Below are 54407 nucleotides of genomic sequence, written 5' to 3'. Positions count from 1 at the left end.
GGGCGCATAGTTCCATTCGCGCGACAGGTAGTTCAAGGCGTTCACCAGCGCCGGCGGCGGAGCGTAGTTGTACTCGGGCGTCACGAACACGAAGGCGTCGGCTGCGGATACGCTCTCGGCCCATGCCTTGGTGTGGGCATGGTGGTAGCTTTGCTTCATCGGGTGCTCGGGCTCGTCGAAGAGCGGCAGGTTGAATTCCGCGAGGTCGACCAGCACCGGTTCGAACTTGCCATGCTCGGCCACGTACTCGCTGAACCACTGGGCGACGCTCGGGCCGACCCGGCCGGGGCGCGTGCTGGCGATGATGATGTGAAGCTTGGGCTTCATGGGACGTCCTTCATTTGCATTCGGGGGCGGGAGCAATTAAGTTCCCTTTTGTTACCGAGGCTCATTAAGTAACTTCCGCAGCCTTTCGCAAGGAGGCACTTTCATGTCACCCAGTCACATCCATGTGCCCACCGATTGCCGGACCGTGACGGAGATCCTGTCCCGGGTGGGTGACAAGTGGAGCGTCCAGGTGGTGGTCCAGATGGGCGAAGGGCCTAAGAGATTCAACGAGTTGCGCCGGGCCGTGACGGGAATCTCCCAGCGGATGCTGACCCTGACCTTGCGCGGATTGGAGCGCGACGGGCTCGTCACGCGCACCGTCTACCCGACCATTCCGCCCCGGGTGGATTACCAGCTCACAGGGCTGGGTTGCTCCCTGCTCAAGACTGTCCGTGGTTTGGGCGATTGGGCAATCGAGCATCGGGACGAGATCTTGACGGCCCGGCGGCGCTTCGATGCCTCGGGCGACGAGGAGCTTGATCGGGAGCGGCCCGACGCGGCTTGACCGCTCAAGCGGCGATCCTGCTCTCGAGAACCTCCCAGAGCGCGCGGTCGCGGAAGGTCTCGATAGTCCGGTCGGCGCCAACCTTGGTGAGCTCTGCGGCGCTCAAGCCCGTCAGGACCCCATAGGAGAACAGCCCCGCGGCCTTGGCAGCCTTCATGCCGGAAGGGGAGTCCTCGAAGGCGATGGCCTCTTCCGCCCGGATGCCGAGCCGCTCCACAGCCGTCAGGTAGGGCAGGGGATCGGGCTTGCCGCGCTCGACCTGGTCGATGGTGATCTTGACCTCGAAGCGGTCGGCGATGCCCAGAATTTCAAGGATGTGGGTCGCGTTCAGAAGCGGGGCGTTGGTCACGAGAGCGATCCTGATGCCGCGGGCCTCGGCCCAGTCGAACAGCTCGAGAAGGCCCTCCAGAGGCTTGAGTTCGAGCGCCAGGCGCCGGAAGGCGGCCTCCTTGCGCTCGGCATAGGCCTCGTGTTCCTTGACGGGCAGGTGAGGCAGGAGGGTGGAAAAGATCGACTCGTTCGTATGGCCGATGATCGCGGTGCGATACAGATGCTCGTCGATCACGATGCCCTCAGGGCCCAGGGTCTGCGCGAACGCCTCCATATGCACCGGGTCGCTGTGCACCAGGGTGCCGTCCATGTCGAAGATCAAGGCTTTGAGCATCACGTCGTCTCTCGAGCGTATTTGGGTGAGGCCAGGGAATAAACCCCTTCGCGCCGAAAGGCACCCCGTTGGAAATGCAACCCTGCTCTATAGATATTCGGGGAGCTGATAAACTGTTCCGAGCGTCATCCCACCCATGAATTCAGGTCTTTCCCACCCACGGACGAGGTCTTCAGATGCACCTGAGGGATAAGCTCAGGGCGCTTTACGAGGGCGACAGCCCGGAAGCCCACCGTTTCCGGTATGCACTGCTCGTCTTCGATGTCACGACCATCGTCTTCATCATCGTCTCCTCCTTCCTGCCTCAGTCCTCCCTGGTCGAAGTCATCGACGTCGTCGTCGGCTTGGTCGTGCTGGCCGACTTCTCGGCGCGACTGGCGATCAGTTCGAGCCCCTGGAGGGACCTGCTGCGCCCGACCACCTTGGCCGATGTGGCTGCAATCGTGTCGTTTCTGGCTCCCATCGTCGGCGAGGGCATCGGGTTCCTGCGCATCCTGCGGACGGTGCGGCTCCTGCGAACCTATCAGCTTCTCGTGCGCCTGCGCGCCGACAGCGTGCTCTTTCGCCGGAACGAGGAGCTGATCATCGCGTCGGTCAATCTCGGCGTCTTCATCTTCATCATGACCGGCTTCGTCTACCAGACGCAGCATTGGAGCAACGACAAGATCAACAACTACGTGGATGCGCTCTACTTCACGATGGCGGCGCTCACCACCACCGGCTTCGGCGACATCACGCTGACAGGAACTGTGGGCCACCTGATCTCGGTGGTGATCATGATCTTCGGGGTGACGCTCTTCCTGCGTCTGGTGCAGGTCCTGCTGAGGCCGAACAAGGTGCGCTACCCGTGCCCCGTCTGCGGATTGCAGCGCCACGACAGGGATGCCATTCATTGCAAGGCGTGCGGCACGATCCTCAACATTCCCGACGAGGGCGCCGTCTGAGCGCCTCAGGCGCCCGGAATGACCGCGACGCCACGCTGGGTGGTGAAGGAAATCGACACCGGAGTGCCGGGTGCAATCGGCTCCTTGCGCCCGTGCTGCACCACGAAGAGATTCCCGATCGGGCTTTCCACGTCGTACTCCACCTGCGTGCCGAGATAGGACGCCTTGCGCACCGTGCCGGCCAGCGCTCCCGTCTGCACGGCCTCGTCGAGCAGAATGGCATCCGGCCGGGCTGCCAGCTTCACGGGTCCCTGGCCGGCACCCCTGTGGGGAAGCTGGAGGCTCATGCCGCCGATCCTCACCTGCGCCGTCTGCCCTTCGATCCCCGCGATGTCTCCCGCGATGATGTTGGCATCGCCGATGAAGTCGGCGACGAACAGGTTCGCCGGTTCCTCGTAGAGCTCGCGCGGCGAACCGGTCTGGGCGATGCGGGCATTCGACATGACGATGATATGGTCGGAGACGGCGAGCGCCTCCTCCTGGTCGTGCGTCACGTAGGCCACGGTGAGGTTGAGGTTCTGCTGTAGCTCGCGGATATCCTCGCGCACGCGGCGGCGCAGCTTGGCGTCGAGGTTGGAGAGGGGCTCGTCGAAGAGCAGGACCTGCGGCTCCAGCACCAGGGCCCTGGCCACCGCCACGCGCTGCTGCTGCCCGCCGGAAAGCTCGGACGGCGCGCGCTTCTCAAGGCCCTTCAGGCCGATGATCTCCAGCTTCTCCATGGCCATGGCATAGGCGTCCTTTTTCGGGACGCCCTGCACGGTCGGGCCATAGGCCACGTTCTCGATCACCGACATATGCGGGAAGAGCGCGTAGGACTGGAACACCATGCTCACGTCCCGGTCGGCGGCGGAGAGGTTCGTCACGTCACGCTCGCCGATCAGGATCTGCCCTTCGCTCGCCATCTCGAGTCCGGCGATCATGCGCAAGGTCGTGGTCTTGCCGCAGCCCGAGGGGCCGAGCAGGGTGACGAGCTGGCCCGGCGCAATGGTGAAGGACACGCTGTCTACGGCCGTGACGTTGCCGTAGCGCTTCGTCACGTTGCGAAACTCGACGGAGGCCGCCTGCTTCCTGGATGCCGCGGGCTGCGAGAGGGAATGGACGGAAGACATTGTGTTCATGGAACCGCCTGCACGGTAACGGGGGAGGGGGCGGCGCTTGCGGAACGGCGCCCGAGGCGGCGCTCGCCGACAACGAGCTGGATCGCCACAATGGCAAGCAGCATGACGAGGATGAGCGCGGTGGAATAGGCAATGGCGAGGCCGAACTCGCCGGCCTCGACGCGGCCCACGATATAGGTGGTCGCCATGTTGTACTCGGCGGTGACGAGGAAGATCACGGCGCTCACGGCCGTCATGGCGCGCACGAAGGAATAGACCAGCGAGGCGACGATGGCCGGCCGCAGCAGCGGCAGCACCACGCGGCGCATGGTGGTGGCCGAGCGCGCGCCGAGCGTGAGGGAGGCCTCGTCAAGGCTCTTGTCGATCTGGCTCAAGGTGGCGATGCCGGAGCGCACGCCCACGGGCATGTTGCGGAACACGAAGCACATGACGAGGATGAAACCCGTTCCGGTGATCTCGATCGGCGGCACGTTGAAGGCGAGGATGTAGGACACGCCCACAACGGTGCCGGGAATGGCGAAGCTGAGCAGCGTGCCGAACTCGAAGGAGCGCTGACCGGAGAAGCGCTGACGGGTGAGGAGATAGGCCGTGAGCAGGCCGATGGCAGCGGTGAGCGGCGCCGACAAAGCCGCCACCTTCACGGTGGCGAAGAACGAGTCCCATGCTGAGCCCGAGAAGTAGAGGCCCCAATCGGCACGCTCGACCCGGAAGGCGGTGAGGAAGTGGTCCAGGGTCGGCGTGTAGTCGCGGCCCATGGAGCGCACGAAGGCGCCCACGACGATGATGGCGTAGACGGCAAGCGTGAAGACCGCCCACGGGATCGCCGTGAAATAGGAGGCGAGCGCGACCCGCCGGGGCAGCGGCAGCGGAATGCCCGCATCGCCCTTGCCCGTTACCGTGGTGTAGACCTTCTTGCCGAGCCAGGCATGCTGCATCCAGAAAGCGCCGAGCGTGAAGGCGAGCAGGATGATGGCGAGCACGGCGGCGCGGCCTTGATCCTGCTGCGCGCCCACCACCGCGAAGAAGATCTTGGTGGAGAGAACCTCGTAATTGCCGCCGAGCACCAGCGGATTGCCGAAATCGGCGAGGCTCTCCACGAAGCCGAGCAGGAACGCATTGGCGAGGCCTGGGCGCATGAGCGGCAGGGTCACGGTCCAGAAGGTCGTCCAGCTCTTGGCGCGCAGGGTCTGGGAGGCTTCCTCCAGGGTTGGGCTGATGCCCTGCACCACACCGATAAGGACCAGGAAAGCGATGGGCGTGAACGCCAGGAGCTGCGCGATGAACACGCCGGGAAGACCGTAGATCCAGCGCGAGCGCGGAACGCCGAACCATTCCCACAGAACGTTCGACAGGGCGCCCGAGCGGCCGAAGAGCAGGATCAGGGCAAGGCCGATCACGAAGGGCGGCGTGATGATGGGCAGCACGCTCATAACGCGCAGGAGCTTCTTGTAGCGGAACTCGGTGCGGGTCGCGATGAGCGCAAAGGCGAGGCCCAGGGCCGTGGTGCCGAAGGCCACGAGCAGGCCGAGGAACAGGGTGTTCCAGGCCACGCCGCAGCGCAGGTCGCTCGTCAGGCAGTCGAGGCCCCAGATCGACCTGTCCATGAACTTGGCCGCGAACTCTGACGGCGCGAAGTTGCCGCTGTTGTCGGCGAAGGCGCTCGCCAGGATCGTGGAGACCGGGAAGAAGACGAAGACGATGATGAGCGCGACGACTGCGCCGATGGACGAGGTGATGAAGGCATCGCCGCGGCACCAGCCGCGCGCCGCAAGGCCATGGCAGAGAATGATGAGGAACGAGGCCGAGGTGAGGGTCGCGCCATAGCCGATGCCGGACTGGCTCGGACCCGGTTCGCCGAACAGGTCTCTCAGGATGTCGGCCGTCCAGCCGTTGAGGCCGATGGTGAAGCCCTGGAGAACGATGAGGGCGAGACCCAGAAGCCCCGATGCAATGAGCCAGGTGCCCTTCTGCCGGGGCGATGGCCGGACGACAGGAACCAGCGCCATGCCGAGCGGCATGAGGATCGGCAGAAGCCACCAGGCGCCGCGAAGACCCTGGACGAGCGCCGACCCGCTGACGAAGTAATCGGCGATGGTGGGGGAGGCGGATCTGTCGAAACCATACCAGGGCAGCAGGACAAAGCCGACCCAGCTCAGAACGATCCAGCCAAGGGTTGCCCGCGTCATCTGTGTTTTCCCGCCTCACGGCCGGTGCGAAGACCGGCCGGCCCGTCGATCAAGTTCGAATCCTCTTCGGCGAGACGGCTTACGTCTCGCCGAAGACATTACAGGCCGGACTATTTCGGCAGGTTCTTCACCTCGTTGTCCCACTTGGACAGGAGGCGCTTGCGCTCGGCCGAGGAGCCGTACTTCGCGAAGTCGAAGTTGATGAGCTTGATGTCGCTGAGCTTGGGAGCCTGCGGCGGAACCGGCGTGTTCTTGTTCGACGGCACCTGATAGGACTTGGCCTCGGCGCCGAGCTTCTGAGCGTCGGCCGTCAGCGCCCAATCGTAGAACTTCTTGGCGTTGTCCATGTTCTTGGCGCCCTTGATGATCGACATGGAGCCGATCTCGTAGCCCGTGCCCTCACAGGGAGCGACGACCTTCACCGGCGCCTTGTCGACCACCATCGTCACCATGTCGTGCAAGAAGGTGATGCCGGCCGTCGTCTCGCCCAAAGCCGTCGCTTTTGCGGGAGCGGCGCCCGACTTGGTGTACTGGTTGACGTTCTTGTGCAGGGCCTTGAGATATTCGAAGCCCTTCTCCTCACCCATGATCTGGACGATCGTGGCGAGAAGCGTGTAGGCCGTGCCGGAGGAATTCGGGTCGGCCACCTGCACCTCGTCCTTCAGCTCCGGCTTGAGCAGGTCGGCCCAGCATTTCAGCTCGCCGATATTGTTGGATTTGGCGAGTTCGGTGTTGTAGCCGAAGCCGAGCGCGCCCGAGTAGATGCCGACCGTGCGCTCCTTGGACTGCTCCCACTGGCGTACGGCCCAGTCCTGAAGCTCGCTCATCTTCGGCGACTTGTACGCTTCCGTCAGACCTTCCTCGGCGGCCTGCATGTGCGGGTCGCCGGTGCCGCCCCACCAGATGTCGGCGCGGGGGTTCTGCGACTCCGCCTTGACCTGTGCATAGATCTCGCCGGAGCTCTTGCGGGTCATGGAAACCTTGATCCCGGTCTCGCGCTCGAATGCGGTGGTCATGGCGCGGCACCATTCCTCCTGCACGGCGCAATACATGACGAGCTCGCCCTGGGCCTGCGCCGCTCCGGCGGACATGAAGGACATGGCCGTCATGGCGCCTGCCAGCATGGTTGCCGCAGCAAAAGTCTTCTTGGGTTGCATATCTTTCCTCCCGGCTTAACGGTCTTATCGTTTTTGGTTGGCCGGCTAAGCTCCCTCCATTGTGACGTCGGGTCAAGAGCCTTGCCGGTCGTTCAATTGTGAATCTTTAGAACTACATGCTGGCTCACGGGTCTTTGGAGATCCCAGTGGCGGCCATGAGAGCCGCGGCAAGTTCCGGGGTGCAGGCCAGGACGGGATTGCCTTTGCGAAGCCCGTCCTTGGCCAGGAAATCGTTGGTCCAGCCGCCGGCTTCCTCAATGATCAGAAGGCCGGCCAGGGCATCCCAGGAATTGATGTGGAGCTCGCAATAGGCGTCGATGCGCCCGTCCGCAACGTAGGCTAGGCCCAGCGTGCCCGATCCGGCGCGCCGCACATTGGCGCCACCGGTCTTCAGCTTGTCGACGACGGCGATGTAGGGCTCGGGCGGCAGGCGCGGCGACCAGCCGGCCTCCACGGTCGCCTGGTTCATGTCGGCCAGCCCGCTGACCCGGATCGGCTCGCCGTTGAGGATGGCGCCTCGCCCGCGCTGGGCGGTGTAGAGTTCCGCATGCATCACGTCGTAGATCACCCCGATCTCCACGCGGCCATCGCGCACGAACGCGATGGAGATGGCGAAATGCGGGATGCCGCGGGCGAAGTTCGCCGTGCCGTCGATGGGGTCCACCACCCAGACATCGCGCTCGAACGAGCCGCCGCCCTCCTCGCCGAAGAAGGAATCCTCCGGAAACAGGACGCTCAAGCGGGTGCGGATCAACTCCTCCACCTCCGCGTCCGTGGCGGTGAGGAAGTCTTGGGGCCCCTTGAAGTCGGGCCTCTGGGAGCGCGGACGCTCCAGGAACCGCTTGCGCGCCAGCACGCCCGCCTCCCGGGCGATGGCGCAGGCGGCGGCAAACCTCATGTCCAGATCGTTGGTCGTCATCGGGGCAGCGTGTCCTTCTGGATCAAAAGCGGGGCCATACTTGTTATGAACCCGTCACCGAAACCGGAGAGGGTGGAGAATCGTATGAGGGCGGAAGCGGCGATGCCACCATATCTTGTCGAATACCTTCTTTATTAGCCGGCTCAAATCAACTACGTTACATGTTTGCACCACAGGAATCCTACTCTCGTCGAATGCCCCAGGACTCAAAAGCAAGATTAAGCCAGGTCGCAGCCCTTCCCTTCCGCGTACGCGAAGGAAGGGTCGAGGTGCTTCTCGTCACGTCACGGGAGACCAAGCGCTGGCTGATCCCCAAGGGCTGGCCCATGAAGGGCAAGAAGCCTCACAAGGCAGCGGCGCAGGAGGCCGAGGAGGAGGCGGGCGTCAAGGGCGAGATCGAGAACAAGCCCCTTGGCTCATACGATTACTGGAAGCGCCGGGCCGCGCATTTCGACCTGTGCCGGGTCAATGTCTATCCGCTCGAGGTGTCGAAGCAGCTCAAATCCTGGCGTGAGAAGGGCCAGCGTCAGGCGCAATGGTTCGCCGTGGAGGATGCGGCCCATCAGGTGCTGGAGCCGGCGCTCGCCGATCTGATCCGGAGCCTGCCCGAACACCTCTATCCCATGGCCCGGACGGGGTAGGCAGCAGTTTTTACGGCGCCCAAGGGAACGCAAAGCTCTTCAAGAAGTCTTTCCTGTGACGAAGGCGGTCGAGCGGTGAGGCTTGGCCATTTTCCAGACAGTGAGGGAGACGTCGATGAAGGCGCTTGTTTGGCATGGCACCACCGATATCCGCTGCGATTCGGTTCCCGATCCTCAGATCGAGCATCCGCGTGACGCGATCATCAAGGTGACGAGCTGCGCCATCTGCGGCTCGGACCTCCACCTCTACGACCACTTCATGCCGGGCATGAAGTCCGGCGATATCATGGGCCACGAGTCCATGGGCGAGGTGGTCGAGGTCGGCTCGGAGTCCAAGGGCAAGCTCAAGGTCGGCGACCGGGTGGTGATCCCCTTCACGATCATCTGCGGCGAGTGCGACCAGTGCAAGCGCGGCAACTTCTCGGTCTGCGAGCGGACGAACCGCAACGGCCACATCGCCGCCAAGGCGTTCGGCCACACCACGGCGGGTCTCTTCGGCTACACGCATCTGACCGGCGGCTACCCGGGCGGGCAGGCCGAGTATCTGCGCGTTCCCTTCGCGGACACCACCCACATCAAGGTGCCGGACGGCATCTCCGACGAGAAGCTCCTGTTCCTCAGCGACATCTTCCCCACCGGCTGGCAGGCCGCGGTGCAGTGCGACATCGAGCCGACCGACACGGTGGCGATCTGGGGCGCGGGCCCCGTCGGCCAGATGGCGATCCGCAGCGCCATCCTGCTCGGCGCCAAGCAGGTCGTCGCCATCGACCGGGTTCCCGAGCGCCTCGACATGGCGCGGGCGGGCGGCGCGATCACGATCAACTTCGACGAGGAGAGCGTGATCGAGCGCCTCAACGAACTCACCAATGGCAAGGGGCCGGAAAAGTGCATCGATGCCGTCGGCATGGAGTCGCATGCCACCGCGACCATCGATGCCATGTACGACCGGGTCAAGCAGGCGACCATGATGGAGACCGACCGTCCGCACGTCCTGCGCGAGATGGCCTATGTCTGCCGCCCGGCCGGAACGCTCTCGGTCCCCGGCGTCTATGGCGGCCTTCTCGACAAGATCCCGTTCGGTGCGATCATGAACAAGGGCCTCACCATCAGGACCGGCCAGACGCACGTGAACCGCTGGACCGACGATCTCCTGCGCCGCATCGAGGAAGGTCAGATCGACCCGTCCTTCGTCATCACGCACACGGTGGGGCTCGATCAGGGGCCCGATATGTACAAGATCTTCCGCGACAAGCAGGACGGCTGCATCAAGGTCGTTCTCAAACCCTGACAGGTGAGATCATGCGCTACGAAACCGAAAGAACGCGCCGTCGTGGTCATGCCGACACGGCCACCGACACCCTGGCCCGCGGCCTCGGGATCTTCTCCATTGCTCTCGGCATCGCCGAGGTTGTGGCACCGCGCGCCCTGGCGCGGGCGCTCGGCATGAGAGGGCAGGAGGGGCTGATCGCCGGCTATGGCGTGCGCGAGATCGCCACCGGCATCGGCATTCTTGCCTCCAAGGACCCGACGCCGTGGATCTGGGGCCGTGTGGCGGGCGATGGGCTCGATCTGGCGACGCTGGCGACGGCGCTTGAGAGCAACAATCCGAAGAGGGGCAATGTCGGCATCGCCATGGCGGCGGTGGCCGGCGTCACGGCCCTCGACGTCTACTGCGCCCAGACGCTGAGCAGCGAGAGCCCGCATCCGCTGCCGATGCAGGATTACTCCGACCGCACCGGCTATCCCCGCGGCATCGGGCAGAGCCGCGGTGCGGCAAAGGACTTCGAGGTGCCGCGGGACTTCCGCACGCCCGAGGCCATGCGGCCCTACACCCAGCCGCAGGCGCCGCAGCGGCCGATGCCGTCCATGTAAGTCTGCATGGCAAGGCCGCAGGTTTTCACCATCGGATATGAGGGAGCGGACGTGGACCGCTTCCTCGCCACCTTGAAGGATGCAGGCGTCGCGACCCTCGCCGACGTGCGCGCGGTCGCGCTCTCCCGCAAGCGCGGGTTCTCGAAATCGGCGCTGCGCGATGCTCTGGCCCATCGGGACATCGGCTATCAGCACTTCATCAGGCTCGGAACGCCGAAGGAGGGCCGCCAGGCGGCCCGCGCCGGCGACGGCGATCTCATGCGCCGCATCTATTGCGACGAAGTTCTCGCGACCGACCCGGCACAGGAGGCTTTCCGTGACCTGGAGGCGCTGGCAGAGACCCAGCCGATCTGCCTCCTCTGTTTCGAGCGCGATCCTGCCAACTGCCATCGTACGGTGCTGGCGCAGCGCCTCGCCGAGAGGGGCTTCGAGACGGTGGATCTGACGGTTCTCTGACGCTACAAGAACGCCAGCGCAGGGAAGGCGGGGGATCATGAACGCAGTCGTCACGGCCGTGAGCCGCAGCTCCAGCCACAGCTTCAGCAAGCCGAACCGGGATTCCATTCGCCTGCTGGCGGGGTTGGGAATCGAGGGCGATGCCCATCTCGGCACCACGGTCAAGCACCGCTCGCGGGTCGCGAAGGATCCCACTCAGCCGAACCTGCGGCAGGTTCACCTCATTCATGAGGAACTCTTCGACGAACTGGAGGCCAAGGGCTTTGCCGTGTCCGCCGGCGACATGGGCGAGAACGTTACCACGCGCGGCATCGACCTGCTCGGCCTTCCCGCCGGTGCGCGCCTGCTCCTTGGCGAGAACGCCGTCGTCGAGGTCACGGGATTGCGCAACCCTTGCGTCCAGATCGACCGTTTCCAGAAGGGCCTCATGAAGGCGGTGCTGGACAAGGATGCTCAGGGCAATCTCATCCGCAAATCCGGGATCATGGGCGTCGTGATCGAAGGCGGCGATGTCAGGCCCGGCGATGCCGTCCGGGTGCAACTGCCGCCCGAACCGCACCGGCCGCTCGACGTCGTGTAAATCCGTCGACGAGCGATGAAACAAATGTGCGGTTGCCAAGTTGAACGAACTGCACTACTTTGTACCTAGGTTTCAATTCCAGAGAGGGAGGACTGCATGGCTTTTGTGTGCTTGCTGAACGTTCCTCCCGCGTCCCGCCCACAATCCTAGGCTGGACCAGGCGGGGCTCCAAGGCCCGGCAAACCTTATCAAGTTTTCCCTATCCATGACGATCGAGCGACGTCGAACGCGGTGAGCCGCCGTTCCTGCCGCCGCTCCTCAAAATTCCGGGAGCGGTGCGCGCTCAAGTGCCACCTGTTCGTTGCCATGAATCAGCCGAAGAACCGCGGGGACGCCACCCGCGATGTCCTGAGATTCACATTCCGCCACTGGCGCGAGGAACCTCGCTACGTGGCGCTCATCGTCGCGACCATGATGATCTCGACGCTTGCCGACGTGTTCATGCCGGTTTTCGCCGGCAGGCTCGTCGACGCGATCGCGGTGGGCGGCGACAACCGCGAGGCCGCCCTGCATGCGGCTCTCACGGCGTTCGCATTCATGACCGGGCTCGGCCTGCTCATGATCGTCATGCGCCACCTTGCGTTCTACGGCATCGTGGAGTTGACCCTGCGCGTTATGGGTCGCGTGGCGCAGGATGCCTTCGCGCGCGTGCAGCGCTTCTCGACCGACTGGCACGCCAATTCCTTCGCCGGCTCGACCGTGCGTAAGATCACGCGCGGCATGTGGGCGCTCGACCTGATGCACGATACGCTTCTGCTGGCGCTCCTGCCGTCGCTCACGGTGCTGGCGGGCTCGATGATCGTGCTCGGCTTGCGCTGGCCGGTGATGGGTCTCGTCATCGGCGTGAGCGCCTTAGCCTATATCGTCATGACGGCTCTGCTCTCGACCCGCTATGTGGCGCCCGCGGCGCGGCTGGCGAATGCCTGGGACACGCGCGTCGGCGGCACGCTGGCGGACGCCCTGAGCTGCAACCCGGTGGTCAAGGCCTTCGGCGCCGAGGCGCGGGAGGATGCGCGCCTCACCTGGGTGCTGAACAAGTGGCAGAAGCGTACGAGCCGCCTCTGGCAGCGCGGCACCAATAGCGGAACGCTGCAGTTCATCGCGCTGCTCTGCATCCGCGTGGCGATCATCGGCACGGCGATCTGGCTGTGGTGGGACAACCGCGCCACGCCGGGCGATCTCGCCTATGTGCTCACCACTTATTTCGTGATCCATGGCTACCTGCGCGACGTCGGCATGCACATCAACAACCTGCGCCGCTCGGTGAACGACATGGAAGAACTCATCGACATTCACCGGGAGCGCGTCGGCGTGCCTGATCGTCCCGGTGCAAAGCCCATCCGCATCGGGCGCGGGGAAGTGGCGTTCGATCGCGTCACGTTCCACTATGCCGGGCACGAGACGCCCCTCTACCGCAACCTGTCGCTGACGGTCCAGGCGGGCGAGCGCGTCGGCCTCGTGGGTCCCTCGGGCTCGGGCAAGACGACCCTCGTCAAGCTGATCCAGCGGCTTTACGACGTCACGGGCGGCGAGATCCGCATCGACGGGCAGAACATTGCCGAGTCGCAGCAGGCCTCCCTGCGTTCGCAGATCGCCATCGTGCAGCAGGAGCCGATCCTGTTCCACCGGACGCTCGCCGAGAACATCGCCTATGCGCGGCCCGGAGCCCGCATGGCGGAGATCGAGCGCGCGGCGCAGCTCGCCAATGCGCACGACTTCATCCTGAACCTGCCGAAGGGCTATTCCACGCTCGTGGGCGAGCGCGGCGTGAAGCTCTCGGGCGGCGAGCGCCAGCGCGTGGCCATCGCCCGCGCGTTCCTCGCGGACGCACCCATTCTGATCCTGGACGAGGCGACCTCCGCCCTCGACTCGGAATCGGAGGTGCTGATCCAGCAGGCCATGGAGCGGCTCATGGTGGGGCGGACCTCCATCGTGATCGCTCACCGGCTCTCGACGGTGCGCGCCCTCGACCGCATCCTCGTCTTCGACAAGGGGCGGATCGTGGAGGAGGGGGATCACCACAGCCTCTACCGCAAGGGCGGCCTCTATCGCCGCCTCTGCGACCATCAGGGGCTGGATTTCGCAAGAGACCCACGGCCCGATATAGCGGCGGAATAGGACGATCTGGACAAGGGATCCTCAGGCTCATAAGGAAAACCGCATGTTCGAAGTCAAAGACATCCCCATCTCCGACAACAAGCGGGACTTCTACGCCTCGCTGGCGCAGCAGCTCACCGGTCTTCTGGAGGGCGAGCGGGACATGATCGCCAATGCGGCCAACATGTCGGCGCTGATATTCCAGTTCCTGCCCGACCTGAACTGGGCCGGGTTCTACTTCATGCGAGGGGGAGAGCTCGTGCTCGGCCCCTTCCAGGGCAAGACGGCCTGCGTGCGCATCGCGGTCGGGCGCGGCGTCTGCGGCACGGCGGTGGAGCGCAAGGAATCCATCGTGGTGCCGGACGTCCATGCCTTCCCGGGCCACATCGCCTGCGACAGCGCCTCCCGGTCGGAACTCGTCGTTCCGCTGATCAAGGACGGACGGGTTCTCGGCGTGCTCGATCTCGACAGCCCCAATCCGAACCGCTTCGACGAGGAGGATCGCGAAGGCTGCGAAGGGCTCGTGCGGATCTTCCTCCAGGCCTCCGAGATGACACTCTAGTCGTCGCATGGCGCCGTCCGCCTATATCGACACCTATTACAGCCGGACCGTCGCCACGTCCGAGACCTATCCGGCTGCGACCGGCCGGATCGAAGCGGATGTCTGCATCGTCGGCGGCGGGCTCGCTGGCCTGACGGCGGCGCTGAAGCTCGCCCGCAACGGACGCAAGGTGGTGCTGCTCGAAGCGCAGCGCGTGGCCTGGGGCGCCTCGGGGCGCAACGGCGGCTTCGTCTCGGCGGGCTACGCGACGGGGCTGTCATCGATCCAGCGGCGGGTCGGCAAAGATCAGGCGAGGGAATTATTCCGCCTGTCGATGGAGGGCGTCGAGATCGTCCGCCGCACCATCGATGAACTCGCTATCGCGGATGCAAGGCTCGTCCCCGGCATCGCGAAGGCATTGCGCTACGACTCGCGCGGCGCCTTGCAGGCCTCGTGCGAGAGCCAGCAGGGCGAATTCGGGTTGAAGCTGCGTTATCTTCCCCGCGATAAGGTGAGAAGCCTCTTCGTCTCGTCGAAGTACCACGAGGCGATCCTCGACGAGGGCGCGTTCCACTTCCATCCGCTGAACTACGGGCGGGCCCTGGCTCGTGAAGCGGTCCGCCTGGGCGCCGCGATCCATGAGCACTCTCCGGTGACCTCCGCCGACCTAGAGGGCGCGCGCAAGGTCGTGCGCACGAAGGATGCGGAAGTCAGAGCCGAGCATGTGGTCTTCGCCACGGGCGGCTACACCGGCGCCGTGCTGCCTGCGCTGAAGCGCGCCTTCCTGCCGGTCGCCACCTACGTGCTGCTGACGGAGCGGGCACCGGATCTGGTGCAGAGCGCCATCCGCACGCGCGCCGCGATCCTCGACGATCGACGGGCAGGGGATTACTACCGCGTCGTCGAGGATGGCAGCCGCATCCTTTGGGGCGGACGCATCACCACGCGCACGACCGATCCGCGGGATATCGCGGCCCTGCTGCGGCGCGAGATGGTGAGCACCTATCCGCAGCTCGCGAGCCTGAAGGTCGAGATCGCCTGGTCGGGCCTCATGGCCTATGCCCGGCACCTCATGCCTCAGATCGGGCAGTTCGCCCCGGGTGTCTGGTACTGCACGGCTTTCGGCGGTCATGGCATGAACACCACCGCCATCGGCGGCACAGTGATTGCGGAGGGGATTACGGGCGAGAGCGACCGCTACCGCCTCTTCTCGCCCTTCGGTCTGGCATGGAATGGCGGCGTCTTCGGCCGCGCTGCGGTTCAGCTCACCTACTGGAGCTATCAGGCCGCCGACGCGGCCAGGGAGTTCCGCTCCCGGTGAAGCGGCAGCAAGGCTGCGTCACATCTTGGCCGCGGAGGCGACGATCCAAAGACAGCTGATGCTGAACGCGAGCCCGATCAGGTTCATCAGATGGGCCAATGCGTCATTGGCAGGATGGCGTTTTCCCGGGCGATCCATCGTGCTTCCCCAAGAGCCGAAAGTTGTTTCAGCCGGGATAATGCCTAAGCTTAGGGCTTGTCCAGATGGTTAACGCGGAGTTTCTGTGCATGTGGGCTCAGCCTATCGGCTGAGCCCTGCGGCGATCATCGGAAAAGACGTGATATCGTGTACCGAAACGTCAGAGGTAGAAGTCGCCCTTGGACATCGACGCAAGCCCGGCGAGATGAATGCCGAAATCGGCGACCTTGTCCCCGTTCGTGTCGCACGCGGCAACACCGTCGGCGAAACGCAGTTCTCCGGCCTTGCCGTGGAAGGCGTTCTTTCCGATGAAGACGAATGCCTGATCGCCTGAGACCTTCGTATTGGCATCGATGGCCCGCAGATCGATGCGGTCGGAGCCGCGACGGAAATCCGTGATGGTATCGGCCGACGACATCCGTGAGTGAGACGAGGAAGAGAAGACGAAGATGTCCGCTCCGCTTCCACTGGTCAGCAGGTCCTTCCCGGATTCTCCGTAGATCTTGTCGTTGCCTGCACCGCCATCCAGAACGTCGTTGCCGCCTCGTCCGTACAGCTTGTCGCTCCCGGAGCCGCCGCTGATCCTGTTGGCCGATCCGTTGCCGCGAAGGGTGTCGCTGTAGGAACTGCCGATAAGACACTCAATGCTGGAATACGAATCGCCGGCTGCATCGCCGCGATTGCTGCTTCTCGTCAGCAGGTCCGCCACAACGCCTGATTTCGCGGTGCTGTAGCTGGCCGTATCCGTTCCAGATCCCCCGCTCAGCACGTCCTTGCCGCTGCCGCCGACCAGCACATCGTTGCCGCTCAAGCCATAGAGCTTATCGTTGCCGGCATTGCCGCGCAGGGTGTTGCCGATGGCATTGCCTTTCATGGTGTCGTTCGCGGAACCGCCATAGGCATTCTCGATGAGGGAGCGCGTATCGCCCTGATGCAGAAGTGCGTTGGCGATGTTGCCGGCGGCGATCTTGGATCCATCCCAGTGGAGTTTGGCCCGCTGCTCCTGCGCGGTGATGCTCCACGCGCCGGGCTGAAGATTGATTGTCAGAGCCGTCGTGTATTTGGTGAAGCTGTACGTGTCCGTGCCGCCGCCGTCCCAGACGGTGAGGAAGATCTGGTTGCCGCCCGGTGCGCCCTGGCCGACGCCGTTGACGGACATCTCGCCGGTGGTCGGGCTCCAGGAGTAGGTCGTGTTTCCGCCGTTCGTCTGGTAGTTGGCGCCGTAGATATGCTGAAGAGCGGCGATGTCGTACATCATCAGGGACTGCGCATAGCCCCAGGTCTCGTTCATGTAGCCCGTGCTGGTCGAAGCCCCGGAATACGACCGGTAGCTCATGACCGTGTATTCCATGCTGTCACGGTCGAGGGGCATGTTGCCCTCGTGGGAATGCTCGAGCCCGAGGGCGTGCCCGATCTCATGCACGATGGTGAGATAGGCGTAGTTGCCCTTGGCGGGGCTCGCATAGTTCCGGCTCGAGTTGTTGACCCAGACATCGCCGCCGGTCGCATCCGTCGTCGGGAAGTAGGCCCATGCGGTTCCCGGGACATCCGATTGTGCGAAGCGCAGATCGGCCGACGATGCGCTCGCTCCGGTGGCTTCCTGGAATGTCAGATTGCTCACCGATGAGAACAGCTTCAAGGCCGACCGTGTGATGGCCTGCTGCGTGTTGGTGAAGGAACCGAAACCCTTGGCTGTCTCGCCGTCTCCATAGCGCGCGCCATAAGCGCCGGCAGCGGTGGGGAAGCTATATGTCAAGTCACTCGGCACCCATTTGGTGTTGCCGAGGATGGGGTCAATATAAGGATTTCCGGTGGAACTATAAGTTTCGACAGCAGGCATTTTCAATAAACTTCAAGAATAGATTGAGAGATGCGATGTCTCGCGCGTGAGCTGGCGCCGAGCGCAAGTCGAGCTACTCTGCGAAGGATGATTAAGCTTCGGCGAGAGCATGCGATTGCTGCGCCGCGCTAAGCAGGGCGAACGCTACAGTAAATCGACGTGTGCGACCATGATTTGCCCCGTAGCGAGATCTTTAGTTTTCATTGTCTCGCTTAAGAAGATAACGCTGGGGAAGTTATTAAAAGATTAACCAAAGGACTAAAAGCCGATTTGTTGACATTCTGCCTTTTCAGACAATGTGCCGCACGGCTGTCCTCTGCAGCCTGGGCAGTAAAACGCGCGCAATCAGAGCGTCAGACGATGGCAGCGCTTGATTCAAAAGGCACCGTCGGACGGTCCTCTCTCGACGCTCGCCTGAGCCATGGGGCTCGTTAGGACGGCAACCCCTCTCTCTGCTGTGCAGACACTTGAGCTTCCGGGTTCGCCACCATGCGGATCCGAGGCTGAAGAGCCTGGATGGTGCCTCTGACGCGTTCGGCATCGCTCGTGCCGGTTCGGGTCGCAATCGCCTCCTGGGCCAGGAGGCGGATATCCTCAAGCCGCCACTCCTCGCTCAGCCACGATCTTCCGACGATTTTCAGGATTTTTTCAAGCGTCGCATATGGGTCTGCGACCTCAGGCACGATGGCCGAGTTCTTCATGGTTTAGCCCCTTGTCCAAGCCGGAGGTTCTCCTCCGGTCATGTTCTTCAGGAGGGCTTCGTCTCGATGGCAAAACCTCTCCCGATGTAGGAATATTGCAAGGTTTCGTTAGGAAACACAACTGCGCCTTTGGTCACGACGCGTGGACGCAGCCTCGCACGGGAGGCGCATGCATCCGGGAGAACGGGAAGAAGCCCGGGGCGCCTTAGAACTCTTGAGTCGAGGCGGGGCTGGTGCTGCCAGAGAGGATCGAACTCTCGACCTCTCCCTTACCAAGGGAGTGCTCTACCACTGAGCTACGGCAGCGCGCCAACGGGGAGGGCCGCTTACTGCCACAGGGCTGCCCTCCATGCAAGCTTGAAAATGGCAAGCTTGAAAATGATCTTTATTCGGCGGCCTGCACTTTCGGCTCCAGCGGAAGCTTGAGGGCGGTCCAGACCTCGACCAGGGCGGCGGCCAGGGCATCGATGTGGGCGTTCGAGTGGAAGGGACCCGGCGTGATGCGCAGGCGCTCGGTGCCGCGGGGCACGGTGGGGTAGTTGATCGGCTGGATGTAGATGCCGTGCTTCTCCAGCAGGCGGTCCGAGGCTGCCTTGCAGGCCTCCGCATCGCCCACCATCACCGGCACGATATGCGTCGGGGTGTCGAGGACCGGCAGGCCGGCGCCGCTCAGCACCGCCTTGGTGCGGGCGGCCTGGCGCTGCTGCTGCTGGCGCTCGGTGGAGGAGGACTTGAGGTGCCGGATCGACGCCATGGCGGCGGCGGCGACCGCCGGGGGCAGGGCTGTGCTGAAGATGAAGCCCGGGGCGAAGCTGCGGATGGCGTCCATCACGGCTTTCGTGCCGGTGAGATAGCCGCCCATGACGCCGAAGGCCTTGGCCATGGTGCCCTCGATCACGTCGATGCGGTGCATGGCGCCCTGGCGCTCGGCGATGCCGCCGCCGCGCGGGCCGTACATGCCCACCGCATGAACCTCGTCGATATAGGTCATGGCGCCGTAGCGCTCGGCGAGGTCGCAGATGGCGTGGATAGGGGCCACGTCGCCGTCCATGGAATAGACGCTCTCGAACACGATCAGCTTGGGCCTGCTGCCGGCCGCCTGGAGCAGCTCTTCCAGATGCGCGAGGTCGTTGTGGCGGAAGATCGCCTTGTCGCAGCCGGACTGGCGCACGCCCTCGATCATGGAATTGTGGTTGAGGGCATCCGACAGGATCAGGCAGTTCGGAATGAGCCGGGCCAGGGTGGAGATGCCGGTCTGGTTCGAGACATAGCCCGAGGTGAAGACGAGGGCCGCTTCCTTGCCGTGCAGGTCGGCGAGTTCGGCCTCCAGCTCGACGATGGGGTGGCTGTTGCCCGAAATGTTGCGCGTGCCGCCCGACCCGGTGCCGAGGCGCCAGGCCGTTTCCACCATGGCGCGGGTCACGTCCCGGTTCTGGCCCATGGCGAGATAGTCGTTGGAGCACCAGACCGTGATGGGGCGCGGCCCCTCCGGGGAATGCCAGATCGCCTGGGGATAACGCCCGGCCAGGCGCTCGATATCGGCGAAGACGCGGTAGCGCCGCTCCGCCTGGAGACGATCGAGGGCTGACGTGAAGAAGTTCTGATAATCCATCATCTCACCGGGTGGGCATTGCAAAGTGCCCGGGGATACTGATCCCATTATGCCAGATCACATTGATCCGGGTCAAAGTTCCGAAGTCTGATATTGCGGTTGAGGGCTGCGTGCGAAGCCTCTATTGGGTAAAAGCGACGATGGGTCGCGTGAACCATGACTGACGTGAAATCGCAAGAGAAAGCCGACCGGCTCAAGGCTGCCCTGAAGGAGAATCTCAAGCGGCGCAAGGCGCAGGCGCGGGGGCGGCAGGCCGTCAAGGTGTCTGGAAACCAAGCTGAGAGCTTGAGCGTTTCAGCAGAGCGCGACAAGCCGTCCGACTAGCTTAGATAGCTCAAGGCGCGCATAGCGCATGGCTCATTGAACATTTTAAGGGGACTTTGATGGATCGCATTCGTATCCGGGGCGGCGCGCCCCTCAACGGCCTGATTCCGATTTCAGGCGCCAAGAATGCGGCCCTGCCCCTCATGATCGCGAGCCTCCTGACCGCGGATACGCTGGAGCTTGGCAACGTGCCCCGGCTCGCCGACATCTCCTCCCTCCTGCGGATCATGAGCAATTTCGGCGTCGATCACTCGATTGCCGGCCGCCGGCCGGGGCAGTCCTCCGAGACGGGCCAGACCATTCGTCTCACGGCCAAGAACGTCATCGACACCACGGCCCCCTACGAGCTGGTCTCGACCATGCGGGCGAGCTTCTGGGTCATCGCTCCCCTGGTGGCCCGCTTCGGCCATGCCAAGGTCTCCATGCCCGGCGGCTGCGCCATCGGCACCCGGCCGGTGGACCTGCTCATCATGGCGCTCGCCAAGCTGGGCGCCGTGATCGAGATCGAAGCAGGCTACGTGGTGGCCACGGCTCCCAAGGGGCTTCGCGGCGCCGAGATCGACTTCCCGAAGGTGACGGTGGGCGGCACCCATGTGGCCCTGATGGCGGCAACCCTTGCCCAGGGCACCACGGTGATCCGCAACGCCGCCCGCGAGCCGGAGGTGGTGGATCTCGCCGAATGCCTCATCAAGATGGGCGCCAAGATCCAGGGCGCCGGCAGTTCCGAGATCGTGATCGAAGGCGTGTCCAGCCTGCACGGCGCCTCCCATGACGTCATGCCCGACCGCATCGAGACCGGCACCTACGCCATGGCCGTGGCCATGACCGGCGGCGATCTCGTGCTCGACAACACCCGGCCCGACTACCTCCAGGCGGCCCTCGACGTGCTCGGACAGGCCGGAGCCGAGGTGACCCCGACCCATGGGGGCATCCGGATCCGCCGCAACGGCAACGGCCTCCAGCCGGTCGACGTGACCACCGATCCGTTCCCGGGCTTCCCCACGGACCTCCAGGCCCAGTTCATGGCCCTCATGACCCGGGCGAACGGCACCTCGCGCATCCGCGAGACGATCTTCGAGAACCGCTTCATGCACGTGCAGGAGCTGGCCCGCCTCGGCGCCCAGATCCGCCTCGACGGCGACAGCGCCTATGTGGACGGCGTTCCGGGCCTCAAGGGCGCTCCGGTCATGGCCACGGATCTTCGTGCTTCGGTGTCCCTGGTGATTGCCGGCCTTGTGGCTGACGGCGAGACCACGATCAACCGGGTCTATCACCTGGATCGCGGCTTCGAGTCGTTGGAAGCCAAGCTCGCCCGGTGCGGCGCCCTGATCGAGCGTGTCAGGGGCTAAAAGGCAAAAGGCCGGCGATGAGCCGGCCTTTTTCTTTTCAGGGCCGCAGGGCAAGCCCGGGCGAAAGGTTGCGCCGGGGCAGGGGGCTCTCTACCTAAAGATCAAAGTTCAACAACAGGTTGGTGGGCCATGGACCTCCTGAGACTCGTCGCATTCGACCCTGAAGACCTTTCCGTCATCTCCGCTCACCTGCAGGATTCTCTGCTGCAGGTCGGGGACATCGCCTATCTGCCCAAGGAGCGGCGCTTCGCCATCCAGGTCCGGCGCTACGACTGGGAAGCGGCAACGCCCCAGCGGCGGCTGACCTGCATGCATTTCGAGAATGTCACGGGCGTGCGCGTCCGCGGCATCGACCGGAGCAACAAAGACGCGGTTCTTAACCTTCTCGCCATTGCGTTCGAGGAAGGGGATGCCCCTTCGGGCACTGCCACCTTGATCTTTGCCGAGGGCGGCGCCATCCAGGTGGACCTGGAGTGCATCGAAATGCAGATGAAAGATACCGGCCCGGTCTGGGCTGCGGAAAGCCGCCCCTCCCACGAGGACCAGCTGCAGACGGCGGAGCGCCCGTAAATGGCGCAGAGGCTCGATGCGCGGGACCCCTCTTTCCCGCAAGCCTTCGCCACCCTGCTCGCCGCCAAGCGCGAGGTCTCGGAGGATGTGGACCAGGCGGTGCGCGCCATCATCGAGGATGTGGTGGTGCGCGGCGACGAGGCGCTGATCGACTTCACCTACCGGTTCGACGGTCTGGCGCTCCAGCCCGAGACCCTGCGGGTGTCCGATGCGGAGATCGACGCGGCCGAGGCCCAGTGCTCCAAAGAGGCGCTGGACGCCCTGGCGCTCGCCAAGGAGCGCATCGAGACCTATCACCGGGAGCAGCGCCCGAAGGACTTCAGGACCACCGATCCCGTCGGGGTCACCCTGGGCTGGCGCTGGACGGCGATCGAATCCGTCGGCCTCTACGTTCCCGGCGGCCTTGCGAGCTATCCGTCCTCCGTGTTGATGAACGCGGTACCGGCGAAGGTGGCGGGGGTTCCGCGCATCGCCATGGTGGTGCCGACCCCGCGCGGCGAGACGAACCCGCTCGTGCTCGCGGCGGCGCGCCTTGCCGGCGTCGACGAGGTCTTCCGCATCGGCGGCGCCCAGGCCGTGGCGGCACTGGCCTACGGCACCCAGAGCGTGAAACCCGTCGCCAAGATCGTCGGTCCCGGCAATGCCTATGTGGCGGCCGCCAAGCGCCGGGTCTTCGGACAGGTCGGCATCGACATGATCGCGGGTCCCTCCGAGGTGCTCGTCCTGGCCGACGCCCATGGCAATCCGGACTGGATCGCCGCCGATCTTCTGGCTCAGGCCGAGCACGACACCGCTGCGCAGTCGATCCTCATCACCGACAGCCCGGCGCTGGCCGATGCGGTGGAGAAGGCTGTCGAAAGGCAGCTCAAGACCTTGCCGAAGGCGGAGATTGCCGGCGCGAGCTGGCGCGATTACGGGGCGATCATCCTGATCGACAGCCTGGACAACGCGATCCCGTTGGTGGACCGGCTCGCCCCCGAGCATCTCGAAATCGAGACGGAGAACGCCGAAGAACTCGCGGCCAAGGTCCGCAATGCGGGCTCGATCTTCCTGGGCAGCCATACGCCGGAGGCTATCGGCGATTACGTGGGCGGCCCCAACCATGTTCTGCCCACGGCCCGCTCGGCCCGTTTCTCGTCGGGACTCGGCGTGCTTGACTTCATGAAGCGAACCTCGATCCTGAAATGCGATGCGAACGCTCTGCGGGCGCTCGGCCCGGCCGCAATCGCGCTCGGGCGGTCGGAGGGGCTGGAGGGGCATGCGCGGTCGGTCGCGATCCGCCTGAACCTCTAGCGCATCGTGCGAAAAAGTGTTTTCGGTTTTTCGCGCTCAACGATGCGCTCTTTATAAAGTGGAGCATCGGATCAGCCCCAAAAGTGCAAATCCACTTTTGGGTCCGATGCTCTGAGGCAGAGGAGGCGGGATGGCGAGCGAAGCGAAGGAGCGGGCCCGGCTGGTCGCCGTCACCCTCGACGAGGCCTCCATCGGCCGTGGCAACCCCGATCAGGAACATGAGCGGGCCATCGCCATCTACGACATCCTCGAAGAGAACACTTTCGCGCTGCCCAACTACGACGGGGGTCCCTATGCCCTGCGTATCTCGCTCATCGACAAAAAGCTCTGCTTCGAGGTGACCGCGCAGGACGGCGCGCACCTCATCTCGCACCATCTGTCATTGACGCCGTTCCGCAAGGCCATCCGCGACTACGAGATGATCTGCGATAGCTATTACCAGGCGATCCGTTCCGCCTCGCCCGCGCAGATCGAGGCCATCGACATGGGCCGTCGCGGGCTGCACAACGAGGCCGCCGAACTGCTGATGAAGCGCCTCGAGGGCAAGCTCATCCTCGATTTCGGCACGGCGCGGCGCATCTTCACGCTCATCTTCGCGCTTCACTGGAAAGGCTGACGCTTGGAGGAGCGCCGAGACGAGCCTCTGGACGAGCCCCGCGCCAAACGGATCCATTCGGTTCTGTTCGTCTGCGCGATGAATGCGGTGCGCTCGCCCATGGCCGAAGCCGTTGCGCGCCATTATTTCGGCAAGTCGGTCTACGTCCAGTCCGCCGGCGTGCGCAAAGGGGAGACCGATGGCTTCGTGTCCTCGATCCTGTCCGAGATCGGCATCGACGCTTCCAAGCACAAGCCGCGCACGCTGGACGAGTTGGAGGAGTGGGAGGGGCTGAACTTCGACCTCATCATCACCCTCTCGCCGGAGGCCCACCATGCGGCTCTCGAACTCACGCGCACCATCGCGGCGGAGGTGGAGTACTGGCCCACGCCCGATCCGACGATCACGCAGGGCTCCCGCGAGCAGGTGCTCGATGCCTACCGCAACATCCGCGACGGGCTGATGTACCGCATCCGCCTGCGGCTCAGGCAGACCTCACCCAAAAGCCCGAATGACGGCGAGGGTGCCTAGCCCCGCCGCGAGGCCGATCACGTCGATCCGCGTGACCACCATGGCCGTGACGGCGGCTGCGAGCGCGACCATGGCAGGCCAGCCATTGTCGATGACCGTGGGCAGGATTGTCGCCAGGATGATCGAGCCGGGAAGGGCGCGCAGGCCGCGCTCGATGCGCGGCGTGATGCGCACGCGGCTCATGACCGCAACGCCCGCGATGCGGCACAGGAACGTCACCAGCGTCATGCCGGCGATGGCCAGGACCGATCCCCAGGGAGTTGCGATGAAGCTGCCGAGCGCGTTCATTCGATCAGCATCCCGACGATGACGCCTGCGAGAGCCCCGGCGATGATGAAGAGATAGCCCGGCAGCAGGGCATGGACGGCGAGCGAGACGAGGCCCGCCGCGAGCCAGGGCAGGGCGGGCTTCAGGCCTTTCCACAGGGGCACGAGCATGACGCCAAAGAAGACCGGCATCACGAGATCGAGGCCGAACCGCCGCGGCTCCGGCACGAGGGCGCCCGCGAAGAAACCAGCGAACGTCGCCACCAGCCAGACCAGCCAGAGGATGAGCGCGCAGCCTAAGAGCACGCCCACGTCACGACCGCCCTCATTGTGATACCGGGTGCCGATGAGCCAGCCAGCCTCCGTGAGGAGGAAGAGGTTGAGTGCCGTGCGTGGGAGAGGCTCGTGCTTGAGCCATGGCTGGAGGGTTGCGCTCAGGAGGATCATGCGCGCGTTCACGACGGCCGTGACGGTTACGATCGTAAGGATCGTCGTAGGCGTCCAGACCTGCTGCCAGATCTCGAGCCCCACCATCTGCGAGGCGCCGGCGTAGACGAAGGCTGAGAGGCCCAGGGTCTCGCCCAGCGACAAACCTTTCTGGGCCGCTGCCGTGCCGAAGGCCAGGGCGAACATGATGAAGCCCGGGAAAGCCGGGAGGGCGGCGCGGGCGCCGTGGCGCAGGCCTGCATAGGAAAAATGAGGGCGGAGAGCGGGGGGCATGAGCGTTACGCTCTGTGCCTTCCCGCATCCCCGCCGTCAATTGGAGATTGGCTGTCCGAGCTTTGTCAGGCGCCGTTCACCAGGGGATAGATTTCGGAAGCGCCATGATAAATCATCTCGAGAGCCACGTAGAGGATGATCGCCAATCCGACATAGGCGATCCAGCGGTAGCGCTGAAGGAGGCGGGCGATGTACGAGGCGGCGAGGCCCATAAGGGCGATGGACAGGAGAAGGCCAAAAGCGAGGATGTAGGGATGCTCGCGCGCCGCGCCTGCCACGGCGAGCACATTGTCGAGGGACATCGAGACGTCGGCGATGATGATCTGCCAGGCTGCCTGGGCGAAGGTCTTGCGCGGGACGCCGCTGGCGATGGTGCCGTCGCTGTCGAGGTCTTCGCCCGCCAGTGCCTCTTCTGCCGCATGCTGCTCTTCCTCATGGCCCGAGCGCAGCTCGCGCCACATCTTCCAGCACACCCACAGGAGGAGGATGCCGCCGGCGAGCAGGAGGCCTACGATCTGGAGAAGCTGGGTCGTGACCAAGGCGAACCCGATGCGCATCACCGTGGCGGCGATAATGCCGAGCAGGATGGCCTTGTTGCGCTGCTCCTTGGGAAGGCCGGCAGCGGCCAGGCCGATGACGATGGCGTTGTCGCCGGCCAGCGCCAGATCGATGCCGACCACCTTCAGGAAGGCGATCATCTCTGGTCCAAAATACTGCGAGAGATCAAACATGCAGTGCCTCATATGTCGGGTTGCGGGCAGCGCATGCGAAACGCTCAAAGAGACGCATCTGCCATCGTCCTGACCCGAAATCTTTCGAGGCACGTGCTGAGATGCTGGCAAAACCGTCTTTTTGAACGAACCCAGGCCGCCCTGGCTTTCATCCAGTCCGACATCGCCGCTCGTGGGGAGCGACCAGAGGGGCCCGGCCTGGCTAGGAAGTCCATCTAGACAACCCCAGCCGAGGGATCAAGTCATCACGACTATCAGATGGTGATCAATCCATGATTTGCCGCCGGCTTTTCCTGTCCTGCCCTTGATTCCAAGACGTTTTGTTGAGAAGGGCTCTCCCCGAGAGAACAGAAGCTTGATCCGGGCTGCAGCCTCGGGCCATATCGGTTTCAGAGAACCTTGGCGCTGAAGGCGTCTGCAGGGAGGTCGTTCATGTCCAGTCTTCACGAAGGCTCGGGGCCGCCACAGCGGAGCGGACCGGTGCGTGCGCCGCAGAGCTTGGCGGGCGGGGTGGTCCTGCTGGCCCTCGGCGCCCTGGCGCTGTGGCTCACCCGGGACCTCGACCAGGGCAGTCTCAGTTCCATGGGACCGGCCATGCTGCCCCGGTGGCTGGCCGTCGCAGTCGGCCTGACGGGCCTGGCCCTTCTGGTCTTCGCCTTCACCAAGGACGGCGAGACCCTGGAGCGCTGGAACCTGCGCGGCCCCGTGTTCGTGATTGCCGGCATCCTGGCCTTTGCCGTCACCATCCGGCCCTTCTCGTTCGGAACTCTCTCGACCCCGGGTCTGGGCCTGCTGTTCGCCGGCCCGCTCGCCATCCTCATCGGCGGCTATGCCACCCCGGAGGTGCGCCTGCGCGATCTCGTGATCCTGGCGCTCAGCCTGACCCCGTTCTGCATGATCCTGTTCGGCGATCTCCTGAACCTGCCGATCCCGGTCTTTCCACAGGCCCTCACGGGCCTCTTTCCCGCAGACTGGTCCCAGAAGGCCGTGCTGCGGGCGACGGCCGCCATCATGACTGCCGCGGCCGTCCTGGTGTTTCTCGCAACCCGCGGCCGGCGTCGGGGGCCGATCGATGTCGCCGACCACAGCGGGAGGATCTGATGGGTGATCTCGTCTCCAACCTGAGCCTCGGATTCGGGGTCGCCCTGACCCTGCAGAACCTGGGCCTAGCCTTCCTGGGCTGCCTCGTCGGCACGCTCATCGGCGTACTGCCGGGCGTCGGCCCCATCGCCACCATTGCCATGCTGCTGCCGATCACCTTCGGGCTCGATCCCACCGGCGCGCTCATCATGCTGGCCGGCATCTATTACGGCGCCCAGTACGGCGGCTCGACCACCGCAATCCTGGTCAACATCCCGGGCGAGGCGACCTCCGTGGTGACCGCGCTCGACGGCCACGAGATGGCCAAGCAAGGCCGCGCCGGCGTGGCGCTCGGCATCGCGGCCATCGGGTCGTTCTTCGCCGGCACGGTGGCCACCCTCGTCATCGCGGCCCTGGGAGCCCCGCTCACCAGCCTGGCGCTGATCTTCGGGCCGACCGAGTACTTCTCCCTCATGGTCATGGGCCTCGTGTTCGCGGTCGTGCTGGCGCGCGGATCGATCCTCAAGGCCGTGGCCATGATCCTGGTGGGCGTGCTGCTCTCCACCGTCGGCACCGACCTGGAGACGGGCGAGGAGCGCATGACCTTCGGGCTGCCGTTCCTGTCCGACGGCATCGACTTCGCGGTGCTGGCCATGGGCATCTTCGGCATCGCCGAGATCATGCGCAATCTCGACCACACAGAGACGCGCGACGTGGTGCGCCAGGCCATCGGCCGCTTGCTGCCGAACCGGGACGATTTCAGGCAATCCTACAAGCCTGTCCTGCGCGGCACCTTCATCGGGGCGGCGCTCGGCATCCTGCCGGGCAACGGCGCGGTGCTGGGGCCGTTCGCCTCCTATACGCTCGAGAAGAAGCTCGCCAAGGATTCCCGCCGCTTCGGCCGGGGCGCCATCGAGGGCGTGGCGGGTCCGGAATCCGCCAACAATGCCGGTGCTCAGACCTCGTTCATTCCGCTGCTGACGCTCGGCATCCCGCCGAATGCCGTCATGGCCCTGATGGTCGGCGCCATGACCATCCACGGCATCATTCCCGGCCCGCAGGTGATGACCAAGAACCCGACCCTGTTCTGGGGCATGATCGCCTCCATGTGGGTGGGCAACCTGATGCTGCTCGTCATCAACCTGCCGATGATCGGCATGTGGGTGCGGCTGCTCAAGGTGCCGTACCGCCTGCTGTTCCCGGCGATCCTGATGTTCTGCTGCATCGGCATCTACTCGATCAACTCGCTGCCGACAGACGTGATGTTCATCGCCTTCTTCGGCCTCGTCGGCTACATGCTGATCAAGCTCGGCTTCGAGCCGGCACCGATGCTGCTCGGCTTCGTGCTCGGCAGGCTGATGGAGGAAAACCTCAGGCGGGCGCTCATCATCTCGCGCGGCTCGCTGGAGACCTTCATCGAGCGCCCGGTGAGCGCGGGCCTGCTCGCCGTGGCCGCTATCCTGCTTGTGATCGCCCTCCTGCCTTCCATCCGCAAGGGAAGGGACGAGGTCTTCACCGAGTAGCTTGCCTTCAAGTCCATCTTGCCCACATGGTAGGCGATAACTTTTCCAAGGGAGGAAAATTGATGAAGAAGGTTGTACTGGCTCTGACCGCAGTCGCCGGCCTGGCCGCAACGGGCGCCCAGGCCCAGAACTATCCCACCCGCCCGATCACCATGATCGTCCCGTTCGCGGCCGGCGGCCCGACCGACGTGGTCGCCCGCATCGTGACCGACAACATGAGCCGCACCCTGGGCCAGCAGATCGTGATCGAGAACGTGGCCGGCGCCGGCGGCACCACGGGCATCACCCGTGCGGCCCAGTCCCAGCCCGACGGCTACACCATCATGATGGGCCACATGGGCACCCATGGCGCCGCTCCGGCCCTCTATCCGAACCTGAAGTACGATCCGACCAAGGACTTCGCCCCCATCGGCCTGGCAGCCGGAACCCCGATCCTGATCGTGGCCAAGAAGGACTTCCCGGCCAATGACCTGAAGGGCTTCCTCGACTACATGAAGGCCAATGCCGGCAAGGTGAACATGGCTCATGCGGGCGTGGGCTCGGTCTCCCACTCCACCGGCATCCTGTTCAACTCCATCATCAACGCGAAGCCGACCCTGGTGGCCTATCGGGGCACGGGTCCGGCCCTCAACGACCTGATGGCCAACACGGTCGATTACATGACCGACCAGATCGTCAACGTGGCGCCGCAGATCCAGGGCGGTAACATCAAGGCCTTCGCCATCGCGACCCCTGAGCGCTCGCCCGCGCTCCCGAATGTGCCGACCACGAAGGAAGCCGGCCTGCCGGACTACCAGGTCAGCGCCTGGAACGCGGTGTTCGCCCCCAAGGGCACGCCCGCCGACATCGTCAAGAAGCTCAACGGTGCCCTCGTGAAGGCCCTTGACGACGAGAACACCAAGAAGCGCCTGGCGGATCTGGGCGGCGTGATCCCGACCAATGCCGAGCGGACCCCCGAGTCCCTGCAGAAGCTCGTCGAGAGCGAGGTCGCCCGCTGGACCCCGGTCCTCAAGGCAGCCGGCGCAACGGCCGAATAAGCCTTTCAAAGCTTGAGCATCCAATGCGGCGGGCCCCAAGCCCGCCGCAATCATTTCCGTGCCATCAGCCTTCAATCAGGTCTTGAAATTGCTCGTCCGGACGATTACACCCTGCCTCACGTGCAGCCGTAGCTCAGTTGGTTAGAGCACCAGATTGTGGATCTGGGGGTCCCCCGTTCGAGCCGGGGCGGCTGTACCACCTCTCAAAGCTCGATTGGGCCTCGCAGGTTCGAGGTCTGCTGAACAGGCGCATCCAGCGTTGCCTGCCATTTGCCGCTGACCCAGGCAGAACGATCCTTATCCTTCAGCCCAGCTTGGGAACGGCCGGCGCGATGCCCGAGCGGCCTTATCTCTGACAAACGGAAGTCCGGCCGGCGAGTGCCTGTACCCCATCCTGGATTTGGACTAGGAGGCATGCGGGCGGCGATCCTTCATGCGAGGCGCTGCACGCGGGACAGCGGATAAGGTCGATATCAATGGCATCAGGACCGGACACCTCCGAGGCGCGCCGGACGCGGGTTGGCGTTCTTTATGCGCTCGCGGCGTTCTTCATGTGGGGCTTGGCGGTGCCGCTGCACTTCAAGCTCCTCGCCTCCATCCCGGCTCCTCAGATTCTGGCTCACCGCATCGTCTGGGCCAGTCTCTTTGCGCTCGGCCTGATCGTCGCCTTCAGGCAGGTGGGAAAGCTGATCGAGGCCGTTCTGTCCCGCAAGCGCCTCCTTCTGCTGGGCATCTCGGCCGGACTAATCGCAATCAACTGGCTCGTCTATATCTGGGCGGTGAATTCCGGGCATCTCGTGCAGACGAGCCTCGGCTACTTCATCAATCCGCTTCTGAACGTCGTGCTGGGTGTGCTGTTCCTCCGGGAGCGGCTTCGTCCTGCCCAGGTGGCAGCCTGCCTTCTCGCAGGAGTGGGCGTTCTTGTTCTGGGGATCTCCTCTGGCGAGATGCCCTGGGTCGCGCTGGTGCTCGCCTGCAGCTTCGGCTTCTACGGCTTGGTTCGAAAGATCGTGCCGGTGGCGCCTCTCGTGGGCTTCTGCGTCGAATCCCTCCTGCTCACACCTTTGGCGCTCGCCTACCTGGCAGTGACGTTCGCCGATGGCAGCGCTGCGGCATTCCGAGGGAATGTCGGACTCGATCTGCTTCTTGTGCTCACAGGCTTCAGCACGGCGGCGCCACTCATCTGGTTCGCCGCCGGGGCGCAGCGACTGAAGCTCTCCACCATCGGTCTTCTGCAATATCTGGCGCCTTCAGGTCAGCTCGCGCTTGGCGTTCTGGCTTATGGAGAGCCTTTCGGATGGATCGACGCCGTTGCATTCGGGCTGATCTGGACGGCCCTTGCGATCTACACCGGCAGCGCCTTGAGGTCCGCTCCCGATCGCTGAGAAAGGGGCCGATGATGCTGCTCCAACCAGGATCGTCCTCTGAAGGGTGCTGCGCTGCCATCCCGCGATCCATCGGATGATCCGAAACACCTCAGCGCAAACAAAAGCGGCCCCGGTGGAGCCGGGGCCGCTTGGCTGCAGGAGTGCAAGTTGTCGTCAGATGACGAGGAAGTCGGCGGCGGTGAGCTTGGCGAGGTTGGCGATCTCGGCGAACTTGATCGCCGCCTTGGAGCCCGAGCCGTCCTGGTCGTAAGACAGATCGCCTGTCTTGTCGTTGTAGATGATGCGGTCGTTGGAATCCAATGCCTTGGTGCCGAGCACGAAGCTGCTGGCCGACAGCTTGCCCCACTTGAGCTTGGTGAAAGCCGTGTCGTTGAGGCGGATGGTGTCGTCGGCCACGTTGAAGTCGAGGATCACATCCACGTTCTTGCTGCCGGGCTTGGTGTCGAAGGTGAACGTGTCCTTGCCTGCGCCGCCGATCAGCACGTCGGAGCCGTTCTTGGCCCAGATCTTGTCGTCGCCGCCCTTGCCCTCGATCCGGTCGTTGCCGGACGTACCTGTCAGGCTGTTCGAGCCGCTGGTGCCCGAGAACGTCTTCGTGGTGACCGGCTGCGAGGTGGTGGGCATAGGAGTGCTGGGCGTGCTCGTATCCGCCACATCGGCAACGGAGAAGGTCACGGTACCGGCATCCGTATCGCCGTCTGCGTCCTTCGCGGTGTAGCTGAAGCTGTCCGAGCCGAAGAAGTTGGCCTTCGGGGTGTAGACGAATGAACCGTCGGCGTTGAGCTTCACGCTGCCGCCCTGAGCGGTGGCGAACGTGCCGGCGACAGCCGCCTTGCCGCCATCGGCAGCGGTGTCGTTGGCCAGAACGCCCTGCGCGGCGCTGACAGTCAGAGCCTTGTCCTCCGTGGCCGCATAGCGGTCGTCCGCAGCCGTGACCGCGTTGTCCTTCGGCGCAGGAGTCGGGGTGGGGGTAGGCGTCGGCGTCGGCTGTGTCGGCGTCGTCACCGTGCCGTCGTGGTTGAAGTTCAGGGCGTAGAAGGAGGTCTGGCCGTAGCCCGTGCCGTTGGTCTCATTCGCACCGAGATAGGCGCCGGCCTTGAAGTAGAAGGTATCGGACTGCCACACGCTGTTGATGGCGCTGACCGACTTGTAGACCTGACCATCGGCGAAGATCGTAACCTCGAGCGTGCTGCCCTTGGCATTGATCGTGTAGGAGAAGCGCTCGTCCAGCGAGACGCTCGGCTGCTGGCCGGACGCATTCACGAAGTAGAACTTGGTCTCGCTGTTGTTGGAGCCGGCCTGGTCGTTGGCGAAGTAGAGCTTGCCGTTCTCCCAATAGAGGCGCACCAGCTCGTCGTCCTGGCCGTGGATCTGGCCGACGATGATGCGGCCGCCCATGCCGTCGCGGATCGGAGCGGCGTCGACCTCAAGGGTGGCGCTCATGAATCCGCCGGTCTTGAGGTTCCATGCGGCGTTCGCGGTGCCGTTCATCTCGCGCAGCTCGGAACGGGCATAGGAAGAGCCGCTGGTGGTGGCACCGTCGACCGGGGCCACGAAGGTCATGGCGCCGTCGGCAGCGGTGTAGAAGTACTTGGAGTTCTGATAGGTGGAGAGGTTCTTCACCTCCATGGCGTTGCCGCTGAGGCCGCCACTGCTATCGACAGGCAGGGTGATCTTCCAATTGGACAAGTCAAAGTTGCCGCCGGGCGCGACCGAAGGATTCAAAGTCATTTTATCTGCCCCAAAATTAAGCGAGCCCCTTTTCGAGGTCTCTGAATAATAGTTATGAAGTTCTATGAAGAACTTGCTGCGATTACGCAGGGAGGAAACGCTGAGTAACTAAACAAACTGGCAAGCACTTCTTGCGGTGCTCATAAATATTTCGGATTTCCAAGATCAGTAACTTGTCGTCCGTTGCAGCCGTTTTGATGGTTGAATAAGGCAACATCGTGGCAGAGATTTTATTTTATTCCTCTCCTTCCCAGGCGTAGCACTAAAAGGAGTTCGTCCTCTGGGGCATGCTTTGAGAAGAAGGATGGTTCTGGGTTTCCTCGCAACAGGCCTCCAACCTGCTCATCTTCGCTTCTGATGAACTGTCCAAAGAAAGAGCGCCGTCTCGGATGGCGCTCTAGGAGGGCCGCTCTTGCGACCAGAGGGAGGACCGTGCCGGTCAGGCACTCATTAAGGCTGCGCCTGAAAGGTAAACGACAGGTTACGTATGGGAAGTATTCGCGCCGAATCCGGTGCTGGGATGAATCCTCGCAAGAGGCCGCTTCAATGCAGCACAAGCAGCCAACTCACCAGAACCAGGGGAGCGACTATACCAAGGACGAATGAAACAGCACCATGAGCCACGACAACCTCCTGCCGATGGTCAGAAGGTACTCCCGAACTCCTTGGGCGGCCGTGCGCTACGGCACGCCCGCGAGCGGCGGCAGCTGCGCTCAGGTGTTTTCATCGGCTGGCTTGTCTGCTGATTGCGGGGTCGTGTTCGCCTGGGTCGAGCCGCTTTGCGCATCGCTGCGGGCCTTGCGCTTGCGGCCGAGCCATTTGTACAGCATCCATCCCACGCCCGAACTGATGGCCGCCATCACGACCAGACCGGAACTCGGATAATCCCGGAAATTGATGCGGCTTGCGGTTTCAAGCTCGTCCAATTTGTCGTCGGTCTGCTCGTCGGTCTCGGGCATGGATGCGCCTCGTCAGGAATGCCCCACATATAGGCCGCGCAAGCCGGCTGTCCAACGTGGGCAGCCTGAGTCGGGCCCTGCGCCGTTCATCCCAAGGCCACAGGGGAACGGCACCGGAGCCCGGTGCCGTTCCATGCACGATCGCGGAAAGAGGGCAGAGGAGGCTTCCTTCAGATGCCGCCGCGCCAGGATGCCTTTTCTGCGAGCTTCACGGTGAGGTCAGCCAGGCGGAAGCTGTTCTGCAGCGTCAGCTCGAGATTGTCCTGCATGAGGGATACCTGAGCCTTGGTGACATCCTGGAGCGACCGGCACTGAGCGAGCCTGGTGAATCCGTCGAGGTTCGTCTGAAGCCGCTTCTGGCTCATGCGCAGGCACTCCTGCGAAAGATCCTGAATGCCGGTGGCCACGGTATGCGCGCTTTCCGTTCCCAAACGAACAGCATCGTCGACCTCGTCCAGGCTGCTCCGAACCACATGGCCCAGATCGGCGGGAGCGCGCGCTTCGACCTGCTTCGTGTCGGTGAGGTGCGCCAGCTCATCCTCGACCTGGTCTGCAACAGCTCGGGCCTCCTCGTCGCTGAGCACCTCGAGAACGGCAGGCAGAAGCTGCTTCCGGTCATCGCGGATATGTCGCTGGAATGCCTTCCTGAGCTCCGCGACCTTGCCGAGAAACTCGCTGCTGCTCTTTTGCATAAGCGCAAGTTCTCCCAGCAACGAAGCCGTCTCCTCGTTGTCGCTGATCGAGGCGCCGAGCAGGTCCGCCATCCCGTGCCTTTGCAGGATCGGGAAGAGATGCTGCTCCTGCAGGCTGGCGAGCAGCTCCAGTTCGTCCTTCAGGTCCGCGAAGAGGCGCTCACGTGTTTTGGTCGCGGTGTCGGAGGTTGCAAGGATTTTGTCGAAAAGCTCATTCGCCTTATCGGGCGGCGTCTGGCTGAAATGTTTCGTAGGCATTGTCTCGCCTCATCATGGTGGGAGGAAATGGATAAACTCAAACGCTCTCGGCTCGTGCGTCACTGCCTGAATCATCAAGCGTCACGCCAGGTTCCCAGGACTTGATCAATTAGCCCGCAGCTCTTTCACTCCGGGCCTCAAACTCACCAGAAAACGATGACCTGAATACGACAGGGCTCACGAGAGATTGCGGTCTCTGGAAGGCTGCAGACGAGGAGGGCCTGAGCGGTGCAGAAAGTTGCTGTGCGGGCCTAGAAATTTCGCCCTGCCCACGGGAGCAAGTGAGACTCTTGATGTTGCGAACTTCTCATTCACTAAAAGAGCGAGGAGAACAGCAAGCCTCGCAGCCATCATCCCGCCAGCGGGCTGTGACAGCGGAAATCAGCGTGCCGCAGTCATTCCGGCAGCTTCCGGAACAGGGCTTTTGGTAAGGGTGATCTTGCTGGCGCTTCGATCGCACGAGACGGTGACGAAACCGTCTGAGGCCTGGATGCGGGCTGTCACCACATCGCTCGTGTTGACGAGCTTGACAGGCTGCTCGTCCATCTCCTGCGCGGCTTCGCTGATGATGGAGAGGCATTCACTGAAAGGCATGGATGCAATGCGGGTGTCGGCGGACTGAGCCTGAGCGCCACCCATTGCTGCCGTGCTGAAGGTGCCAGCCAAGATTATCATCAGAAAGGAGCGCATCAACCTATTCTCCAACGCCCGGAAGATCATCACACCCGAGCTTTGCCAGCTGTGCTCTATCGCACAGGGAAGGAACGTGCCGCGGCATGGGGCCGTTCCTCGCTGTAATGTCGCAGGGGATGTCTGCCGGTTGCGATGGATCCTATCCTGCCGCTGTTAGCGGAAGCTGAATCCCGGCCCGGAAAGCTGAAGCGCCACGTCCTCGGCGATGCTTCAGCCGCTCGATTCCTTCTGATTTCCAAGAATCTGGCGCCCGCGGCGCTCCGCCTGCTCCAGGGCCTCGGCCAGGAGGCGCCGACCCTGCAGCAGGGCCTGCTCGTCGGGGACGGTGAGGCTCAAGGCGGACAGAATTTTGTCCGCTTCCGTTTCATGGCGAGTGTCTGGCATGAGGTCATTCTCTTTCCAAGCTGTGCCGGTGGAACTGCCGAACTTCACCTTGGGTTCCGAGCCGATGAGTTCTGCGGCCCCAAAAGCGCCCAGCTTGGCTCTTACTGCCCCGTGAAATGCATTCGACGAGACTTGCCAGCTTCCAGGAATTGTAAGACACTTACATTCATCACAGCAGAGTTCTCATGATTGCCGATGCACGAGCCCGGGACCCGGACCGTGAAGAGTACCGTTTTGCGTATGGCCCTGCCTGCCGGGCCTGTTCGTGGCAGTCTCACCCGATCGACGTTCATCCTATTGCGCGTTCAGACATGATTCATTGCGATATTGGCAGTCATGGCTTCATGACAGGCGACGACACAGACCCCTTGAAGGATGCTCTCGATCTCCAGAGCCGGGTAAAGGCCTTGAAGGCACTGCTCGAGCTGCAGCGCTGGCAGATCGAGGTGCTCAACGAGAGACTGTATTCCTCGGATCCGGGCGGCACCGCCGCCAAGCGGCTGCTGGCCCTCAAACGAAGCGAGGCGCAAGGTCTTCAGGTGCCGAAGGCCGTGAACGACCCTTGATGCTGGCGCCGCTCCGCATCCATGCAAAAAGGCCCGGTGCTGCCACCGGGCCTTTGCGTTTCGAAGAAAGTCGGACGATCAGTTGAACTTGTAGTTCAGGCCTGCACGCAGCACGCCGAACTCGGCATCGCGGTCGACGTTGACGCGACCGCCGCGATCAAAGTTGTCCTTCGTGTCGATGTCCACATAGAGGCCTTCGACCTTGGCGGTGAAGTTGTTGGTGATGGCGTATTCGACGCCGCCGCCGATAGTCCAGCCCCAGTTCACTTCATCGCCTGAGTGATGGCCAAGGACCGGGTCAATGCCCCTGTTGCCGCCGACATCGCCATAGGCGAAGCCGCCCGTGCCGTAGACCAGAGCGCGGTCGAAGGCCACGCCGGCGCGGGCGCGGATGGTGCCGAAGAAGCCATCCGAGTCGCCCGGGTAGTAGGTGGTGCCGTACGAGGCGCCCTTGTTGCCCACGGCGGCATACTGGAGATCCGTCTCCACGCCGGCCACGAACATGCCGAACTGATAATTGTAGCCGGCCTGCGCGCCGCCCACGAAGCCGCCGTGCCGGCGACCGGGAACGCTGCCGAAGGTCGGATCGTAGAAGCGGCTGTCGCCCACGTTCCAGCCGTAGCCGGCATTCAGGCCCGCATAGAAGCCGGTCCATGTGAAAACAGGAAGCGCGTTGTAAGCCGGGGCAGGAGAGTAGCGGGACGGAAGATCGGCCGCCTGGGCGTTCGAAGCTGCAAGGCCGAGAGCCGCTGTGGCAGCGAGAAGTCCAAGAGCAGATTTACGCATGATTGTATTCCGTACTTGTGAGCTAGAATTCGCTAGGCATGAATTGCCTGTCGCTGAGGTCATAAAAGAACATGAGAGAATGTTGCAATACGTTTGAGTGTAACCACTCGAAACATGATTGACGGTTTATGAAAGTTTACTCTTCATCAACCATGATGCGGGGGTGCGGGTTGAGGTCGGGTAGCAAGTATGTGCAGATCGACCTGTGACGTTAGAGCTTCCAGCCTCAAGTTAAGAGACAACGACTTGGCCTCACCCGCATCAGGGTGGGGCCTTTTTTCTTAATGCTGGAGGTTGCCGGTTCGACCGGCGCAAAACACTCAGGGCGCATTCGCCGCGAGAGCCTGAGCACGCCGGGCAATCGCCCCGACATCGGCGCTCATGGCGAGCCTGTCGTGTTCAAGGTCGGCCAGCGTAACCCAGCCGGCCTCGAGCGCATCGTCGCCTGCGACAGGCACTCCGGAAATCCAGCGGCAGCGGACGGCGATCAGGATGTAATGCTGGTGAACCGCTCCGGAAGGATCCGGCACCAGGATGTCGAGCGTGGTGATGACGTCCTGGGCCTCCGCGTGCACGCCCGTCTCTTCCAGGAGCTCGCGGGTGGCTGCCGCACGGACCGTCTCGCCGAATTCGATCTTCCCGCCGGGGAAGCCCCACAGGCCGGCATCGGGCGGGTTGGCTCGGCGCACCAGCAGGGCCCGATCCTCATGGATGACGACGGCGATGACGGCTGGAATGGGTGATGAGGACATGAAAAAGGCTCGGCCGATGTGGCCGAGCCTTAGCGCATGATCATGCGGTCGGGTAGCGTGTTCAACGCCCCGGCCGCTGAAAGGCCGAGTGCAGGGGCTCCAGGCTCTTGGTGAACCAGAGCGCCGTCGACTCTGCGATGTCCTTCCACTGGGCCGAAGCCGCTTCGTAGGCCTGGCGCGTCGCCTGGCTTTGCGCCTTGAGGGCCTCAGGGAGGGGAGCAGGGCTGAACGCCGAACGCCAGAGGTCGAGAGCAGCGCTGCTCTGGACGTTCAGGGCGTCGATGATCTTGCCGTTGACTTCCAGCGCACCCTTGGCTGCCTCGCCGACGGCTTGGCGGAAGGCGTCGCCCTGCTTCTTCGCCGAAGAGAAGAGAGCTTCAGGTGCGACGGGCTTCACCTCGGGTGCCTTCGGCTGTGTCGCAGCCTTGGCAGCTGTCACCACTTCCAGGGCCGCGGTGGCCGGAGCGGCCGCCAGCTCGACGAGATCGGCCTTCAGCTCTGGGCTGTCGGCCTTCGTTGCTCTCTTGGCTCGTGGCTTCTTCGCTTCCGCCATCGTGAGGTCCTCGCGGTGCTGTTGGAGAGGGTCTTACTTCTTGGAGCCCGGCTGCTTCATGGCCGACTGCGCCATGGAGCCGAATTCCTTCATCTGGGTCTGCATCGCCTCGAACTGGCTGCGCACGAACTCGGCTTGGATCTGCATCGCTTCCTGCATGTCCTTGGCGCGAACCATCCTCTGAGCGAGGTCGAAGGCCGCGTTCAGGTTCTGCTCGGTGTAGGTGAAGGTCTTGCGGGCGGCGTCGCGGGCGCTGGCCTGGACCGTGGTGGCCGAGCCTTCGAACGTGTCGGCCGTCTTCTGAGCCGCGGTCATGAAGCCATCGATGGCCTTGCGGGCCTGATCGACGCTCTTCTCGGCGAAGTCGCGCATCTCCGGGGGAATTTCGTAACCTTGGGGTTGGTTCGCTGCCATGACATGCTCCTTGTTTGAAGGCATTTGTGCAGTGCAATATCACATTGTGCGCTGCAAAATCAACTCCTTTATGCCTTGTGTTATTAAGGTTACCTCAAAGTAAACGGATTCAAGGGTTCCGCCTTGCATGCTTGACCGCAGATATTAGTCTAGAAGCCTAGCCTGAAGAGTTTCCGCGGCAGTCGTGGCAAGGACCGTTGATGACGGGTGGCCCCAACCCATTCGAACGTTTGATCGCGCGGCTCGCCGCCGAGCCGGGCCTGGGCCTGCTCGCCGAGCCGGGTGCGGTCGCGTTCGTCTGGGATCGGACAGGGGAGAGGCTGCTCTGGGCATCGCCCGGCGCTGAAGGATCGAGGAGCGCCTTTACCGACCCGTCCGGACGGGTGTTGCGCGATTTCCGGGCCCGCGAGCGCATCAGGGCTCTCGCCAACGGCCTTGCTCCCCATGAGGGTGTCCGGGTGGAGCGTCTCAGGCTCGATCCGGCCCGTCCGTGGCTTCCGGTTGCCTGTGCCTGCCGCCTGGCGGCTTTGGACGACGGCGAGCCCGTGCTGGTGACGGCATTCACCGGATCGTCAAACAGGGCAGGGCGTCCCCGCGCGCCCCAAGCGGCCGATGAGAGTGCCCCGGCTCAGGAGCAGGTCGCTGAGATCTCAGGCGATCCCGCTCCGCAAGCGGACCAGCCCCGCGGCGTGATCCGTTTCATCTGGCAGGCGGATGCGCAGACCCGTTTCACCGAAGTCTCGCCGGAGCTTGCCCAAGCCGTGGGGCCCGTTGCGGCCAATATCGTCGGGCGGACCTGGGACGAGGTGTCCCGTTCGGTCGTCGAAGATCCGGACCGCGCCGTTGCAGACCTGTTTGCCCGTCGCGATACCTGGAGCGGGCGAACCGTCTTCTGGACCATCGACAACGCCCCTTTACAGGTGCCTGTCGATTGGGCCGGCATGCCCGTGTTCAGCATGGACCGGGAGCTGACGGGCTTCCGGGGCTTCGGCCTGCTGCGCATGGACGCGGCGCGCGAGCGGGAAACCGATGAGAGGCCCGCAGGCAGCTCCGGGAGCAGCCAGGAGGATCTGATCGCTCAGAGCCTCGTCCCCGACGATACCTTCCCGTTCCATCCGCCGGAGGAGATGCCTTCGCAGGAGCAGGAGGCCGAGAGCGATGCGCCCGACGAGGAGAGCTGGTTCACCAATCTTCGGGAGCAGGTCGCGGAGGCTCTCTCCAGCACCGCTCCGCCTGAACCTGCACCGCAGCGCAAGCCTGCGGACAGGCCGGCGCCCGGATCGACCCTTTCCGACGCAGAGCGCAACGCGTTTCGGGAAATCGCGCGGGCGCTCGGCGCCCGGCTGGAGGAGGGGTCGTCTCAGGACAAATCCTCCGATCAGCCCGGCGGCTCCGAACAGACGGCACCTGCAGCTGAGAGAGACGCTTCCTCCGGGCCAGCCGTCTCTCCGGCCGGCAGCGACCCCATCCTCGACCGGCTGCCCATCGGCATCCTGATCCATCGCGGGGAGCGCGTTCTCTTCGCCAACCGTTTCCTGCTCGGTCTGACCGGCTATGACAATGTGGAGCAGGTTCAGGCCGATGGCGGCCTCGTGCACCTGTTTCGCGGTTCTCCCGCCCTCGGAGGCTCTGGCGAGGAAGACTCGGCTCTCTCCCTGACGACCCGCGGCGGCGAGAACATCGCCGTCACGGTCCGCGCCTCGTCGGCCGAGTGGGATGGCGGGGAAGCGGATCTCCTGGTGATCCGCAGGGCTTCCAAGGCGGATGCTCCGCCTCCATCCACGGACCACCGCGTCCACGAGCTGGAAGCGATCCTCGATACGGCAACCGATGGCGTGATCGTGCTCAACGAGACGGGGCGCATCCTCTCCCTCAACCGTTCGGCCGAGGCGCTCTTCGGCTATGACGAGCGGGCGGTGGCGGGCGATGCCATCACGGTGCTGCTGGCGCCCGAGAGCCACATCGTCGCCCTCGATTACCTCGAGCGCCTGCGCTCGCCGGGCGTCGGCAGCCTGCTCAACGACGGACGCGAAGTGCTCGGCCGGGAGCGCCAGGGCGGGTCCATCCCGCTCTTCATGACCATGGGCCGCCTGGGCGACGGCCCTGAGCGCCGGTTCTGCGCCGTGCTGCGCGACATCACGGCCTTCAAGAAGGCCGAGGGCGAGCTGATCGGCGCCAAGCACGCAGCCGAGGAAGCCAGCGCCCAGAAATCCGATCTTCTGGCCAAGATCAGCCATGAGATCCGCACGCCCCTGAACGCCATCCTGGGTTTCGCGGAGGTGATGCTCGAGGAACGGTTCGGGCCTATCGGCAACGACCGCTACAAGGAATATCTCAAGGACGTTCACGCCTCAGGCTCCCATGTGATCAGCCTCGTGAACGACCTTCTGGATCTCGCCAAGATCGAGGCGGGCCGCCTGGAGCTCTCGTTCACGGGCGTGAGCCTGAACGACCTTGTCTCCAGCTGTGTGGCCCTGCTTCAGCCGCAGGCCGCCCGCGACCGGATCGTCATGCGGATGAGCTTCGCGCCCAAGCTGCCGCCGGTGGTGGCCGATGAGCGATCCGTGCGCCAGATCGTGCTCAATCTCGTGTCCAACGCCATCAAGTTCACCGATGCGGGCGGACAGGTGATCGTCTCCACGGCCGTGACCGACCGGGGCGAGGTGGCCTTCCGGGTCCGCGATACCGGCATCGGCATGACGTCGGAGGAGGTTGAGGCCGCCCTCGAACCCTTCCGCCAGCTCGCCACCTCGCGCAAGCGCGGCGGCACGGGGCTCGGCCTGCCCCTCACCAAGGCCCTGGTTGAGGCAAACAAGGGAGCGCTGCAGATCTCCAGCCGGCCGAGCGAGGGAACGCTCGTCGAGGTGATCTTCCCGCCGACGCGGGTCTGGGCTGAATAGTGCGCAGCTTCGTTCTGCGGCATGCTTCCGCTGACGACATGAAGGCTGTCGCCCGGCTGCACCGCGAGGTGCGCAGAGCCTGCCTGCCTTACCTGCCCGAGATCCACTCGCCGGAGCAGGATCTGGCTTTCTTTCAGGGGCACGTCTTTCCATCCTCCACGATCTGGCTGGCCGAGGATGAGAGCCGGCTGATCGGGTTTGCTGTCCTGAAGCAGGATTGGCTCGATCATCTCTATGTCGATCCGGCATGGCACGGCCGCGGGGCCGGGCTGGCTCTTCTGACAGCCGTCCGGGAGAAGGCCGAGGAGCTGAATCTCTGGACCTTCCAGGCGAACGCGCAGGCGCGCCGCTTCTACGAGCGTCACGGCTTCAGGCTTGTGGAGCTGACCGATGGCTCCGGCAATGAGGAGTGCACCCCTGATGCGCATTATCGATGGACGCGCCATCGAACCGGAGAGGGCGATGATCGTCGTCTTCACGGAACTGACACCCGCTCGTGATCCTGTGCGATCGATCGAAGCCGCCGGAGTGACTTGCGCTTACAGCCGGGCGCAATAGGTTCTGGTGGCCTGCTCCGCCCTGCAATGTCCACGAGACGAAGGATCCCAATGTCCACCTATCGCCTCGACAAGATGCTCGCCCCGCGCTCCATCGCGGTCGTCGGCACGAGCCCCCGACCCGGCTCCCTCGGCCTGACCTTCCTGCGCAATCTGATTGCCGGCGGCTTCGAGGGCGACATCGTGTCCGTCAATCCCCATCATGTGGAGATCGAGGGGAGGCCGTGCTTCCCGTCCCTGGCCGAGCTGCCGGAGATTCCCGATCTCGTCGTTGTCGCGGTGCCGCCGGAGAGGGTGCCCGGCGTGATCGAGGAGGCCGGGCGGGCCGGCGTAAGCGTCGCCATCGTGGCAACGGCCGGCATGGGCTATGGCGATGGTTCCTTGAGCGAACAGGTTCGGCTCGCGGCGCGCGCGCATGGGCTGCGGGTCGTCGGGCCCAACTGCATCGGCGTGCTGGCTCCCCGGGCCAAGATGAATGCGAGCTTTGCGGCTCACAGCGCCAAGCCGGGCGACCTGGCGCTCGTCTCCCAGTCGGGCGCAGTGGCGGCGGGACTCGTCGAATGGGCGGCGCAGCGGAATGTGGGCTTCTCGGCCATCGTGTCGCTCGGCGACAAGGTCGACGTGGATTTCAGCGACTGCCTCGATTTCTTCTCCGCCGACAGCGGGACGAGGGCGATCCTGCTCTACATCGAGTCCATCGACAACGCGAAGAAGTTCATGTCGGCGGCCCGTGCCGCGTCGCGCGTGAAGCCCGTGGTGGTGATCAAGGCCGGGCGGCATGCGCAGGGAGCCAAGGCCGCCGCCACGCATACGGGCGCGCTGGCGGGCTCCGATTCGGTCTACGATGCCGCCTTCCGACGCGCCGGATTGCTGCGCGTGCTCGATCTCGACCAGCTCTTCGCCGCGGCGGAGACCTTGGGGCGTCAGAAACCGTTCCCTGGAAGCCGATTGGCAGTTCTTACCAATGGCGGTGGTATCGGGGTTCTCGCGGTCGACCGGCTGGTGGATCTCGGCGGGACGCTCGCGACCATTTCCGAGACGACCCGCAATTCGCTCGATGCCATCCTGCCGCAGACCTGGTCGAAGGCGAACCCCATCGACATCATCGGCGATGCGAACCCTGAGCGTTACGCCGGCGCCCTGGAGGCGCTGCTCGCCGACCCCGAGAACGATGCCGTTCTCATCCTCAACGTGCCGACGGCCGTGGCCAGGGCCTCGGACGTGGCCTCATCCATCGTGAATGTCGTGAAAAAGGACCGGGCGAGGGGCTATCGCCAGAAGCCGGTCTTCGCCGCCTGGATCGGCGAGGATCCGGAATCCGCTCGGGTGTTCGAGGAGGCGCGCATTCCGCATTTCGCCACGGAGGCCGATGCAGTGCGCGGGTTCATGCAGCTCGTGCGCTACCGCGAGGCGCAGAACCAGCTGATGGAGACGCCCGACGACCTTCCGCACGATTTCGAGCCGGATGTGCAAGCTGCCCGCGCCATCGTGGATCATGTGGTTTCGCAGAACCGACGCTGGCTCGATCCGCTCGAGGTCAATGCGCTGCTGAAGAGCTACGACATCCCCACCGCGCCTGTCGTGCTCGCGACCACGCCGGACGAGGCCGCGGAGGTCGCACGCCCGATCATCGCCGAGGGCGGCACGGTGGCAGTCAAAGTTCTCTCGCCCGACATCGTGCACAAATCCGATATCGGCGGCGTGAAGCTCGATCTCACCACCGAGGAGGCGGTGCGAAAAGCTGCCGCCGACATCTTCGAGCGCGCGGCGCGCCTGAAGCCGGGGGCGCATGTGGCCGGCGTCACGGTGCAGCCGATGGTGCGCCGGACCAAGGCCCGCGAGCTGATCATGGGCATTGCCGACGATCCGTCCTTCGGCCCCGTGGTGCTCTTCGGGCGCGGCGGCACGGCCGTGGAAGTGATCAACGACAAGGCGCTGGCCCTGCCGCCCCTCGACCTGAAGCTTGCGCACGATCTCATCGACCGCACCCGGGTGTCGCGCCGGCTCAAGGCCTATCGCGACGTTCCGGCGGCCGACGAGGGGGCCATTGCCCTCACCCTCGTGAAGCTCGCCCAGATGGCCGCTGACATCCCCGAGATCCGCGAGCTCGACATCAACCCGCTGCTCGCCGACGAGACCGGCGTGATCGCGGTCGATGCCCGCGTGGCGGTGGCGCCCGAGACCCGCAAGGGCAGCGGACATCCGCGCTTCGCGGTGCGGCCGTACCCGAAGGAATGGGAGCGCACCATCGGCCTGCGCAACGGCAGGAACGCTTTCGTGAGGCCCGTGCGCCCGGAGGACGAGGACGAGTTCCGGCGCTTCTTCGAGAAGATCACCCCGGAGGACCTGCGCCTGCGCTTCTTCGCGCCGGTGCGCGACTTCAGCCACACCTTCCTGGCGCGCCTGACCCAGCTCGATTACGCCCGCGCCATCGCCTTCGTGGCCTTTGACGGGGAGACGGGCGAGATGATGGGCGCGGTCCGGCTCCATGCGGATGCGAACCACGAGACCGGCGAATACGGAATCCTGCTCCGCTCGGATCTCAAGGGACTGGGCCTGGGCTGGGAGCTGATGCGCCTGATGATCGAATGGGCCAAGGCGGAAGGCCTGCGCGAGGTCGAGGGCCAGGTGCTGCGCGAGAACTCCACCATGCTCGACATGTGCCGCAGCCTGGGCTTCACGATCCGCATCGATCCGGACGATCCGGAACTACGCCTCGTGACCCTGCCGATCGCCTCCATCGCGGAGCCCGGCAAGCTGGCGAAATCGACGTGAGGGGCAGTTTCCCTCCCCCTTGCGGGCGAAGTTCATGTCCCGGGTGTCATCCCCGGCGAGCCGTAGGCGAGGGAAGGGGATCCACTCGCATGCGCAATGCCATGGATTCCCTTCCCCTCCGCTGCGCTCCGGCCGGGAATGACACCTGTGCCGTCATGGCCGGGTTTGTCCCGGCCATCCCGATGCTGAAAAGCGTTGCGCCTCACCGCATCGGGATCACCGGCACAAGGCCGGTGATGACGTGAGGAGGGCTGCCGGTCCTTTATGGGCCAGACTCTCAGGATGAGGTCAGTTCTTTAGAGCAAGGGCTCAATGCCCGTCGTCGAGGTCGCCGATGTGCTTCTGGGCGTAGAGCTCGATGCCGATCTGCTCGACGAGGTTGATCTGGGTCTCAAGGAAGTCGATATGGCCTTCCTCGTCCGTCATCAGCTCCTCGAACAGGTTCTTGGACACCCGGTCGCCGATGCTGTCGCAATAAGCCGCCGCCTCGCCGTAGAGGTTGCGGGCTTCGTATTCCGCCGCGAGGTCGGATTCGAGGATTTCCTGGATGTTCTGGCCGATGCGCAGGGGATCGAGCACCTGCAGGTTGGCGAAGCCCTCAAGGAAGATGATGCGCTCGATGAAGCGGTCCGCGTGGTGCATCTCCTCGATGGATTCCTTGCGCCAGGTCTTCGCAAGCTCCTTGTAGCCCCAGTCGTCCAGGAGCCGGTAATGCAGCCAGTACTGGTTGACCGCCGTCAGCTCGCTGCGCAGGCCGCGATTGAGATACTCGATTACCTTGGGATCACCCTTCATCCTAACCCTCTCGTCCAAACGGCGCCGACGCGCCGGTCATCCTTAGCGCATCGTGCGGAAAAGTGGAGCCGGTTTTCCGCGAAGAACGATGCGCAAGTTTAAAATGAGCATCGGATGGATCCCAAAAGTGCAATCCACTTTTGGGTCCGATGTTCTGGAGGATTTATCAACTAGGGTGGAAGCCCCTTTGTTCAAAGGGTGGGTTCGGCGGCGGCTTTTTCGAGGGTGGTCGGACAGCAGCCGCGCTGGCAGGCCGCGATGGGCTCCACGCCCGCGGCGGCCAGGGCCTGGTCCATGATGGCGCGGATCGTCCGGGCGCAGCGCCCGCAATTGGGGCTGCAGCCCAGGCAGCGATAGACCTGCGCCGGGGTGCGGGGACACTCGGGTCCCGGCTTCAGGCAGGCTTTGACATCGCCGTCGGAGAGGATGTTGCAGGAACAGACGATCATTTGTTGTTCTAGTTTAGAATGACTAAAAACTATATGCGATATCAAAGACTTAACTGAAAATGCGGGTGGGCGCCAGCGCTATCTCCTGTGCCCAGATGTCACGGCTCGGCTGTGACGCTCAGCCCAGGCGCTTGAACAAGCCGGGATAGTCGAGCACGAAGCCGTCCGCATCCACGGGCAGGTCGGCGGTGAACCCGTCCTCGAGGCTCTCGAAGCGGTAGAGGGAGCCTGCCTCGAGCGCCGTATAGCGCTGGTTCGAGGCGAAGACGGTCAGATCCGGCACGGTGATGTAGCAGAGGCGGATCTCCATGCTCTCGCCGGTCTCCAGATCGAGACGCCGGATCGGCAGGGTGTTGGTGACCGGGGTCGCCTGGATGTCGATGTCGATGCAGCCCTGAAGCGCCGGCTGCTCCTTGCCGTTCTCCCGCCAATGCCCGTGGCCGTCGCTCTCCAGGTGCAGGCTGTGGCCTGAGGTGGTTTTCACGAGAACCTCCCTCGTGTGCCACAGGGCATCCAGCTTGAGACGGTAGGAAAGGCCGAACCGGGTCCCGTCCTCCTGGGCGATCACCACGCCGGAGATATCGAGCCCGCCATCGGCCGGCCGGATGTCCACATGCTCCAGCCCCGCCTCGCAGCCGTCCCAGGCCGACCAGCGGATAGAGCGGAAGATCAGTGTCGGGATGGACATGCGGGGCTCCAGGCTTCGCGGCTGCTGTGCGAGGATTATGGCCCTGTCGGAAGACTTGTCGAAGGGGCTCCTCTTCAAACGTCCCGACAGGGACTCCCGATCAGCCCATTTTCCTGCTGAGGAACAGCCCGGCCTCTTTCTCGACTTCGAGAACACCATTCCCTTGCTCGAATGCCGTGGCGATGGCGTCGCGGAACTCCGCGAGTTGAGACGCGCTGGCGCCGTCCCCCGGCGGATAGGATGTGAGGGCCAGGAAGACGTCTTCCGGATCCGTGATCCGGAGCCTCGCCGGGTGCTGCGCCCTTGTGACATTGCCGAACTGGGAGCGCATGAGGCGGTCGGCGGTGTCGAAGCCGAAGGCTGCGGCAGCCGGATCGGACGGTGGGCTGCCGAACACGGCGGTCAGCTCATACATCCTGCGCATGTTGCCGGCGCCATTGGTCGTGACCGCCAGAAAGCCGCCCGGCTTCAGGACCCGGAACATCTCCGCGATTCCCTTCCTGGGGTCCGGCAGATGATAGAGCATGTGCATGGCTATCACCGCATCGAACGAGCCGTCCTCGAACGGAAGCGCGGATGCGTCGGCCTGCTGGCCTTGAACTGACCCGAATGGCAATGCCTGGCAGCGCGCAACCGCCTCCTGCACCATGCCCGGCGAAAAATCGGCGAGGGTCAGATCCAGCTTCTCTGGCCATGCACTCGCCGTTGCCGCCCAGAACCAGCCCGGCCCACAGCCGATGTCCAGAACGCGGTCTCCCGCTCGAAGAGGCAGTTGACCGGCCACCCACGGGAACCAGCCGACCTCGGCGACGGTGTATTTCGAGTTGATGCGCGCTCTCGCGGCAAGCTTCTGGCTGTCACTGTACTGCTGTGCGATGCCCGACGTTATGGACGACATGCCGTCTCCTCCTGTGCATCTCAGGAAGGTCTGCGATTGCTGCAAAGCGAAGCGCCGGCAGCAATCGAATCCTGCAACGCACCCTGCCTAGGATTATATGCCGCGAACGTGCCGAGCGCAATCGAGCTGAGGGAACATCGCTCAACGCTGCGCCCGCTCCCGAATGTCTGATCGGGTTTGGGATCTACTCCCGCACCACCACCACATGCAGCCGTCGCGGACCATGGGCGCCGAGCAGCAGGGTCTGCTCGATGTCGCCGGAGCGGGACGGGCCGGTGATCCAGTTCACCGTGCGCGGCATCGAGCCCTTGCCGTAGGCGAAGCGCACCCGGTTCCAGACGGATTCGTAGTCGCTGGCGATGTCCTTGGCCGAGACCACGATGATGTGGTTGTCGGGCAGGAAGTTGAGGGTGGAGGGGTTGTCCGCGCTCGACACCATCGCGAGCGTGCCGGATTCGGCGATGCCCCCGAAGGCGTGGCTCACCGCGTTGAGGTCGCGGCCCTCGCTCGGCCCGTGGGCGATGTCGAGGGTGGTGTCCTGCCACGGCATGGTCTTCAGGCGCGGATCGTCGCCCATGCGCAGGGTCGCGGGCAGGTTGTGGTTGCGCAGGAACAGCGCGATGGATTGCGGCACCTCTGACGCTGAGGCGACCTCCGTCACCGTGGCGAGCGAGGTCTCGACCATGGTCTTGAACAGGGCGATCCGCTCTTCGCCGGAGACCTGGCCGCGCTGGGGGATCACGCCCCGGGGCGAGCGCTCCAGGCGATCCTCAACCATCTGCCGCCGGATGGTCTCGGTGCCGTTGACGCCGAGCGAGCGGCGGATGTTGCCGAGGATGTCGTCGCGGGCGCTCATGCGCGGGCTCCCTTGCGCTCGCGCTTCCAGCGCTGCTGGAAGGTCTCGCCCTGCGGGGCGGGAAAGTCGCGGTATTTGGTCCAGCCCTTCGCCACGGGCAGCCAGGCGAAGCGGCCGCGCTGGCGGCCTACGAGCGCGAGAGCGCCCATGGCTGCGCGGGTCGCGAACCGGTAGAGGGTCGGGCGCTTGGCGAAGAAGCCCCAGAGCTGGAGACCGGAGCGCACGGTCGCCGGCGTCAGGTGGCGCTCGAACTCGCGCTCGCGCCAGTGGCGCATGAGCTTGGGCAGGGGAATGCGCACCGGGCACACGCTCTCGCAGCGGCCGCAGAAGGTGGAGGCGTTGGGCAGGTGGCCCGCCTTGTCGACGCCGATGAGCGACGGCGTGAGCACGGCGCCCATGGGGCCGGGATAGACCCAGCCGTAAGCGTGTCCGCCGACCGCGTGATAGACCGGGCAATGGTTCATGCAGGCGCCGCAGCGGATGCAGCGCAGCATCTCCTCGAAGGCCGTGCCGAGCATGGAGGAGCGGCCGTTGTCGAGGATGATGACGTGATAGTTCTCCGGTCCGTCCGCATCCGTGCTGCGGCGGGGGCCGGTGGAGAAGGTGGTGTAGACCGACAGCTCCTGGCCGGTGGCCGAACGGGCGAGCACGCGCAGGAGCTGGCTCACGTCCTCCAGCGTCGGCACGAGCTTCTCGATGGAGGCGAGCACGATGTGGGTCTTCGGCAGGATCTGGGTGAGATCGCCGTTGCCCTCGTTGGTGACGATGATCGAGGTGCCGGTCTCGGCCACCAGGAAGTTGGCGCCGGTGATGCCCACATCGGCCGCGAGGAAGCGCTCGCGCAGCACGGCGCGCGCCTCGGTGAGCAATTGCACGGGCTCGGAGAGATCGCGCTTGGCGTCGAGATGGGTGTGGACGCGCCGGAAGTCTTCTTCCACCTGCGTGGCGTTCAGATGCACGGCGGGCGCGATGATGTGGCTGGGCAGCTCATTGCGCAGCTGAATGATGTATTCGCCGAGATCGGTCTCGACGGGCGTGATGCCGTTGGCTTCCAGGTGATGGTTGATCCCGATCTCTTCCGAGATCATGGACTTGCCCTTCGTCACCGTCTTCGCGCCCGTATCCCGGCAGATGTTCAGGATGATGTCGCGGGCCTCCTGGGCGTCGCGGGCGAAATGGACGTGCCCGCCGGACGCCTTCACCTTTCCCTCGTAGGCTTCGAGGTAGAGGTCGAGATGCTCAAGGGTGTGGTTCTTGATGTCGCGCGCCGAGTCCCGCAGCGCCTCGAATTCCGGCAGCTTGTCGGCGGCCATCTGGCGCTTGTCGATGAAGCCCTGCTTCACGTTGCCGAGCGCCTTCTGGAGCTGATCGTCGTTGAGCGCCCGCGCGGCGTTCTGCTTGAACTGAGGGGAGGTGGAGTGAACGGTCATCGGACCTCTTTCTGTCCGACCCGCAGCCACTCGGCATAAGGCGGATGCTTATTCTTCATCTCATCGTAGAGCCAGACCATGCGGTCGCAAAACCACATCTTGGCGAACCAGGCGACAAGTCCGCCGGAGACCGTCAGGAAAAGATTGTTCAGGAAAGCCCCGGCGAGCGCCACGACAAAACCCGCGGCGGAAATCGCCGTGAGAAGATGCGCCATGCGGGCATGGTGATCGGGGATGGGAACGTTTTTGCGGTTGAGCCAGACCCGCTCCCCGAAGGTGGTCATGGCGCTCCAGGTGTCGGTCCGCTCGGGCGCCGGAAAGAGGCGCGGGTTCAGCCACAGCCATAAAACAACGACCGCGACAGGCACGAGCGCCCAGATGCCGAGCCAGGCATGGCTCCAGATTGCGCCCAGGAGGAGGGGAAGGGACGCGACTCGCGTCCAGACGCTCCAGGGGCTCGCATGTCGCTGCCAGGTCCCTTCGTCCATCTGGAAAAGGCTGGCTGTGATGTGCCCATAGTCTCTCATGCGGAATGAGGCCCCTTCGTCGCTCCGATTGGTGGCTCGTCTACCATCCCGGCCAGGACCTCGGCAACGTGACGCACCTGGACGGGTTTGCCATCACGGCTGAGCTTGCCGGCCATGTTCATGAGGCAGCCGAGATCGCCCGCGAGCACCGTGGGGGCGCGGGATTCCTCGATGTTCTTGGCCTTGGCCTCGACGATGGCGCCGGAGATGTCGCTGTACTTCACCGCGAAGGTGCCGCCGAAGCCGCAGCACACGTCGCTGTCCTGCATCTCGACCAGCGTGAGGCCCTGAACGCTCGCCAGGAGCTTGCGCGGCTGGCGCTTGACGCCGAGCTCCCGCAGGCCCGAGCAGGAATCGTGGTAGGTTACGGCCCCGTCATAGGAGGCATCCACCGTCGTGACCCCGAGCACGTCGACCAGGAAGCTCGTCAGCTCGTAGGTCTTGGCTCCAAGCGCATCGGCCTTGGCGCGCCAGTTCGGGTCCTCCTCGAACAGTTCCGGGTAGTGGGCCTTGATCATGCCCGCGCAGGAGCCGGAGGGCGCGACCACGTAGTCGTAACCCTGGAAGGCCTCGATCACCTGCATGGCGAGATCGCGCGTGGTGCCCCGGTCGCCCGAGTTGTAGGCCGGCTGGCCGCAGCAGGTCTGGACCGGCGCGTCCACGATGCAGCCGGCATCCTCCAGGAGCTTCACGGCGGCAAAGCCCACGGAGGGGCGCATCAGGTCGACGAGGCAGGTGACGAACAGGCCGACCCGGGGTTTCGCCGGGCGGCCCTGGGGCTGCAAGCCGCTCATTGGGTGGCCTTCTGCCCTTGCGCGTTGAACTGCTTCAGATAGGCGATGAGATCGTTGATCTTCTGCTCGTCCTTCAGCCCGGCATAGATCATCTTGGTGCCGGGGATCTTGGCGCGCGGGTTCTTGATGTATTCCCGGAAAACCGCCTCATCCCAGGTGATGCCCGAATTCTTGTTGGCCGGGGAGTAGTTGTAACCTTCGACCGACCCGGCCGTGCGCCCGAAAAGTCCGTTCAGATGCGGCCCCACCGCGTTCTTGGCATTCTCGCCCACCTGGTGGCAGGCCCGGCACTGGGTGAAGACCTTCTCGCCGGCGGCCGCGTCCTGCGCCTGGGCCTGGCTGAGGCCGAGGAGGACGAAGGCGGCGGATAGTACGAAGGAACGCATCAAAAACTCCTTTGCTGGACAAGTACATCATCTTAGAGAGATTCTACATTATTGGAAAAAGCTCCCGGGGAAAGCCGCCTTATTGTTAAGGTAGCCATGCCCCGGGCGCAGTCGATGATCCTCAAAGGAGGCTTTCATGACCATTGCATTTCCCAAACCCGACCAGGCTGTTCTGGCGCGCCGGAGGGAGATCGTCGACGGGCTGGGGCGCCTTGTCGCGTCGGAGGCCCTGATCGTCTCCGAGGACGAGCGCCGGGCCTTCGAGACCGACGGCCTGACCGCCTACCGCCAGATGCCGCTCGCCGTCGTGCTGCCCTCCACCACGGAGGAGGTCTCGGCCATCCTGCGGTTCTGCCACCAGCACGGGGTGAAGGTGGTGCCGCGCGGGGCGGGCACGTCGCTCTGCGGCGGGGCGATCCCGCAGGAGGACGCTATCGTGCTCGGCGTCGCCAAGATGAATCGGGTGCTGGATGTGAGCTTCGAGGGCCGCACCGCCCGGGTGCAGGCCGGCATCACCAATCTCGGCATCAGCCAGGCGGTGGCGCACGAGGGCTTCTTCTACGCGCCCGACCCGTCGAGCCAGCTCGCCTGCACGATCGCCGGCAACATCGCGATGAATTCCGGCGGCGCCCACTGCCTGAAATACGGCGTGACCACCAACAACCTGCTCGGCGTCACCATGGTGATGCTCGACGGCACGGTGGTGGAGATCGGCGGCGAGCATCTCGACGCTGCGGGCTACGACATCCTCGGTCTCGTGTGCGGCTCGGAAGGGCAGCTCGGCGTGGTGACCGAGGCGGTCGTGCGCATCCTGCGCGCTGCGGAAGGCGCGCGGCCTGCGCTCTTCGGCTTCGAGAAGGCCGAGGATGCGGGCGCCTGCGTGGCGGCGATCATCGGCGCGGGCATCATCCCGGTGGCGCTCGAATATATGGACAAGCCCGCGATCCAGATCTGCGAGGCCTTTGCCCATGCGGGCTACCCGCTCGACGTGGAGGCCATGCTGATCGTCGAGGTCGAGGGCTCGGATCAGGAGATTGACGACATGCTCCGCCGCATCGTGGCCATTGCCGAGCCCTTCAAGCCGAAGACCATGAAGGTCTCGCAGTCCGAGGCCGAGAGCGCTGCGATCTGGAAAGGCCGCAAGTCGGCTTTCGGGGCCACGGGCCGCGTGGCCGACTACATCTGCATGGACGGCACGATCCCGACCGGTCAGCTGCCCTACGTGCTCAAGCGCATCGACGAGATCGTGAAGTCCTACGGGCTCGGCGTCGCCAACGTGTTCCACGCGGGCGACGGCAACCTGCATCCGCTGGTCATGTTCAACACCAACGTGCCGGGCGAGATGGAGAAGGCCGAGAAGGCCGGCGAGGACATCCTCAGGCTCTGCGTCGAGGTCGGCGGCTGTTTGACCGGCGAGCACGGCGTCGGCATCGAGAAGCGCGATCTCATGACCCATCAGTTCAACCCTATCGACCTGGAACAGCAGATGCGCGTGCGCGGCGTGTTCGATCCCGGCTGGCTGCTCAATCCCGCCAAAGTGTTTCCGCTCGAAGGAAGGTTCGCCGCGTGACCATTCACACTCCCCGCGACGAACAGGACGCCTCCATCATCATTCGCGACGCCGCCGACAAGGGCACGCTGCTGAACGTCTCCGGCAATGGCACCAAGGCGCCGATGGGCCGGCCGAACCAGACCGACGCCTCGATCTCATCCGCCGCGATGACGGGCATCACGCTCTATGAGCCGGCCGAGCTGGTGATATCCGCGCGCAGCGGCACGCCGGTGCTGGAGGTCATGCGGGTGCTGGCTGCAAAAGGTCAGGAGCTGCCTTTCGAGCCCATGGATTACCGCTCGCTTCTCGGCACGAAGGGCGATCCGACCATCGGGGCGGTGGCGGCCATGAACATCTCCGGCCCGCGCCGGATCATGGCGGGGGCCGCGCGCGACAGCCTTATCGGCGTGCGCTTCGTCAACGGGCGCGGCGAGGCGGTGAAGTCCGGCGGGCGCGTGATGAAGAACGTCACGGGCCTCGATCTCGTGAAGCTCATGGCAGGCTCCTGGGGCACGCTCGGCTTTCTCACCGAGGTCACCTTCAAGGTGCTCCCCAAACCGGAGCGCATGGCGACGCTGGTCATCCGCGGCCTCGACGACCGGCAGGCCATCGAGGCGCTGTCGATGGCGCTGGGCTCGCCCTTCGACGTGACGGGCGCGGCGCATATTCCGGATCGCGACCGGCGCGGCGGCAGCACGCTGATCCGGCTCGAAGGGTTCCGGGTCTCGGTCGATTATCGCATGAACGAGCTCAAGCGCCTGCTGAAGCGCTTCCGCTTCATGGACATTCTGGAGGGCAACGGTGCCGAGGCGCTCTGGCAGTCCGTGCGCGATGCCAGTGTGCTGACGGATCAGGGCGGACGGGCGGTCTGGCGCGTCTCCACCGCGCCGACCAAAGGGCCCGATGTGGCTGCGCATGTGGCGCAGTCCCTCGACGCGCAATGGTTCTACGACTGGGGCGGCGGCCTGCTCTGGATCTCGACGCCC

At 64.4% G+C, this 54407-nt stretch carries 56 protein-coding genes and 2 tRNA genes (2 of these 58 only partly in view); 27 read left to right on the top strand and 31 right to left on the bottom strand.

The window, feature by feature from the left end; all coding sequences use genetic code 11:
• A protein-coding gene (locus tag JAO75_RS03760; RefSeq protein ID WP_199046782.1) for an NADPH-dependent FMN reductase crosses the window boundary here: on the bottom strand, positions 1 to 327 show its 5' portion. 270 nt of this gene lie to the left of the window's left edge; only the first 327 of its 597 coding nucleotides appear in the window; it begins with the start codon at positions 325 to 327; the stop codon falls past the left edge of the window.
• 103 nt (positions 328 to 430) lie between these two features.
• On the opposite strand from JAO75_RS03760, the gene JAO75_RS03755 reads away from it, so the two are divergent.
• Positions 431 to 832: a winged helix-turn-helix transcriptional regulator gene (locus tag JAO75_RS03755; protein ID WP_199046781.1), complete on the top strand. Its 402-nt coding sequence runs from the start codon at positions 431 to 433 to the stop codon at positions 830 to 832.
• Between the two features lie 4 nt (positions 833 to 836).
• On the opposite strand, the gene JAO75_RS03750 is transcribed toward JAO75_RS03755, so the two are convergent.
• Positions 837 to 1496, bottom strand: coding sequence for an HAD family hydrolase (locus JAO75_RS03750; RefSeq protein ID WP_199046780.1), 660 nt, complete (start codon positions 1494 to 1496; stop codon positions 837 to 839).
• Positions 1497 to 1672: 176 nt separating this feature from the next.
• On the opposite strand from JAO75_RS03750, the gene JAO75_RS03745 reads away from it, so the two are divergent.
• Positions 1673 to 2440 carry a potassium channel family protein gene (locus JAO75_RS03745; protein ID WP_199046779.1) on the top strand — a complete coding sequence of 256 codons (768 nt, stop codon included), beginning with the start codon at positions 1673 to 1675 and terminating at the stop codon, positions 2438 to 2440.
• A 5-nt stretch (positions 2441 to 2445) separates the two neighbouring features.
• Here JAO75_RS03745 and JAO75_RS03740 read toward each other — a convergent pair whose 3' ends face one another.
• The 4 genes from JAO75_RS03740 to JAO75_RS03725 form a co-directional block, all read right to left on the bottom strand.
• Positions 2446 to 3549: an ABC transporter ATP-binding protein gene (locus JAO75_RS03740; protein ID WP_199046886.1), complete on the bottom strand. Its 1104-nt coding sequence runs from the start codon at positions 3547 to 3549 to the stop codon at positions 2446 to 2448.
• Between the two features lie 5 nt (positions 3550 to 3554).
• Complete coding sequence (locus JAO75_RS03735; protein ID WP_199046778.1) at positions 3555 to 5744, bottom strand: ABC transporter permease; 2190 nt, start codon at positions 5742 to 5744, stop codon at positions 3555 to 3557.
• Positions 5745 to 5854: 110 nt separating this feature from the next.
• Positions 5855 to 6901 (bottom strand): ABC transporter substrate-binding protein, encoded by a 1047-nt coding sequence (locus tag JAO75_RS03730; protein ID WP_425523146.1) that lies wholly within the window; start codon positions 6899 to 6901, stop codon positions 5855 to 5857.
• A gap of 124 nt (positions 6902 to 7025) precedes the next feature.
• Entirely contained in the window at positions 7026 to 7820 is a 795-nt protein-coding gene (locus JAO75_RS03725) for an inositol monophosphatase family protein (protein WP_199046777.1), read from the bottom strand.
• A 161-nt stretch (positions 7821 to 7981) separates the two neighbouring features.
• Here JAO75_RS03725 and JAO75_RS03720 point away from each other — a divergent pair, with 161 nt between their 5' ends.
• The 8 genes from JAO75_RS03720 to JAO75_RS03685 all read left to right on the top strand — a co-directional run bounded on the left by JAO75_RS03720 (position 7982) and on the right by JAO75_RS03685 (position 15328).
• Positions 7982 to 8461, top strand: coding sequence for an NUDIX hydrolase (locus JAO75_RS03720; RefSeq protein WP_343234544.1), 480 nt, complete (start codon positions 7982 to 7984; stop codon positions 8459 to 8461).
• A gap of 115 nt (positions 8462 to 8576) precedes the next feature.
• Entirely contained in the window at positions 8577 to 9749 is a 1173-nt protein-coding gene (locus JAO75_RS03715; protein ID WP_199046773.1) for a zinc-dependent alcohol dehydrogenase, read from the top strand.
• An 11-nt stretch (positions 9750 to 9760) separates the two neighbouring features.
• On the top strand, positions 9761 to 10333 hold the full coding sequence (locus JAO75_RS03710; protein ID WP_199046771.1) for a cyclase dehydrase: 573 nt from the start codon (positions 9761 to 9763) through the stop codon (positions 10331 to 10333).
• Positions 10334 to 10339: 6 nt separating this feature from the next.
• A complete protein-coding gene (locus JAO75_RS03705; protein WP_199046769.1) occupies positions 10340 to 10789 on the top strand; it encodes a DUF488 domain-containing protein in 450 nt (149 codons plus the stop codon).
• Between the two features lie 37 nt (positions 10790 to 10826).
• Positions 10827 to 11369 (top strand): MOSC domain-containing protein, encoded by a 543-nt coding sequence (locus tag JAO75_RS03700; protein WP_199046767.1) that lies wholly within the window; start codon positions 10827 to 10829, stop codon positions 11367 to 11369.
• Between the two features lie 306 nt (positions 11370 to 11675).
• Positions 11676 to 13487, top strand: coding sequence for an ABC transporter ATP-binding protein (locus JAO75_RS03695; RefSeq protein ID WP_199046765.1), 1812 nt, complete (start codon positions 11676 to 11678; stop codon positions 13485 to 13487).
• Positions 13488 to 13530: 43 nt separating this feature from the next.
• Complete coding sequence (locus JAO75_RS03690; protein WP_199046763.1) at positions 13531 to 14028, top strand: GAF domain-containing protein; 498 nt, start codon at positions 13531 to 13533, stop codon at positions 14026 to 14028.
• 7 nt (positions 14029 to 14035) lie between these two features.
• Complete coding sequence (locus JAO75_RS03685; protein ID WP_199046761.1) at positions 14036 to 15328, top strand: NAD(P)/FAD-dependent oxidoreductase; 1293 nt, start codon at positions 14036 to 14038, stop codon at positions 15326 to 15328.
• A 298-nt stretch (positions 15329 to 15626) separates the two neighbouring features.
• On the opposite strand, the gene JAO75_RS03680 is transcribed toward JAO75_RS03685, so the two are convergent.
• The 4 genes from JAO75_RS03680 to hemA form a co-directional block, all read right to left on the bottom strand.
• The gene (locus JAO75_RS03680) at positions 15627 to 17306 is read right to left on the bottom strand and encodes a M10 family metallopeptidase (RefSeq protein ID WP_199046759.1); all 1680 of its coding nucleotides are present in this window, start codon (positions 17304 to 17306) and stop codon (positions 15627 to 15629) included.
• A gap of 431 nt (positions 17307 to 17737) precedes the next feature.
• The gene (locus tag JAO75_RS03675; RefSeq protein WP_199046758.1) at positions 17738 to 18007 is read right to left on the bottom strand and encodes a hypothetical protein; all 270 of its coding nucleotides are present in this window, start codon (positions 18005 to 18007) and stop codon (positions 17738 to 17740) included.
• Positions 18008 to 18238: 231 nt separating this feature from the next.
• Positions 18239 to 18313: transfer RNA gene (locus tag JAO75_RS03670), tRNA-Thr, on the bottom strand.
• A gap of 79 nt (positions 18314 to 18392) precedes the next feature.
• Positions 18393 to 19619 (bottom strand): 5-aminolevulinate synthase, encoded by a 1227-nt coding sequence (gene hemA / locus JAO75_RS03665; protein ID WP_199046757.1) that lies wholly within the window; start codon positions 19617 to 19619, stop codon positions 18393 to 18395.
• Positions 19620 to 19775: 156 nt separating this feature from the next.
• Here hemA and JAO75_RS03660 point away from each other — a divergent pair, with 156 nt between their 5' ends.
• The 6 genes from JAO75_RS03660 to JAO75_RS03635 all read left to right on the top strand — a co-directional run bounded on the left by JAO75_RS03660 (position 19776) and on the right by JAO75_RS03635 (position 24281).
• Positions 19776 to 19943, top strand: a complete 168-nt coding sequence (locus tag JAO75_RS03660; RefSeq protein WP_199046894.1) for a hypothetical protein — start codon at positions 19776 to 19778, stop codon at positions 19941 to 19943.
• 59 nt (positions 19944 to 20002) lie between these two features.
• The gene (gene murA / locus JAO75_RS03655; RefSeq protein WP_199046756.1) at positions 20003 to 21292 is read left to right on the top strand and encodes a UDP-N-acetylglucosamine 1-carboxyvinyltransferase; all 1290 of its coding nucleotides are present in this window, start codon (positions 20003 to 20005) and stop codon (positions 21290 to 21292) included.
• 129 nt (positions 21293 to 21421) lie between these two features.
• Positions 21422 to 21862 carry a DUF2948 family protein gene (locus JAO75_RS03650; RefSeq protein WP_183449898.1) on the top strand — a complete coding sequence of 147 codons (441 nt, stop codon included), beginning with the start codon at positions 21422 to 21424 and terminating at the stop codon, positions 21860 to 21862.
• Complete coding sequence (gene hisD / locus JAO75_RS03645; RefSeq protein ID WP_199046755.1) at positions 21863 to 23155, top strand: histidinol dehydrogenase; 1293 nt, start codon at positions 21863 to 21865, stop codon at positions 23153 to 23155.
• A 130-nt stretch (positions 23156 to 23285) separates the two neighbouring features.
• Positions 23286 to 23771: a UPF0262 family protein gene (locus JAO75_RS03640; protein WP_199046754.1), complete on the top strand. Its 486-nt coding sequence runs from the start codon at positions 23286 to 23288 to the stop codon at positions 23769 to 23771.
• Between the two features lie 3 nt (positions 23772 to 23774).
• Positions 23775 to 24281 (top strand): arsenate-mycothiol transferase ArsC, encoded by a 507-nt coding sequence (locus JAO75_RS03635; RefSeq protein WP_425523145.1) that lies wholly within the window; start codon positions 23775 to 23777, stop codon positions 24279 to 24281.
• Here JAO75_RS03635 and JAO75_RS03630 read toward each other — a convergent pair.
• The 3 genes from JAO75_RS03630 to JAO75_RS03620 form a co-directional block, all read right to left on the bottom strand.
• Entirely contained in the window at positions 24246 to 24569 is a 324-nt protein-coding gene (locus JAO75_RS03630) for an AzlD family protein (protein WP_199046753.1), read from the bottom strand. The genes JAO75_RS03635 and JAO75_RS03630 overlap by 36 nt on opposite strands.
• Positions 24566 to 25267 carry an AzlC family ABC transporter permease gene (locus JAO75_RS03625; protein ID WP_199046751.1) on the bottom strand — a complete coding sequence of 234 codons (702 nt, stop codon included), beginning with the start codon at positions 25265 to 25267 and terminating at the stop codon, positions 24566 to 24568. Before JAO75_RS03625 ends, JAO75_RS03630 begins: the two co-directional genes overlap by 4 nt.
• A gap of 65 nt (positions 25268 to 25332) precedes the next feature.
• Positions 25333 to 25998 (bottom strand): TerC family protein, encoded by a 666-nt coding sequence (locus JAO75_RS03620; RefSeq protein WP_199046750.1) that lies wholly within the window; start codon positions 25996 to 25998, stop codon positions 25333 to 25335.
• Between the two features lie 432 nt (positions 25999 to 26430).
• Between JAO75_RS03620 and JAO75_RS03615 the strand changes: the two genes are divergently transcribed.
• The 5 genes from JAO75_RS03615 to rarD all read left to right on the top strand — a co-directional run bounded on the left by JAO75_RS03615 (position 26431) and on the right by rarD (position 31023).
• On the top strand, positions 26431 to 27099 hold the full coding sequence (locus JAO75_RS03615) for a tripartite tricarboxylate transporter TctB family protein (protein WP_199046749.1): 669 nt from the start codon (positions 26431 to 26433) through the stop codon (positions 27097 to 27099).
• Complete coding sequence (locus JAO75_RS03610; protein ID WP_199046748.1) at positions 27099 to 28601, top strand: tripartite tricarboxylate transporter permease; 1503 nt, start codon at positions 27099 to 27101, stop codon at positions 28599 to 28601. The genes JAO75_RS03615 and JAO75_RS03610 overlap by 1 nt, the downstream gene beginning before the upstream one ends.
• 62 nt (positions 28602 to 28663) lie before the next feature.
• Positions 28664 to 29638 (top strand): tripartite tricarboxylate transporter substrate-binding protein, encoded by a 975-nt coding sequence (locus JAO75_RS03605; RefSeq protein ID WP_199046747.1) that lies wholly within the window; start codon positions 28664 to 28666, stop codon positions 29636 to 29638.
• 122 nt (positions 29639 to 29760) lie between these two features.
• Positions 29761 to 29837: transfer RNA gene (locus JAO75_RS03600), tRNA-His, on the top strand.
• A gap of 277 nt (positions 29838 to 30114) precedes the next feature.
• Positions 30115 to 31023, top strand: coding sequence for an EamA family transporter RarD (rarD, locus tag JAO75_RS03595; RefSeq protein WP_199046746.1), 909 nt, complete (start codon positions 30115 to 30117; stop codon positions 31021 to 31023).
• Positions 31024 to 31179: 156 nt separating this feature from the next.
• On the opposite strand, the gene JAO75_RS03590 is transcribed toward rarD, so the two are convergent.
• The 5 genes from JAO75_RS03590 to JAO75_RS03570 form a co-directional block, all read right to left on the bottom strand.
• Positions 31180 to 32757, bottom strand: a complete 1578-nt coding sequence (locus JAO75_RS03590; RefSeq protein ID WP_199046745.1) for a polysaccharide lyase family 7 protein — start codon at positions 32755 to 32757, stop codon at positions 31180 to 31182.
• Between the two features lie 713 nt (positions 32758 to 33470).
• Positions 33471 to 33716 carry a hypothetical protein gene (locus JAO75_RS03585; RefSeq protein WP_199046744.1) on the bottom strand — a complete coding sequence of 82 codons (246 nt, stop codon included), beginning with the start codon at positions 33714 to 33716 and terminating at the stop codon, positions 33471 to 33473.
• A 170-nt stretch (positions 33717 to 33886) separates the two neighbouring features.
• Complete coding sequence (locus JAO75_RS03580) at positions 33887 to 34666, bottom strand: phasin family protein (RefSeq protein ID WP_199046742.1); 780 nt, start codon at positions 34664 to 34666, stop codon at positions 33887 to 33889.
• Positions 34667 to 35047: 381 nt separating this feature from the next.
• Positions 35048 to 35356, bottom strand: a complete 309-nt coding sequence (locus tag JAO75_RS03575) for a hypothetical protein (RefSeq protein ID WP_199046740.1) — start codon at positions 35354 to 35356, stop codon at positions 35048 to 35050.
• Positions 35357 to 35569: 213 nt separating this feature from the next.
• Complete coding sequence (locus JAO75_RS03570; protein ID WP_199046737.1) at positions 35570 to 35743, bottom strand: hypothetical protein; 174 nt, start codon at positions 35741 to 35743, stop codon at positions 35570 to 35572.
• Positions 35744 to 35928: 185 nt separating this feature from the next.
• Between JAO75_RS03570 and JAO75_RS03565 the strand changes: the two genes are divergently transcribed.
• Complete coding sequence (locus JAO75_RS03565; protein ID WP_199046735.1) at positions 35929 to 36309, top strand: hypothetical protein; 381 nt, start codon at positions 35929 to 35931, stop codon at positions 36307 to 36309.
• A gap of 78 nt (positions 36310 to 36387) precedes the next feature.
• On the opposite strand, the gene JAO75_RS03560 is transcribed toward JAO75_RS03565, so the two are convergent.
• The 4 genes from JAO75_RS03560 to JAO75_RS03545 form a co-directional block, all read right to left on the bottom strand.
• A complete protein-coding gene (locus tag JAO75_RS03560) occupies positions 36388 to 37095 on the bottom strand; it encodes an outer membrane protein (protein ID WP_199046733.1) in 708 nt (235 codons plus the stop codon).
• A 320-nt stretch (positions 37096 to 37415) separates the two neighbouring features.
• On the bottom strand, positions 37416 to 37847 hold the full coding sequence (locus JAO75_RS03555) for an NUDIX hydrolase (RefSeq protein ID WP_199046731.1): 432 nt from the start codon (positions 37845 to 37847) through the stop codon (positions 37416 to 37418).
• A 61-nt stretch (positions 37848 to 37908) separates the two neighbouring features.
• A complete protein-coding gene (locus JAO75_RS03550) occupies positions 37909 to 38400 on the bottom strand; it encodes a phasin family protein (protein ID WP_199046729.1) in 492 nt (163 codons plus the stop codon).
• A 33-nt stretch (positions 38401 to 38433) separates the two neighbouring features.
• Positions 38434 to 38814, bottom strand: coding sequence for a phasin (locus tag JAO75_RS03545; protein WP_199046727.1), 381 nt, complete (start codon positions 38812 to 38814; stop codon positions 38434 to 38436).
• Between the two features lie 200 nt (positions 38815 to 39014).
• Here JAO75_RS03545 and JAO75_RS03540 point away from each other — a divergent pair, with 200 nt between their 5' ends.
• The 3 genes from JAO75_RS03540 (at position 39015) to JAO75_RS03530 (ending at position 45046) form a co-directional block, all read left to right on the top strand.
• Positions 39015 to 41714: a sensor histidine kinase gene (locus tag JAO75_RS03540; protein ID WP_199046726.1), complete on the top strand. Its 2700-nt coding sequence runs from the start codon at positions 39015 to 39017 to the stop codon at positions 41712 to 41714.
• Positions 41714 to 42214 carry a GNAT family N-acetyltransferase gene (locus JAO75_RS03535; protein ID WP_199046725.1) on the top strand — a complete coding sequence of 167 codons (501 nt, stop codon included), beginning with the start codon at positions 41714 to 41716 and terminating at the stop codon, positions 42212 to 42214. Before JAO75_RS03540 ends, JAO75_RS03535 begins: the two co-directional genes overlap by 1 nt.
• 108 nt (positions 42215 to 42322) lie before the next feature.
• Positions 42323 to 45046 carry a bifunctional acetate--CoA ligase family protein/GNAT family N-acetyltransferase gene (locus tag JAO75_RS03530; RefSeq protein ID WP_199046724.1) on the top strand — a complete coding sequence of 908 codons (2724 nt, stop codon included), beginning with the start codon at positions 42323 to 42325 and terminating at the stop codon, positions 45044 to 45046.
• Positions 45047 to 45355: 309 nt separating this feature from the next.
• Here JAO75_RS03530 and bfr read toward each other — a convergent pair whose 3' ends face one another.
• From bfr to JAO75_RS03485, 9 genes are all read right to left on the bottom strand, one after another.
• Positions 45356 to 45841 (bottom strand): bacterioferritin, encoded by a 486-nt coding sequence (gene bfr, locus JAO75_RS03525; protein ID WP_199046723.1) that lies wholly within the window; start codon positions 45839 to 45841, stop codon positions 45356 to 45358.
• Positions 45842 to 46032: 191 nt separating this feature from the next.
• Complete coding sequence (locus JAO75_RS03520; protein WP_199046722.1) at positions 46033 to 46290, bottom strand: (2Fe-2S)-binding protein; 258 nt, start codon at positions 46288 to 46290, stop codon at positions 46033 to 46035.
• A 118-nt stretch (positions 46291 to 46408) separates the two neighbouring features.
• A complete protein-coding gene (locus JAO75_RS03515; protein WP_199046721.1) occupies positions 46409 to 46978 on the bottom strand; it encodes a putative glycolipid-binding domain-containing protein in 570 nt (189 codons plus the stop codon).
• A gap of 100 nt (positions 46979 to 47078) precedes the next feature.
• Complete coding sequence (locus JAO75_RS03510) at positions 47079 to 47876, bottom strand: class I SAM-dependent methyltransferase (protein ID WP_199046720.1); 798 nt, start codon at positions 47874 to 47876, stop codon at positions 47079 to 47081.
• Positions 47877 to 48060: 184 nt separating this feature from the next.
• Entirely contained in the window at positions 48061 to 48732 is a 672-nt protein-coding gene (locus tag JAO75_RS03505) for a LutC/YkgG family protein (protein ID WP_199046718.1), read from the bottom strand.
• Entirely contained in the window at positions 48729 to 50162 is a 1434-nt protein-coding gene (locus JAO75_RS03500) for a LutB/LldF family L-lactate oxidation iron-sulfur protein (RefSeq protein ID WP_199046716.1), read from the bottom strand. The genes JAO75_RS03505 and JAO75_RS03500 overlap by 4 nt, the downstream gene beginning before the upstream one ends.
• On the bottom strand, positions 50159 to 50689 hold the full coding sequence (locus JAO75_RS03495; RefSeq protein ID WP_246742342.1) for a DUF6653 family protein: 531 nt from the start codon (positions 50687 to 50689) through the stop codon (positions 50159 to 50161). Before JAO75_RS03495 ends, JAO75_RS03500 begins: the two co-directional genes overlap by 4 nt.
• Positions 50686 to 51483 carry a (Fe-S)-binding protein gene (locus JAO75_RS03490; RefSeq protein WP_199046714.1) on the bottom strand — a complete coding sequence of 266 codons (798 nt, stop codon included), beginning with the start codon at positions 51481 to 51483 and terminating at the stop codon, positions 50686 to 50688. Before JAO75_RS03490 ends, JAO75_RS03495 begins: the two co-directional genes overlap by 4 nt.
• Positions 51480 to 51869 (bottom strand): c-type cytochrome, encoded by a 390-nt coding sequence (locus tag JAO75_RS03485; RefSeq protein ID WP_199046712.1) that lies wholly within the window; start codon positions 51867 to 51869, stop codon positions 51480 to 51482. Before JAO75_RS03485 ends, JAO75_RS03490 begins: the two co-directional genes overlap by 4 nt.
• Before the next feature lie 136 nt (positions 51870 to 52005).
• Here JAO75_RS03485 and JAO75_RS03480 point away from each other — a divergent pair, with 136 nt between their 5' ends.
• Both JAO75_RS03480 and glcE read left to right on the top strand, forming a co-directional pair.
• Positions 52006 to 53439 (top strand): FAD-linked oxidase C-terminal domain-containing protein, encoded by a 1434-nt coding sequence (locus JAO75_RS03480; RefSeq protein WP_199046710.1) that lies wholly within the window; start codon positions 52006 to 52008, stop codon positions 53437 to 53439.
• Positions 53436 to 54407 carry the 5' portion of a glycolate oxidase subunit GlcE gene (gene glcE / locus JAO75_RS03475; protein WP_199046708.1) on the top strand. The gene runs 213 nt beyond the window's last position, so 972 of the gene's 1185 nt are visible here — the first part of the coding sequence; its start codon is at positions 53436 to 53438; the stop codon falls past the right edge of the window. The genes JAO75_RS03480 and glcE overlap by 4 nt, the downstream gene beginning before the upstream one ends.

This window comes from Microvirga splendida (assembly GCF_016427565.1).
Classification (GTDB): domain Bacteria; phylum Pseudomonadota; class Alphaproteobacteria; order Rhizobiales; family Beijerinckiaceae; genus Microvirga; species Microvirga splendida.
The sequence above is the reverse complement of the archived record's forward strand: the minus strand, read 5'-3'. Positions and strand labels throughout refer to the sequence as shown.

Bases quoted from the DNA above. Each gene is read 5' to 3' on its own strand.
- JAO75_RS03755 (WP_199046781.1), top strand. From the start codon at position 431: ATGTCACCCAGTCACATCCATGTGCCCACCGATTGCCGGACCGTGACG.
- JAO75_RS03750 (WP_199046780.1), bottom strand. From the start codon at position 1,496: ATGCTCAAAGCCTTGATCTTCGACATGGACGGCACCCTGGTGCACAGC.
- JAO75_RS03745 (WP_199046779.1), top strand. From the start codon at position 1,673: ATGCACCTGAGGGATAAGCTCAGGGCGCTTTACGAGGGCGACAGCCCG.
- JAO75_RS03740 (WP_199046886.1), bottom strand. From the start codon at position 3,549: ATGTCTTCCGTCCATTCCCTCTCGCAGCCCGCGGCATCCAGGAAGCAG.
- JAO75_RS03735 (WP_199046778.1), bottom strand. From the start codon at position 5,744: ATGACGCGGGCAACCCTTGGCTGGATCGTTCTGAGCTGGGTCGGCTTT.
- JAO75_RS03730 (WP_425523146.1), bottom strand. From the start codon at position 6,901: ATGCAACCCAAGAAGACTTTTGCTGCGGCAACCATGCTGGCAGGCGCC.
- JAO75_RS03725 (WP_199046777.1), bottom strand. From the start codon at position 7,820: ATGACGACCAACGATCTGGACATGAGGTTTGCCGCCGCCTGCGCCATC.
- JAO75_RS03720 (WP_343234544.1), top strand. From the start codon at position 7,982: ATGTTTGCACCACAGGAATCCTACTCTCGTCGAATGCCCCAGGACTCA.
- JAO75_RS03715 (WP_199046773.1), top strand. From the start codon at position 8,577: ATGAAGGCGCTTGTTTGGCATGGCACCACCGATATCCGCTGCGATTCG.
- JAO75_RS03710 (WP_199046771.1), top strand. From the start codon at position 9,761: ATGCGCTACGAAACCGAAAGAACGCGCCGTCGTGGTCATGCCGACACG.
- JAO75_RS03705 (WP_199046769.1), top strand. From the start codon at position 10,340: ATGGCAAGGCCGCAGGTTTTCACCATCGGATATGAGGGAGCGGACGTG.
- JAO75_RS03700 (WP_199046767.1), top strand. From the start codon at position 10,827: ATGAACGCAGTCGTCACGGCCGTGAGCCGCAGCTCCAGCCACAGCTTC.
- JAO75_RS03695 (WP_199046765.1), top strand. From the start codon at position 11,676: ATGAATCAGCCGAAGAACCGCGGGGACGCCACCCGCGATGTCCTGAGA.
- JAO75_RS03690 (WP_199046763.1), top strand. From the start codon at position 13,531: ATGTTCGAAGTCAAAGACATCCCCATCTCCGACAACAAGCGGGACTTC.
- JAO75_RS03685 (WP_199046761.1), top strand. From the start codon at position 14,036: ATGGCGCCGTCCGCCTATATCGACACCTATTACAGCCGGACCGTCGCC.
- JAO75_RS03680 (WP_199046759.1), bottom strand. From the start codon at position 17,306: ATGCCTGCTGTCGAAACTTATAGTTCCACCGGAAATCCTTATATTGAC.
- JAO75_RS03675 (WP_199046758.1), bottom strand. From the start codon at position 18,007: ATGAAGAACTCGGCCATCGTGCCTGAGGTCGCAGACCCATATGCGACG.
- hemA (WP_199046757.1), bottom strand. From the start codon at position 19,619: ATGGATTATCAGAACTTCTTCACGTCAGCCCTCGATCGTCTCCAGGCG.
- JAO75_RS03660 (WP_199046894.1), top strand. From the start codon at position 19,776: ATGACTGACGTGAAATCGCAAGAGAAAGCCGACCGGCTCAAGGCTGCC.
- murA (WP_199046756.1), top strand. From the start codon at position 20,003: ATGGATCGCATTCGTATCCGGGGCGGCGCGCCCCTCAACGGCCTGATT.
- JAO75_RS03650 (WP_183449898.1), top strand. From the start codon at position 21,422: ATGGACCTCCTGAGACTCGTCGCATTCGACCCTGAAGACCTTTCCGTC.
- hisD (WP_199046755.1), top strand. From the start codon at position 21,863: ATGGCGCAGAGGCTCGATGCGCGGGACCCCTCTTTCCCGCAAGCCTTC.
- JAO75_RS03640 (WP_199046754.1), top strand. From the start codon at position 23,286: ATGGCGAGCGAAGCGAAGGAGCGGGCCCGGCTGGTCGCCGTCACCCTC.
- JAO75_RS03630 (WP_199046753.1), bottom strand. From the start codon at position 24,569: ATGAACGCGCTCGGCAGCTTCATCGCAACTCCCTGGGGATCGGTCCTG.
- JAO75_RS03625 (WP_199046751.1), bottom strand. From the start codon at position 25,267: ATGCCCCCCGCTCTCCGCCCTCATTTTTCCTATGCAGGCCTGCGCCAC.
- JAO75_RS03620 (WP_199046750.1), bottom strand. From the start codon at position 25,998: ATGTTTGATCTCTCGCAGTATTTTGGACCAGAGATGATCGCCTTCCTG.
- JAO75_RS03615 (WP_199046749.1), top strand. From the start codon at position 26,431: ATGTCCAGTCTTCACGAAGGCTCGGGGCCGCCACAGCGGAGCGGACCG.
- JAO75_RS03610 (WP_199046748.1), top strand. From the start codon at position 27,099: ATGGGTGATCTCGTCTCCAACCTGAGCCTCGGATTCGGGGTCGCCCTG.
- JAO75_RS03605 (WP_199046747.1), top strand. From the start codon at position 28,664: ATGAAGAAGGTTGTACTGGCTCTGACCGCAGTCGCCGGCCTGGCCGCA.
- rarD (WP_199046746.1), top strand. From the start codon at position 30,115: ATGGCATCAGGACCGGACACCTCCGAGGCGCGCCGGACGCGGGTTGGC.
- JAO75_RS03590 (WP_199046745.1), bottom strand. From the start codon at position 32,757: ATGACTTTGAATCCTTCGGTCGCGCCCGGCGGCAACTTTGACTTGTCC.
- JAO75_RS03585 (WP_199046744.1), bottom strand. From the start codon at position 33,716: ATGCCCGAGACCGACGAGCAGACCGACGACAAATTGGACGAGCTTGAA.
- JAO75_RS03580 (WP_199046742.1), bottom strand. From the start codon at position 34,666: ATGCCTACGAAACATTTCAGCCAGACGCCGCCCGATAAGGCGAATGAG.
- JAO75_RS03575 (WP_199046740.1), bottom strand. From the start codon at position 35,356: ATGCGCTCCTTTCTGATGATAATCTTGGCTGGCACCTTCAGCACGGCA.
- JAO75_RS03570 (WP_199046737.1), bottom strand. From the start codon at position 35,743: ATGCCAGACACTCGCCATGAAACGGAAGCGGACAAAATTCTGTCCGCC.
- JAO75_RS03565 (WP_199046735.1), top strand. From the start codon at position 35,929: ATGATTGCCGATGCACGAGCCCGGGACCCGGACCGTGAAGAGTACCGT.
- JAO75_RS03560 (WP_199046733.1), bottom strand. From the start codon at position 37,095: ATGCGTAAATCTGCTCTTGGACTTCTCGCTGCCACAGCGGCTCTCGGC.
- JAO75_RS03555 (WP_199046731.1), bottom strand. From the start codon at position 37,847: ATGTCCTCATCACCCATTCCAGCCGTCATCGCCGTCGTCATCCATGAG.
- JAO75_RS03550 (WP_199046729.1), bottom strand. From the start codon at position 38,400: ATGGCGGAAGCGAAGAAGCCACGAGCCAAGAGAGCAACGAAGGCCGAC.
- JAO75_RS03545 (WP_199046727.1), bottom strand. From the start codon at position 38,814: ATGGCAGCGAACCAACCCCAAGGTTACGAAATTCCCCCGGAGATGCGC.
- JAO75_RS03540 (WP_199046726.1), top strand. From the start codon at position 39,015: ATGACGGGTGGCCCCAACCCATTCGAACGTTTGATCGCGCGGCTCGCC.
- JAO75_RS03530 (WP_199046724.1), top strand. From the start codon at position 42,323: ATGTCCACCTATCGCCTCGACAAGATGCTCGCCCCGCGCTCCATCGCG.
- bfr (WP_199046723.1), bottom strand. From the start codon at position 45,841: ATGAAGGGTGATCCCAAGGTAATCGAGTATCTCAATCGCGGCCTGCGC.
- JAO75_RS03520 (WP_199046722.1), bottom strand. From the start codon at position 46,290: ATGATCGTCTGTTCCTGCAACATCCTCTCCGACGGCGATGTCAAAGCC.
- JAO75_RS03515 (WP_199046721.1), bottom strand. From the start codon at position 46,978: ATGTCCATCCCGACACTGATCTTCCGCTCTATCCGCTGGTCGGCCTGG.
- JAO75_RS03510 (WP_199046720.1), bottom strand. From the start codon at position 47,876: ATGTCGTCCATAACGTCGGGCATCGCACAGCAGTACAGTGACAGCCAG.
- JAO75_RS03505 (WP_199046718.1), bottom strand. From the start codon at position 48,732: ATGAGCGCCCGCGACGACATCCTCGGCAACATCCGCCGCTCGCTCGGC.
- JAO75_RS03500 (WP_199046716.1), bottom strand. From the start codon at position 50,162: ATGACCGTTCACTCCACCTCCCCTCAGTTCAAGCAGAACGCCGCGCGG.
- JAO75_RS03495 (WP_246742342.1), bottom strand. From the start codon at position 50,689: ATGAGAGACTATGGGCACATCACAGCCAGCCTTTTCCAGATGGACGAA.
- JAO75_RS03490 (WP_199046714.1), bottom strand. From the start codon at position 51,483: ATGAGCGGCTTGCAGCCCCAGGGCCGCCCGGCGAAACCCCGGGTCGGC.
- JAO75_RS03485 (WP_199046712.1), bottom strand. From the start codon at position 51,869: ATGCGTTCCTTCGTACTATCCGCCGCCTTCGTCCTCCTCGGCCTCAGC.
- JAO75_RS03480 (WP_199046710.1), top strand. From the start codon at position 52,006: ATGACCATTGCATTTCCCAAACCCGACCAGGCTGTTCTGGCGCGCCGG.